The 57,671-nt window shown below is 46.1% G+C and carries 50 protein-coding genes and 1 tRNA gene (2 of these 51 cut by a window edge); 22 read left to right on the top strand and 29 right to left on the bottom strand.

Translation table 11 applies throughout. From position 1 onward, the window contains the following. The 6 genes from WKT12_RS05010 to dnaE form a co-directional block, all read right to left on the bottom strand. Window positions 1-875, bottom strand: the 5' end (the start) of a protein-coding gene (locus tag WKT12_RS05010) for a TonB-dependent receptor (RefSeq protein ID WP_340318986.1). 1,741 nt of this gene lie to the left of the window's left edge; only the first 875 of its 2,616 coding nucleotides appear in the window; its start codon is at window positions 873-875; its stop codon lies beyond the left edge, outside the window. Beyond that, window positions 806-988 (bottom strand): hypothetical protein, encoded by a 183-nt coding sequence (locus tag WKT12_RS05005; RefSeq protein ID WP_340318985.1) that lies wholly within the window; start codon window positions 986-988, stop codon window positions 806-808. Before WKT12_RS05005 ends, WKT12_RS05010 begins: the two co-directional genes overlap by 70 nt. Window positions 989-1,007: 19 nt before the next feature. Continuing rightward, window positions 1,008-2,297 carry a metallophosphoesterase family protein gene (locus tag WKT12_RS05000; RefSeq protein WP_340318984.1) on the bottom strand — a complete coding sequence of 430 codons (1,290 nt, stop codon included), beginning with the start codon at window positions 2,295-2,297 and terminating at the stop codon, window positions 1,008-1,010. 162 nt (window positions 2,298-2,459) lie between these two features. Next, the gene (locus WKT12_RS04995) at window positions 2,460-2,795 is read right to left on the bottom strand and encodes a hypothetical protein (protein ID WP_022232720.1); all 336 of its coding nucleotides are present in this window, start codon (window positions 2,793-2,795) and stop codon (window positions 2,460-2,462) included. A gap of 23 nt (window positions 2,796-2,818) precedes the next feature. Beyond that, window positions 2,819-3,136, bottom strand: a complete 318-nt coding sequence (gene trxA / locus WKT12_RS04990) for a thioredoxin (RefSeq protein ID WP_021971577.1) — start codon at window positions 3,134-3,136, stop codon at window positions 2,819-2,821. 43 nt (window positions 3,137-3,179) lie between these two features. Beyond that, window positions 3,180-6,977, bottom strand: coding sequence for a DNA polymerase III subunit alpha (gene dnaE / locus WKT12_RS04985; RefSeq protein ID WP_340318983.1), 3,798 nt, complete (start codon window positions 6,975-6,977; stop codon window positions 3,180-3,182). 188 nt (window positions 6,978-7,165) lie between these two features. Between dnaE and WKT12_RS04980 the strand changes: the two genes are divergently transcribed. Genes WKT12_RS04980 through WKT12_RS04970 form a run of 3 tightly spaced genes read left to right on the top strand, consistent with a single transcriptional unit; the run spans window position 7,166 to window position 8,919 of the window. Next, window positions 7,166-7,861: a phosphatidylserine decarboxylase family protein gene (locus WKT12_RS04980; protein ID WP_021971579.1), complete on the top strand. Its 696-nt coding sequence runs from the start codon at window positions 7,166-7,168 to the stop codon at window positions 7,859-7,861. 14 nt (window positions 7,862-7,875) lie between these two features. Further along, a complete protein-coding gene (pssA, locus tag WKT12_RS04975; protein ID WP_340318982.1) occupies window positions 7,876-8,580 on the top strand; it encodes a CDP-diacylglycerol--serine O-phosphatidyltransferase in 705 nt (234 codons plus the stop codon). 54 nt (window positions 8,581-8,634) lie between these two features. After that, entirely contained in the window at window positions 8,635-8,919 is a 285-nt protein-coding gene (locus WKT12_RS04970; protein WP_340318981.1) for a DUF4834 family protein, read from the top strand. Between the two features lie 171 nt (window positions 8,920-9,090). Here WKT12_RS04970 and WKT12_RS04965 read toward each other — a convergent pair whose 3' ends face one another. Beyond that, window positions 9,091-9,567, bottom strand: a complete 477-nt coding sequence (locus WKT12_RS04965) for an Lrp/AsnC family transcriptional regulator (protein WP_021971582.1) — start codon at window positions 9,565-9,567, stop codon at window positions 9,091-9,093. Between the two features lie 136 nt (window positions 9,568-9,703). On the opposite strand from WKT12_RS04965, the gene WKT12_RS04960 reads away from it, so the two are divergent. Continuing rightward, entirely contained in the window at window positions 9,704-10,993 is a 1,290-nt protein-coding gene (locus WKT12_RS04960; protein WP_021971583.1) for a M64 family metallopeptidase, read from the top strand. Between the two features lie 10 nt (window positions 10,994-11,003). Beyond that, complete coding sequence (locus WKT12_RS04955) at window positions 11,004-11,546, top strand: GNAT family N-acetyltransferase (RefSeq protein ID WP_340318980.1); 543 nt, start codon at window positions 11,004-11,006, stop codon at window positions 11,544-11,546. Between the two features lie 199 nt (window positions 11,547-11,745). Here WKT12_RS04955 and WKT12_RS04950 read toward each other — a convergent pair whose 3' ends face one another. The 8 genes from WKT12_RS04950 to WKT12_RS04915 all read right to left on the bottom strand — a co-directional run bounded on the left by WKT12_RS04950 (window position 11,746) and on the right by WKT12_RS04915 (window position 17,015). Then, complete coding sequence (locus WKT12_RS04950; RefSeq protein WP_340318979.1) at window positions 11,746-12,210, bottom strand: ExbD/TolR family protein; 465 nt, start codon at window positions 12,208-12,210, stop codon at window positions 11,746-11,748. A gap of 2 nt (window positions 12,211-12,212) precedes the next feature. Further along, window positions 12,213-12,800 (bottom strand): ExbD/TolR family protein, encoded by a 588-nt coding sequence (locus WKT12_RS04945; RefSeq protein ID WP_021971586.1) that lies wholly within the window; start codon window positions 12,798-12,800, stop codon window positions 12,213-12,215. A 46-nt stretch (window positions 12,801-12,846) separates the two neighbouring features. Then, the gene (locus WKT12_RS04940) at window positions 12,847-13,311 is read right to left on the bottom strand and encodes a hypothetical protein (RefSeq protein ID WP_021971587.1); all 465 of its coding nucleotides are present in this window, start codon (window positions 13,309-13,311) and stop codon (window positions 12,847-12,849) included. 10 nt (window positions 13,312-13,321) lie between these two features. Then, complete coding sequence (locus WKT12_RS04935) at window positions 13,322-14,128, bottom strand: MotA/TolQ/ExbB proton channel family protein (protein ID WP_340318978.1); 807 nt, start codon at window positions 14,126-14,128, stop codon at window positions 13,322-13,324. A 74-nt stretch (window positions 14,129-14,202) separates the two neighbouring features. Further along, a tRNA-Ser gene (locus tag WKT12_RS04930) sits at window positions 14,203-14,290 on the bottom strand. A 157-nt stretch (window positions 14,291-14,447) separates the two neighbouring features. Then, the gene (locus tag WKT12_RS04925) at window positions 14,448-15,236 is read right to left on the bottom strand and encodes a TatD family hydrolase (protein WP_340318977.1); all 789 of its coding nucleotides are present in this window, start codon (window positions 15,234-15,236) and stop codon (window positions 14,448-14,450) included. Window positions 15,237-15,246: 10 nt separating this feature from the next. Beyond that, window positions 15,247-16,230, bottom strand: coding sequence for a polyprenyl synthetase family protein (locus WKT12_RS04920; protein ID WP_340318976.1), 984 nt, complete (start codon window positions 16,228-16,230; stop codon window positions 15,247-15,249). 98 nt (window positions 16,231-16,328) lie between these two features. Next, window positions 16,329-17,015 carry an energy transducer TonB gene (locus WKT12_RS04915; protein ID WP_340318975.1) on the bottom strand — a complete coding sequence of 229 codons (687 nt, stop codon included), beginning with the start codon at window positions 17,013-17,015 and terminating at the stop codon, window positions 16,329-16,331. A gap of 175 nt (window positions 17,016-17,190) precedes the next feature. Between WKT12_RS04915 and cmk the strand changes: the two genes are divergently transcribed. The 3 genes from cmk (at window position 17,191) to pfkA (ending at window position 19,811) form a co-directional block, all read left to right on the top strand. After that, window positions 17,191-17,883, top strand: a complete 693-nt coding sequence (gene cmk / locus WKT12_RS04910) for a (d)CMP kinase (RefSeq protein ID WP_340318974.1) — start codon at window positions 17,191-17,193, stop codon at window positions 17,881-17,883. Then, a complete protein-coding gene (locus WKT12_RS04905; protein WP_340318973.1) occupies window positions 17,876-18,745 on the top strand; it encodes a 4-hydroxy-3-methylbut-2-enyl diphosphate reductase in 870 nt (289 codons plus the stop codon). Before cmk ends, WKT12_RS04905 begins: the two co-directional genes overlap by 8 nt. Window positions 18,746-18,830: 85 nt before the next feature. Further along, on the top strand, window positions 18,831-19,811 hold the full coding sequence (gene pfkA / locus WKT12_RS04900) for a 6-phosphofructokinase (RefSeq protein WP_021971207.1): 981 nt from the start codon (window positions 18,831-18,833) through the stop codon (window positions 19,809-19,811). An 83-nt stretch (window positions 19,812-19,894) separates the two neighbouring features. On the opposite strand, the gene WKT12_RS04895 is transcribed toward pfkA, so the two are convergent. Further along, on the bottom strand, window positions 19,895-20,734 hold the full coding sequence (locus WKT12_RS04895) for a CvfB family protein (RefSeq protein WP_340318972.1): 840 nt from the start codon (window positions 20,732-20,734) through the stop codon (window positions 19,895-19,897). A 278-nt stretch (window positions 20,735-21,012) separates the two neighbouring features. Between WKT12_RS04895 and WKT12_RS04890 the strand changes: the two genes are divergently transcribed. Then, the gene (locus WKT12_RS04890) at window positions 21,013-21,882 is read left to right on the top strand and encodes an endonuclease/exonuclease/phosphatase family protein (protein ID WP_445323121.1); all 870 of its coding nucleotides are present in this window, start codon (window positions 21,013-21,015) and stop codon (window positions 21,880-21,882) included. A 6-nt stretch (window positions 21,883-21,888) separates the two neighbouring features. On the opposite strand, the gene WKT12_RS04885 is transcribed toward WKT12_RS04890, so the two are convergent. From WKT12_RS04885 to WKT12_RS04875, 3 genes are read right to left on the bottom strand one after another with little or no spacing between them, the layout of a single operon-like run. Further along, on the bottom strand, window positions 21,889-22,539 hold the full coding sequence (locus tag WKT12_RS04885) for an ABC transporter ATP-binding protein (protein ID WP_340318971.1): 651 nt from the start codon (window positions 22,537-22,539) through the stop codon (window positions 21,889-21,891). 4 nt (window positions 22,540-22,543) lie between these two features. After that, entirely contained in the window at window positions 22,544-23,266 is a 723-nt protein-coding gene (locus tag WKT12_RS04880; RefSeq protein WP_021971211.1) for a tRNA threonylcarbamoyladenosine dehydratase, read from the bottom strand. After that, complete coding sequence (locus tag WKT12_RS04875) at window positions 23,263-25,407, bottom strand: cation:proton antiporter (protein WP_021971212.1); 2,145 nt, start codon at window positions 25,405-25,407, stop codon at window positions 23,263-23,265. Before WKT12_RS04875 ends, WKT12_RS04880 begins: the two co-directional genes overlap by 4 nt. A gap of 215 nt (window positions 25,408-25,622) precedes the next feature. Here WKT12_RS04875 and WKT12_RS04870 point away from each other — a divergent pair, with 215 nt between their 5' ends. Both WKT12_RS04870 and WKT12_RS04865 read left to right on the top strand, forming a co-directional pair. After that, window positions 25,623-26,633, top strand: a complete 1,011-nt coding sequence (locus WKT12_RS04870; protein WP_340318970.1) for an aspartate-semialdehyde dehydrogenase — start codon at window positions 25,623-25,625, stop codon at window positions 26,631-26,633. A gap of 108 nt (window positions 26,634-26,741) precedes the next feature. Beyond that, entirely contained in the window at window positions 26,742-27,239 is a 498-nt protein-coding gene (locus WKT12_RS04865) for a methylated-DNA--[protein]-cysteine S-methyltransferase (protein ID WP_340318969.1), read from the top strand. Between the two features lie 224 nt (window positions 27,240-27,463). Here WKT12_RS04865 and WKT12_RS04860 read toward each other — a convergent pair whose 3' ends face one another. The 3 genes from WKT12_RS04860 to WKT12_RS04850 all read right to left on the bottom strand — a co-directional run bounded on the left by WKT12_RS04860 (window position 27,464) and on the right by WKT12_RS04850 (window position 35,303). Then, the gene (locus WKT12_RS04860; RefSeq protein WP_340318968.1) at window positions 27,464-28,957 is read right to left on the bottom strand and encodes a pectate lyase; all 1,494 of its coding nucleotides are present in this window, start codon (window positions 28,955-28,957) and stop codon (window positions 27,464-27,466) included. A gap of 201 nt (window positions 28,958-29,158) precedes the next feature. Next, the gene (locus WKT12_RS04855) at window positions 29,159-30,778 is read right to left on the bottom strand and encodes a pectate lyase family protein (RefSeq protein ID WP_340318967.1); all 1,620 of its coding nucleotides are present in this window, start codon (window positions 30,776-30,778) and stop codon (window positions 29,159-29,161) included. 199 nt (window positions 30,779-30,977) lie between these two features. Further along, window positions 30,978-35,303, bottom strand: a complete 4,326-nt coding sequence (locus WKT12_RS04850; RefSeq protein WP_340318966.1) for a hybrid sensor histidine kinase/response regulator transcription factor — start codon at window positions 35,301-35,303, stop codon at window positions 30,978-30,980. Window positions 35,304-35,707: 404 nt separating this feature from the next. Between WKT12_RS04850 and WKT12_RS04845 the strand changes: the two genes are divergently transcribed. The 3 genes from WKT12_RS04845 (at window position 35,708) to WKT12_RS04835 (ending at window position 39,922) form a co-directional block, all read left to right on the top strand. Beyond that, window positions 35,708-37,912, top strand: coding sequence for a S9 family peptidase (locus WKT12_RS04845; RefSeq protein WP_340318965.1), 2,205 nt, complete (start codon window positions 35,708-35,710; stop codon window positions 37,910-37,912). 101 nt (window positions 37,913-38,013) lie between these two features. Then, entirely contained in the window at window positions 38,014-38,865 is an 852-nt protein-coding gene (gene lipA, locus WKT12_RS04840) for a lipoyl synthase (protein ID WP_340318964.1), read from the top strand. A gap of 46 nt (window positions 38,866-38,911) precedes the next feature. Then, window positions 38,912-39,922, top strand: a complete 1,011-nt coding sequence (locus WKT12_RS04835; RefSeq protein ID WP_340318963.1) for a hypothetical protein — start codon at window positions 38,912-38,914, stop codon at window positions 39,920-39,922. Window positions 39,923-39,929: 7 nt separating this feature from the next. Here the strand turns inward: WKT12_RS04835 and WKT12_RS04830 are convergent, their stop codons facing one another. From WKT12_RS04830 to WKT12_RS04820, 3 genes are read right to left on the bottom strand one after another with little or no spacing between them, the layout of a single operon-like run. Beyond that, window positions 39,930-40,634: an SAM-dependent methyltransferase gene (locus WKT12_RS04830; protein WP_340318962.1), complete on the bottom strand. Its 705-nt coding sequence runs from the start codon at window positions 40,632-40,634 to the stop codon at window positions 39,930-39,932. A gap of 29 nt (window positions 40,635-40,663) precedes the next feature. Next, window positions 40,664-41,650: a gliding motility protein GldB-related protein gene (locus WKT12_RS04825; RefSeq protein ID WP_021971120.1), complete on the bottom strand. Its 987-nt coding sequence runs from the start codon at window positions 41,648-41,650 to the stop codon at window positions 40,664-40,666. Between the two features lie 24 nt (window positions 41,651-41,674). Further along, window positions 41,675-42,532 (bottom strand): enoyl-ACP reductase FabI, encoded by an 858-nt coding sequence (locus WKT12_RS04820; protein WP_021971119.1) that lies wholly within the window; start codon window positions 42,530-42,532, stop codon window positions 41,675-41,677. A 487-nt stretch (window positions 42,533-43,019) separates the two neighbouring features. Here WKT12_RS04820 and WKT12_RS04815 point away from each other — a divergent pair, with 487 nt between their 5' ends. The 3 genes from WKT12_RS04815 to WKT12_RS04805 all read left to right on the top strand — a co-directional run bounded on the left by WKT12_RS04815 (window position 43,020) and on the right by WKT12_RS04805 (window position 47,758). Continuing rightward, window positions 43,020-44,546 carry a glycoside hydrolase family 28 protein gene (locus WKT12_RS04815; protein ID WP_340319015.1) on the top strand — a complete coding sequence of 509 codons (1,527 nt, stop codon included), beginning with the start codon at window positions 43,020-43,022 and terminating at the stop codon, window positions 44,544-44,546. 178 nt (window positions 44,547-44,724) lie between these two features. After that, entirely contained in the window at window positions 44,725-45,951 is a 1,227-nt protein-coding gene (locus tag WKT12_RS04810; RefSeq protein ID WP_340318961.1) for a DUF4861 domain-containing protein, read from the top strand. A gap of 139 nt (window positions 45,952-46,090) precedes the next feature. Next, a complete protein-coding gene (locus WKT12_RS04805) occupies window positions 46,091-47,758 on the top strand; it encodes a glycoside hydrolase family 43 protein (RefSeq protein ID WP_340318960.1) in 1,668 nt (555 codons plus the stop codon). A 229-nt stretch (window positions 47,759-47,987) separates the two neighbouring features. On the opposite strand, the gene WKT12_RS04800 is transcribed toward WKT12_RS04805, so the two are convergent. Beyond that, window positions 47,988-48,962, bottom strand: a complete 975-nt coding sequence (locus tag WKT12_RS04800) for an ROK family protein (protein ID WP_021971115.1) — start codon at window positions 48,960-48,962, stop codon at window positions 47,988-47,990. 156 nt (window positions 48,963-49,118) lie between these two features. Between WKT12_RS04800 and WKT12_RS04795 the strand changes: the two genes are divergently transcribed. Genes WKT12_RS04795 through WKT12_RS04775 form a run of 5 tightly spaced genes read left to right on the top strand, consistent with a single transcriptional unit; the run spans window position 49,119 to window position 54,825 of the window. Continuing rightward, window positions 49,119-49,838, top strand: a complete 720-nt coding sequence (locus WKT12_RS04795; RefSeq protein WP_021971114.1) for an ABC transporter ATP-binding protein — start codon at window positions 49,119-49,121, stop codon at window positions 49,836-49,838. Window positions 49,839-49,848: 10 nt separating this feature from the next. Next, entirely contained in the window at window positions 49,849-51,099 is a 1,251-nt protein-coding gene (locus WKT12_RS04790) for an ABC transporter permease (protein ID WP_340318959.1), read from the top strand. Window position 51,100: 1 nt separating this feature from the next. Further along, window positions 51,101-52,345 carry an ABC transporter permease gene (locus tag WKT12_RS04785; protein WP_340318958.1) on the top strand — a complete coding sequence of 415 codons (1,245 nt, stop codon included), beginning with the start codon at window positions 51,101-51,103 and terminating at the stop codon, window positions 52,343-52,345. Window positions 52,346-52,392: 47 nt separating this feature from the next. Beyond that, window positions 52,393-53,490 carry an efflux RND transporter periplasmic adaptor subunit gene (locus tag WKT12_RS04780; RefSeq protein WP_021971111.1) on the top strand — a complete coding sequence of 366 codons (1,098 nt, stop codon included), beginning with the start codon at window positions 52,393-52,395 and terminating at the stop codon, window positions 53,488-53,490. Between the two features lie 12 nt (window positions 53,491-53,502). After that, window positions 53,503-54,825, top strand: a complete 1,323-nt coding sequence (locus WKT12_RS04775; RefSeq protein ID WP_340318957.1) for a TolC family protein — start codon at window positions 53,503-53,505, stop codon at window positions 54,823-54,825. A 118-nt stretch (window positions 54,826-54,943) separates the two neighbouring features. Here WKT12_RS04775 and WKT12_RS04770 read toward each other — a convergent pair whose 3' ends face one another. From WKT12_RS04770 to WKT12_RS04760, 3 genes are all read right to left on the bottom strand, one after another. Further along, a complete protein-coding gene (locus WKT12_RS04770) occupies window positions 54,944-55,594 on the bottom strand; it encodes a hypothetical protein (RefSeq protein WP_021971109.1) in 651 nt (216 codons plus the stop codon). 118 nt (window positions 55,595-55,712) lie between these two features. Beyond that, entirely contained in the window at window positions 55,713-56,477 is a 765-nt protein-coding gene (locus tag WKT12_RS04765; protein ID WP_340318956.1) for a glycerophosphodiester phosphodiesterase, read from the bottom strand. Between the two features lie 30 nt (window positions 56,478-56,507). Beyond that, window positions 56,508-57,671: the final stretch of a carboxypeptidase regulatory-like domain-containing protein gene (locus WKT12_RS04760; RefSeq protein WP_445323122.1), read on the bottom strand. 1,968 nt of this gene lie beyond the right edge of the window; the window shows 1,164 of its 3,132 coding nt (coding positions 1,969-3,132); its start codon lies off the right edge, out of view; its stop codon occupies window positions 56,508-56,510.

The raw sequence follows: 57,671 nt of genomic DNA, 5'->3' as shown, positions 1-57,671 counted from the left end.
TGATAGTCCAGAATCAGATCGAAAGAAGTCTGGTCGTTTGCCCACAGCTTGGTAGAGTTTCGTAGGGCAATGGCATTTTTCCCATTCAGTCTGCCTCCGGCATCGTTTCGGATAAATCCGTCACGCTGATCGTACGAGAAAGCGAACCGGTTGGCAAGTTTACCTTTTACCAGCGGCGTATTGATAAACCCGTTTGCCAGCTTCTGGTTATAAGTTCCGTACCCCAAAGACAACTCTCCGCTCAGCTTGTCCACCGGTTTATTACGGATAACATGTATACCGCCTATTTCGGCTCCTCTGCCAAACAACGTTCCCTGCGGACCTTTTACAACCTCTACACGCTCCAGGTCGAAAAGTTCGACAGCCGAAGCACGCGAGCGCGAGATGGAAACTCCATCCTGAAAGACGGAAACACGTGGCTGCGAATAGGAAGCCCCGTCGTCTGAGGTAACTCCACGGATAACGTAACCCGGATTGTTCGGACTCTGCAACTGAATCTGTACGCCCGGAATAAACTGTGCCACCTCATCAAACTGATGCAGGTTCAGCTTACTGAGGCTGTTTCCAGAAACGGCACTGACTGCCGCCGGTACCTCGATATTACTTTGCGACTTCTTCTGTGTCGTCACGATGACTTCTCCCAGCGTCTGAGTATCTTCCTTCAGAATGATATCCATTGTTCCCTTAGTAGCCACCTTCTCCACCGGATAATAGCCGATATACGAAAAGACTAGTTCCTCGCCCGGGGCAGTCTGAATGGTAAAGTTACCGTTTATGTCCGTACTTGTTCCCACTCCGCTATCCTTTACCAGAATATTGACGCCCGGAAGTGTTTCTCCTTTTTCGTTTGTAACCCTACCGACAATCGTAGCCATGCTTCGTTGGCAACTGTAGGCTGTAAAGATTCGGCTACAGCTGCAACTGGATAAAAGGCAGACAAAGACAGACTTCCTGCTGCCAGCACCATTCCTAAAATGTGTCTTACCATAAGAAAAACTAATTAATAATTATTTATTAAGTTTCAGAACGATATCGTTGTCTGCGGGAGTCAGGTCATGGAAAAAGCTCTTTCCCAGCACTTTCAGGGCAAAGGCATACTTCCATGAATAACGGCGTAAACTCCGGCATGATTTTTTCAACTCGCTTTTATAGGAGTCGGACATCTTCTCATCCCCTTTCAGATGGGCTACATAGGCCTTGCTCAAGGTACTGCCAGCCTGTTGCCGAATGTCGTACGGTATGCTGGCAGGAAGCATGTCGGATATGATGGTCTGTATTCCCGAACGGGCATAACGTATGGAAAGTTCGTTCAGCGTATTTACCCCCGACAAATGTTCCACACAGCGTGTGCGTATGTTCAATTCCGGATAACAGCAGGTCACAATCCGGACGGGCTGAGGGAAACTGACCGTAGAACCTGTTTCCACATCATAGACACATCGGTTTCCCTTTCCGAAAGCAGTAATGTCCTGTGCATGAAAATGTCCGGTAAAGACTACCCGAAGCCCCAGCTTGCCAAATTCTCTGGCATGCGATTTCCAGTCGTCTATCAGATAATCCTTCATAACCTTTCCCTGCCATTTCCAGTGTTCTACAATACCGTGGTGCATCATAGTCACTATCCGGCAATGCTGCCTGCGGGCTTCTTCTACCTGCCGGCGGATAAACTCCATAGTTTCCGGCTTGATACGTCCGCCGGTCACGCACACATTGTTGTCGAAATCATTTTCCTCGTATTTGCAGGCATCGATAGCCAGCAACCAGGTATGCGAATCCAGCCGTGCCGTATAACTTAATGAATGAGGGTCGCGCGCCAGAGCCTCTCCGTAACCATAATCCTTATAGATACGGGCAAATTCGTCGGGAGTGACAGTTTCGGTACGACGTACCGTATCGCCCTCGAATATGACGGCATGCGGATTGTTTACATCGTGGTTTCCCGGTACGACAAATACCCGGCATCCGTTTTCCCTTAATTGTTTCAGGTAATGATCTGCTACATACCGGTGTGAGATTTTTTCTCCGTCCTTCGTCAGGTCGCCGCAGATAAAGACAAACTCCGGCTGTTCCTGTATCAGTACATGAACAGCCGAGTCGAGCAGCTCCGGACTTTGCTCCAACAGCTTTCTGTCGTGGATGATATAGTTATCGAAAGCCTTCCCCGGTTTATCCAGCAACTCGGGAGCCATAAAATGAATATCCGACAATACTCCGATTTTGAACACTGATGATTGTTGTGCTGCAACAGCCAATATGCCAAGCCAGCATACAGTTAATGCACTAATAATTGTTTTCATACCTTTTCGTCTTTAGACACGGCGAAAATAGAGCGTATACAAGTCAGCAGAATAACGGAAATATTACATTTCATTTACTTTCTGCATCCGGAAAGGACATAAAAAAATCCGGTGACGTTTTTAAAAAACATCACCGGATTTCTCATTTATTCCGCCGACAAATCAATCGACTTGTCCCAATGAATTTCCGTATTCCATTTCGCCCTGAACCACGAAGAATACATCGTCGGGTTCGAAAGGCCCCATGCCGTCTTTCTTGGACTCTTTGACTATGTAGTTTACAATTTCATCCTGGTCGATGTTGATGTAACCTTCGTCATCAGGTTGAGCGTCCAGACAACCACTGGTGGTATAATAGTCTACTATCAAGTCGAGAATGTAATACAGATCGTCGTCCGTAAACTTCTCTTTCAGTTCCTGAGGCAAATAGTTCTTTATAAACTCGATGGTCTTTTCATCGTCCTCATCTTCCAACAAGAAATCGTCATCCATACTCATAGTCGTAATGCGATTTTAAATGATTATTTCAATAAAGCTTCTACTTTTTCCTTCAAGGCAGCCTTTGTAGTAGCACCTACCTGCTTGTCGACTACTTTACCATCCTTGATAAAAAGTACGGTAGGAATGTTACGTACGCCGAACTGTGCAGGAAGATCAGCATTGTCGTCTACATCACACTTACCGATGTTTACTTTATCTTTATATTCTTCTGCCAGTTCTTCAATATAAGGAGCAATCAGCTTGCAAGGTCCGCACCAAGTTGCCCAGAAATCCAAAACTACTGGTTTACCCTCAGCTACAATAGCTTCAAAATTGTCATCTTTAATATTCAATGCCATAATTCTAGTTGTTTAGTTATTTAATTATATACGCAAATATATACTAATTTATTTTATAGTCCAACAATGGCTGACTTTTTAAATAATTTACTATGTCTTTTCTGACGGATATTTTCAGCGTGCGTGACATAAGGTTGACATGCATCTGTCCGTCCTCGTCGCGGATATAGAAGAACAGTTCGGCATTGCCCGGATTTTCTTTCACCAGCGAACTGAATTCCATAATCATCTCGTCGTTGATGGCAGAGAGCGGTGCCGTCACCGTAAGTTTCTCTATCAAGCGGTCTTTCACCTCGGGCAACAGTTCGATGTTGTTGATCTTTATCTCCCATTCGTCCTGCCTCCACTGGCGGGGCTGACACTTGCCATGCATAAACAAGAACATTCCTTCGGCAAAAAAGTTTTTCTTTTCCACCCATTCATTGCCAAAAAATGCAAATTCGGCTGTTCCCGAATAGTCTTCCACCTTTGCTACACCGAAAGGTTTTCCGTTTTTGGTATATCCCTCACGCACGCCGGTAACAATACCTCCCAGCGTCAGGTCGTGGTTCTGCAATGGAGTCAAGTCGGAAAGCTGTGCCATGTGCGTAGTGCAGACATTTTCCAGTATCACCGAGAACTCGTCCAGCGGATGGGCGGAAAGGTAGATACCTACCAGTTCGCGTTCCTTGTTCAGGCGTTCCAGATCGCTCCATGCCGGCGCACGGACTATTTCGGGAGTAGCGATTTCCACTTCATGCTCGCCGCCGAACAAGGAATTGGCAGCAGCAGCCTTGTCCATCTGATACTTGTTTCCGTAACGCACCAGTACTTCGACAAAGGTTTCGTCCTTGGCATTCTTTACGAAGAAATCCTCACGATGGATGTTCGGGAAACTGTCGAAAGCTCCAGCCAAAGCCAGATTTTCGATGTTCTTACGGTTGCATGCCGAAAGATTCACACGCTGTACAAAGTCGAATATATCTTTGAAAGGTCCGTTCTTTTCGCGCTCTGCCAGAATACTCTGCACAGCCGACTCACCTACTCCCTTGATGGCTCCCAGTCCGAAACGAATATCTCCATGACGGTTTACAGAGAACTTCAGGCTACTTTCGTTTACATCAGGTCCCAGTACATTGACACCCGTCGCTTTGCTCTCGTCCATCAGCTTGGTGATTTCGGTGATGTTCGAAATGTTACGGCTCATGGTAGCTGCCATGTATTCCGACGGATAGTTGGCTTTCAGGTAAGCCGTCTGATAGGCAACCCACGAGTAGCAGGTAGCATGCGACTTATTGAAGGCGTAGGAAGCAAACTTTTCCCAGTCGGCCCAGATCTTTTCCAGAATCTTCGGGTCGTGACCGTTCTTCTTTCCTCCCTCGATAAACTTAGGTTTCATGTGATCCAGCTTGTCGCGCAGCTTCTTACCCATCGCCTTACGCAAGGCATCCGATTCGCCTCGGGTAAAGTCGGCAAGCAGACGCGACAGCAACATCACCTGCTCCTGATAGACCGTAATACCGTATGTATCTTTCAGGTATTTCTCCATGACCGGAATATCGTATTCGATAGGCTTGCGTCCCTGCTTACGGTCGATAAAGTCGGGGATATAATCCATAGGTCCCGGACGATAGAGGGCGTTCATGGCAATCAGGTCTTCGAACGTGGTAGGCTGAAGTTCGCGCAGGTACTTCTGCATACCCGCCGATTCGAACTGGAACGTACCGATGGTCCGACCGTCGCTATACAACTTATAGGTAGCCGGATCATCAATCGGAATTTCATCGATATTCAGAATAATGCCTTTACTCTGCTTGATATTCTCGAGGGCTTCCTTGATGATAGAAAGCGTCTTCAGTCCGAGGAAGTCCATCTTGATCAGTCCCGTATCTTCGATGACCGAACCCTCGTACTGCGTCACCAGCATCTTTTCGCCGGTTTCCTTATCATCAGCCGTGCTGACCGGTACCCAGTCGGTGATATCGTCACGGCAGATAATGGTACCACAAGCATGCACACCCGTATTGCGGACGTTACCTTCCAGCATCTTGGCATACTTGATAGTATCGCGGAGCACAGGGTCCGACGAAACCTCGGCAGCTTGCAGCTCGGGTACATAGGCTATGGCATTGGGCAAGTTCAGTTTCTTGTCGGGAATCTTGTCGGGCACAAGCTTACACAGACGGTCGGATTCCGAAAGCGGCAGTTTCTGCACACGCGCCACATCCTTGATGGCAAGCTTGGTCGCCATCGTACCGTATGTAATAATATGAGCAACCTTTTCCTGTCCGTACTTTTCGGTTACCCAGTTCAACACACGTCCTCGGCCGTCATCATCGAAGTCGACATCGATATCCGGCAAGGAGATACGGTCGGGATTCAGGAAACGCTCGAACAGCAAGTCGTATTTGATAGGGTCGATCTGCGTGATACCCAAGCAATAAGCCACTGCCGAACCGGCAGCCGAACCACGTCCCGGTCCTACAGACACATCGAGCTGATTGCGGGCAGCAGAGATAAAGTCCTGCACAATCAAGAAGTATCCCGGGAAACCCATGGTCTTCATGATATGCAACTCGAACTTGATACGCTCTCTCACCTCATCGGTCAGGTGTTCGCCATAACGACGGCGCGCTCCGTCGTATGCCAGTTTTGACAGGTAATCGGCTTCCAGCTTGATACGATACAGTTTTTCGTAACCTCCCAGACGTTCAATTTTTGCCTTTGCCGCAGCCTCGTCCATAACGACATTGCCGTTTTCATCCTGCGTAAATTCATCGAACAAATCTTTCTCGGTGAATTTCTTGCGGTATTCTTCCTCGGTACCAAAATCTTCGGGAATGGCAAAGGTAGGCATGATAGGTGCATGGTCGATGGAATAAAACTCCACCTGATCGCAGATATCGCAGGTATTGGTCAGTGCTTCGGGCACATCGGCAAATACCTCGTTCATCTCCTCACGGGTTTTCATCCATTCCTGCTTGGTATAAAGCATACGGTTCGGATCATCCAGATCCTTACCGGTACTCAGACAGATCAGACGGTCGTGTGCTTCGGCGTTTTCTTCATCTACAAAGTGTACATCGTTCGTGCAGACCAGCTTGATGTTGTATTTTTTCGAATACTCCATCAGCTTCTTGTTGACCACTTCCTGCAACTTATAAGTTTCGTGGTTCGCCCGTGGCACGGTAGCCTTGTGGCGCTGCAACTCGAGGTAAAAATCGTCGCCGAACAAATTCTTGTACCACTGGATGGCTTCTTCCGCTTCGGCAAACTGTCCTGCCGTAATGCGGCGTGGAATCTCACCTCCCAGACATGCCGAGCAGATAATCAGTCCCTCGTGATATTTTTCCAGTTCCACACGGTCGGTACGCGGACGCATGTAAAACCCTTCGGTCCATGCCTTCGAAACCAGCTTAATCAGGTTGTGATACCCTTTCAAGTTCTTGGCAAGCACCACCAGGTGATACCCGCTCTGGTCAGCTTTACCCTCCTTGTCCGTCAGGCGCCGGCGTGCCACGTACATTTCGCAGCCGATAATCGGCTTGAACAGTTTTTTCTTGGCAGCTTCCAGTTGCTCCCGACATTCAGCCAGTTCAGCTTCCGGATTTTCCGACTCGGCTTTTCCGCTTTCCAGTGCGGCAATCTTTTTCTTTAAATCTTTTATCTCGCCATTTGTTCCCCCATTCTTCTTGTTCACATAGTTGAAAAACTCCTTTATACCGAACATATCGCCATGATCGGTTACGGCAATGCCTCGCATCCCGTTGGCAATCGCCTTGTCTACCAAACGGGGAATTGATGCCTGACCGTCCAGAATAGAATATTGGGTGTGGACGTGCAAATGAACAAAATCGTGCATATTTTCATTATTAAAAACAGAGTTCAAAGATACCGAGGTTTCGGAGAACAAACAAAAACAAACGAATAAAGTTATCGTTCATGAATACTTTTTAGCAAAAAAAAATGTAAAGAGGTAATTCTAACGGTTGTTTATTTGGCAGGTTTTTAAATTAAGTATATTTTTGCACGATAAAATGTAACTTTGTTATGACCGGATTAAACAAAATAAAAAAAATAAAGAAAATAAGATTACACCGGGAAGGTACTCACATTCTTGTAACCAGCGCACTTTTATTGCTTCTTATCAATGCTGCATTATACTGGGGAATAGAGTGTAAAATACCTTTCTACATCATAGCTTTTGCCAGCATCATCCTTTATCTGCTGATGGTAAATTTTTTCCGCTGCCCGATTCGTCTGTTCGGCGGTGACACGGAAAAAATTGTTGTAGCTCCGGCAGACGGACGTATCGTTGTTATCGAGGAAGTGGATGAACATGAATATTTCCACGACCGCCGACTCATGATTTCTATTTTCATGGATATTACAAACGTTCATGCCAACTGGTATCCGGTAGATGGCGTGATTCGTCATGTAGATCATCACAACGGACGTTTCATGAAGGCATGGCTTCCTAAGGCAAGCACTGAAAACGAACGCTCGATGGTGGTCATCGATACTCCGGAAGGACATACCGTCATGGCACGACAGATTGCAGGAGCCGTGGCACGTCGTATCGTAACATATGCCGAAAAAGGAGAAGATTGTTACATCGATGAACATATGGGATTCATCAAATTTGGCTCACGTGTAGATGTATACCTGCCGCTGGGAACAGAGGTATGTGTAAAAATGGGACAGAAAACAACGGGTAACCAGACCGTCATCGCTAAATTAATGTAAGGAGGAACATAGATATGGCACATGCAATTGTCCGTAATATTCCTAACACGATAACTTGCTGTAACCTCTTTTCGGGATGTATTGCAGCTTATATGGCATTTCAAGGCAACTACAAGCTGGCTTTGACATTTATTGTTATCGGAGCTGTATTCGACTTTTTCGACGGAATGACGGCACGTTTGCTCCATGTATCCTCTCCTATCGGCAAAGAACTCGATTCACTGGCCGATGATATCACTTTCGGACTGGCACCGGCCGCTATCGCCTTTTCCTTGTTCAAGGAGGTGCATTATCCGGATTTTCTGATGCCACTGGCTGAAATCATGCCATATACAGCGTTTCTGATAGCTGTCTTTTCAGGACTACGACTGGCTAAGTTTAATATCGACAGCCGACAGACAAGTTCTTTTATCGGCATGCCAACTCCTGCCAATGCGTTATTCTGGGCTTCCCTGTCAGTAGGCGGACATGCATTTGTGGTTTCCGACAGTTTCAATGCAATATACCTGTTCATCCTGGTTGTTGTCATGTCACTGTTGCTGGTTGCCGAACTTCCTATGTTTTCATTAAAGTTCAAAGATTTATCGTGGGGGCACAATAAGATAAGCTATATCTTCCTGATTGTCAGTATACCCTTGCTTGTTATTTTCCAGTTAAGTGGCATTGCGGCGGTTATTGTCTGGTATATTCTTCTCTCACTGATAACTCGTAAAAAATGATAAAACAATAATCGTGGCACGGTTGTTGTTATTTTACTACCAAAAACAATAACTATGTTTCATATTTTAGGATTTATATTTTTCTTCGTTCTGATTGTTCTTGTCCTCGGAGTGGCTGTACTTTCTAAAATCATTCGTACAGTATTCGGTCTGGGACGCCGCATGACAGGAAGTTCCTCTGCACAAAGCCATTCGCAAAACCAGCGCAGTTCCTCATACAATTATCGCTCTTCCGACAATGATGAGTCACAGCAGTCTGCCCGGAATGCCTCAGGACGCAAAAAGATTTTCGACAGTGATGAAGGCGAATACGTTGACTTCGAGGAAGTAAAGGAATAATAAACCGATTACAACTTTCACAGTATAAGCATATGCGCAGCAAGAATGGAATATTTTTGCTGCCTAACAATATAGAGAAAAAACAAAGATTCCCCGCTTAAAAGTTTGTCTTGCAATGAAAGAAATCTTTTAAGCGGGGAATCTTTGTATGCGATCGACTGAATGGACTCTTTATTCTTCGTCTACTACATCCTGTATAGGCATCTGACGCTTGATTGCTTCACGGAAAGATATAATGGTTTCCGAGCGTGACAAGCCCAGCGGCTGTAATTTATCGTGGATGATATTCAGTAAATGATGATTATTCTTTGCGTAAATCTTGATAAACATGTCATACTGTCCGGTAGTGTAATGACATTCTACCACTTCGGGAATACGCTTCAGAGCTTCTGTCACCGAATCAAACTGTTCGGGGTCCCGCAGGTATAACCCGATGTAAGCACAAGTTTCATAACCGATCTTTTCGGGATCTATTATGAACTCGGAACCTTTCAGTATTCCTAAGTTGGTCAACTTCTGGATACGCTGATGAATCGCAGCACCTGATACATTGCAAGCACGTGCCACTTCCAGAAAGGGAATACGGGCATTGTCGGCAATCAAGCGCAAAATCTGTTCGTCTAAACTGTCTAATTGATGATGTCCCATTGATGAATTTTTAAATTTGTACAAATATAGTATATTTATTCCATACGAGGGATAGCAATTGTAACTTTTATCATTGTTTTAGCACTAAATTGGCAGATAGTCCTATCTTTGTAAAAAAATTAAATCTTTTGGTTTTATGAAAAAAAACATATTGGCTGCATTATTCATTTCGGCTTTTGTTCAGGCTGGCGGATATGCACAAAACTTCAACGACTTCTTTATTGATAAAACCCTGAGAATAGACTATTTATTCAACGGAAATGCACAGAAACAGGATATCAGCCTCGATGAACTGGTTTCACTTCCCGGATGGGCCGGAAGAAGAAATTTCCTGAGCGAACTGCCGCTGGAAGGAAACGGAGAAATCACCATGCGAGATAAAGCTACAGGAGAAGTTATCTATCGTACTTCATTCTCCAGTCTGTTTCAAGAATGGATCAGCGAGGAAGAGGCAAAACACGTGACAAGAGGATTCGAAAATACATTCTTGCTGCCTTATCCTAAACGCCCGGCTACGGTAACCATCGAACTGAAGAATGCCTACCGCAAATCTTGTACTTCGCTGACACACGACATCGATCCGAAAGATATCTTGATACACCAGCGGGGGATGTCACAGGTAACTCCTCACCGTTACCTGATCAAGAATGGTACTCCCGACAAATGTATCGATCTTGCTATTATGGCAGAGGGGTATACGGAAGAAGAAATGGATGTTTTCTACAAGGATGCTCAAGCTGCTTGTGATGCGATATTCTCACACGAACCGTTCAAAAGCCTAAAGGAACGCTTTAATGTCGTAGCCGTAGCAACTCCTTCGCACGACAGCGGAGTCAGCATACCCCGAAAAGGAGAATGGAAGAATACGGCTGTCAGCTCACATTTCGATACGTTTTATTCCGACCGCTACCTGACAACCCGCAGCGTAAAGGCTATGCACAACTGGCTGGCAGGTATACCTTACGAACACATTATTATCTTAGCCAATACCGATACATATGGTGGAGGAGGTATTTACAACTCTTATCTGCTTACTACGGCTCATCACCCGATGTTCAAACCAGTGGTTGTACATGAATTCGGGCACAGTTTTGGAGGTCTGGCCGACGAATATGCATACGATACGGCTCCCAGTCCGCTATATCCTTACACAATAGAACCCTGGGAACCTAATATCACAACCTTGGTCGACTTTGATAGTAAATGGAAGGATATGGTACCAGCCGGTACCCCTGTACCGACACCTGCAGAAACTGATTCGACTGCCATTTATACCAAAGTCGGAGTTTACGAAGGTGGAGGATATACACTGAAAGGCATCTACCGTCCTACTACCGAGTGCAGAATGAAAATCAACGAGGCGCCTTGTTTCTGTCCGGTATGCGAACGTTCGCTTGAGAAAACAATTCATTTCTATACCGACTAACCATTAATCTATGTTGACACTTACAAAAATTCAGACTAATCACTCCCTCTACAACTTCGTAGAGGGGCTTTTGCATCAGTCATTTCCCGTAGACGAACGTAGGGATGATGATGTACAACGATATAATACCGACCATAATCCAGCTTTCAATTGTTATCTGATTACAGATGAGGAGGGAGAAAACGAAACAGCTATCGGCTTAATCACCGTATGGGAACTGAATGGATTTCGCTATGTAGAGCATCTGGCAACTTCCCCCAAAGTACGCAACAAAGGTTATGGAAAACGTATTATGGAAACACTCAAAGACGAATTTCCGGGTACCATCATTCTGGAAGTAGAACGACCTGAAGATGAAATGAGTATCAGACGAATTGAATTCTACAAACGATGTGGTTTTTCTCTTTGTTTACAGGATTATATACAACCTCCCTACCGAAAAGGAGGCAACAACCTTCCTCTTTACCTCATGTTTTCGGGTACAGCCAGCATCGATGAACAATATCCGGAAATAAGAGATGAAATTTACCGAAAGGTTTATGACGTAAAATAACAGCGGAAAAATCTGACAATGCATGACATTTCTTAAAAAACGGTCATTTACCTGAGAAGGAAAATTCTAAGGGATGATAAATAGACCGGACTACACTACAGCATCGAAAAAATGATTCGTCTTGTCAAAAGTCCCATAAAAACGAAAAGAGGCTACTCCCATAGGAGTAACCTCTTTTTTTAGCTTTATGGTTGAACTATTACTGACGCTGTGTAGCAGAATAGTTAATCTTCAAAGCATAAGCCTGACGAAGAGCCTGTTTTACTTCTGTAACAATACCCATCTTAGTCTTTGCATCGACCTTCAATGAAACTGTCATAAACGGCTTATCAGCTTCTTTCATATTTTCACGTTCCTGATAGATGTAGTCCTGAACCTCTGATGCTTCAGCGAACTTATCATTCAACTGAATACGATCGGTAGTACCCATCTTCTTCTGGTACTCTGGCAAAGGTTTACCAATATAAATGAAAGAAACTAATGATTTCTTTTCAAGCTTTTCCAATTCTGTAGCAGCAGGAACCTTAAACTGTACTTTCAGCGTAACCTCACGCATGCTTGTTACAATCATGAAGAAGAACAACATGGTAAAAATAAGGTCAGGCAAAGAAGAGGTGTTCAATTCCGGCATCTCGCGCTTACCACTCTTATTAAATTTTCCCATGATTAGTTACCTCCATACTTTTTAGGTTCTGCTTCAGAAATCTTCTGTGGATAGTATTCCATGATAGCATCTTTCTGTTCTTCAGAACATTCAGAGAACTCCTTACCAAACTGAGCCTTAGCCAGCTCGTTACGTAATTCATTGTAAGCAGCTACCAATTCGTTCTGAACCTGAAGATAAGCATCATAGCTAGTACCAACGTCGTTCTGTACAGAAATTACATGTTTTTCAGTTATCATTACATCACCAAAGAAAGGAAGAGTCTTCGCATGTTTTTCCGGCAAGTTTGGATCATCCTTCGGGTTAGCAATGAATTCTTTAGCCTTTTCTCTTAATTGCTTAATATCAGACCATTCTCCACCAACCATCAACTGGTCGTCTTTGTTCAAACGAACCTGGAGAACGTTTCTTTCCTTAACAATAATATCATCTTTCTGATCTTTGTTTTCTGGTGGAGGCGGCAAACGTCTCGCCAAACCACGGTCAGTATCCATTGATGTTGTAATAAGGAAGAAGATAAGCAACATAAAGGCGATATCTGCCGTTGAACTTGCATTAATTCCCGGCACTTTTCTATTCCTTTTTGCCATTTTTACTTACTTCGTTTTTAATTTATTAAACTTCAATGTTATGATATTATCTCTTAAAGATACCAGACAAGTTAACCAATGCACCGATTGCAGCGATAGCAAACAATACATAAGTAGAATAAAGGAACATATCTGTTACTTTCAGCATAGTAGCATCTGAGTATTCAGAACCGTCACCTAAAACTACAGTTTCAGAAGAACCTACATTGTAAGTAACGATCAACAGAACTACCAACAGAATCAATCCCAGTAAAGATTTGATAGCACCTTTTGGATTATCTTTCAATGCGCCACCAAACTGAGCGATAGCACCAATAAGTGTAGCAACAACAGTCACAGCAAACATTCCGTACATCAAGTACATCAGTGCTGGCGTATTAGCAGGTTCAACCAAACCTGCAGCATTTGTTTCGTTGTATCCTACTCCGAAGAACATGCCGAGCACAACCAATATAAGGGCGATGCAGACATAGAATACGTAGTAAGAAACTTTGTATGATAATTTAGCCATTGTTCAATAATTATTTTTTGTATTTCAAGTTGTATTTCATGATCATATCAAGCAAAGTGATAGAAGAATCTTCCATCTGGCTTGTGATAGCTTCAATCTTAGAAAGAATGTAGTTATAGAATACCTGAAGAATCAATGCTACAATCAAACCGAAGATAGTAGTGATCAACGCAACTTTCATACCACCGGCAACAACTGTCGGAGAAATATCACCTGCACGCTGGATGTTATCGAACGCCATAACCATACCGATTACAGTACCCAAGAATCCCAAAGACGGAGCCATTGCGATGAACAGTGTAATCCAAGAACATCCTTTTTCAAGGTAACCAGCCTGAACACCACCGTAAGATACTACAGAACGTTCAACAACGTCCAAACCTTCGTCGATTCTCATCAAACCCTGATAGCAGATAGAAGCAACAGGACCACGAGTGTTACGGCAAACAGTCTTAGCACCTTCTACATCACCTTTTTCCAAAGCAGCTTCAACTTTAGCCATCAATTTCTTAACGTCAACTTCAGCCAAGCTCAAGTAAATGATACGTTCAATACAGAAAGCCAAACCAAGTACCAATGCGATAGCTACCAATGACATGAAGCCTGCATCACCTTCGATAAACTTAGTCTTCAACTCTTTGTGCATACTTCCTTCTTCAACTGTAGCAGGAGCAGCTTCGTCTGTTGTTTCAGCAGGAGCAACCTGTTCTGTTTGTTCTGGAGCTGCTGTAGCTGTAGAATCCTGAGCCATAGCTGTCTGAGTCATTCCGAATGAGAGGACTCCCATCACTGCAAGAATTGCAAATAACTTTTTCATTGTGTGTCTAATTTTTAAGATTAAATAATTAATAGTTATAAATTGTTTTTAATTGTTTCTTCATTTTTTCCTTGCGGAGAGAACGGGATTCGAACCCGTGATACGCTTTTGGCGTATACACGCTTTCCAGGCGTGCCTCTTCAACCACTCGAGCACCTCTCCTCATGACCTCGTCTGAAGCCTTTCTCTTAAATCGAACGCAAATTACAAATAAAAATGCGAACGACAAGCGATTTCTGCCACAAATGTATTCTTTTTTTTCGTCTTACATAACATTCATTCGCCAAAAGTTTAGTTATAGCCCTAAAATTAATAAACTTTAAAAACTATTCTTGGCATTTTTAAAAACTTTGAGCGCGTTTTCTGAAGTTATCCGACCGATTTCCGCCATTGGAACGTCATACACCTCACACAGCTTTTCCGCTATTTTTACCAGGTATGCACTTTCATTACGCTTTCCTCTATAAGGAACCGGTGCCAAGTAAGGCGAGTCTGTTTCCAGAACAAGACGGTTCAAAGGTACAGATTTCAAAATTTCCGGCAAAATACTTTTCTTAAAAGTTACAACACCGTTTACTCCTAACATAAATCCGGAATATTCCATCAGCTTAACAGCATCTTCTTCTGTTCCGGTAAAGCTGTGAAAGATACCGGTCAGCGAGGTGTTGCGATAAGGTTCCAAAACTTCGAGCAGTTCAGGATAAGCTTCACGGCAATGAATAATTAACGGCAAATCGAATTCAAGTGCCCATTTTACCTGAATATCGAATACCTCCATCTGTTCCTTCCGGAAAGTTTTATCCCAGTACAAATCCATTCCTACTTCGCCAATGCCATAAAATGTCTGCTCCGAACGCAACCATTTTTCGACAACAGCCAGACGTGTTTTCCAATTTTTATCTACCGAAGTAGGATGAAATCCGATCATCGGATAACATGCGTCGTGTGAGTTACATAGTGCCAGCATAGCTTCTACCGAGGTATCATCAATATTCGGCATAAACAAGCGTGTCACTCCAGCCTCTCCGGCACGAATAATTGCCAGTTCACGGTCGCAGTCAAACTCTTCAGCAAATAAATGTGTGTGAGTATCGATTAAAGTTACCATATATTTTATATTATAGATTACGATTCATTAATCCAAGTACAAAATCTGCCAAGTTCTTCTTATACGAAGCATCTACTCCTACTTCATTCAACAAGCATACGCTCTCCTTATAATATTCGTCAATTTTATCCCGACAAATATCCCGAACCCCTACCTTATTATATATAGTAGTTACAGCTTCTATTTTTTGAGCAGGCTCGTAATGCTCAGCCTTCAGCCAATTCTGCAAACAAGCCCGTGTTTCTCCATCGGCCTTTTCTAAAGCCGTAATCAGCATAAACGTTTTTTTGTTGCACAAGATATCACCACCGATATTTTTTCCAAAAACCTTCGGATCGCCATAAACATCCAGATAATCATCCTGCAACTGGAAAGCGAGTCCCGCCTTTATACCAAAATCATAAAGCAACTGCGCATCCTTTTCTGAAGCACCTCCCAGTATGGCACCTATTTTCAGTGCACCGGCAAGCAAAACGGATGTTTTCAGACGAATCATTTCCATGTATTCCTCAACCGTCACATCCTCCCTGAGTTCAAACTCCATATCCCACTGCTGACCGTCGCACACTTCCAGAGCTGTACGCGAAAAGACTTCCATCACCTGCTTCATACATGCTTGCGGACACCCTTGCATCATGAACTGATAAGAAAGAATCAGCATGGCGTCACCCGAAAGAATAGCCGTATTTTCATCCCATTTCTTATGAACGGTAGGCTTTCCACGGCGCATGTCCGCCTTATCCATCAAATCATCATGCAAAAGTGTAAAATTATGATAAGTTTCAATTGCGGCTGCCTGAGAGAATATCGTTTCCACATCCTCCTTAAACAAATTATATGCAAGCAACATAAGTACCGGACGAAGACGCTTGCCCCCCAATCCAAGTACATATTCTATCGGATCATAAAGTCCTTTTGGATCGTGTGAGTAAGGTAACGATTCTATATATGCATGAATCTGACTCAGTAATTCTTTTGAAGTTTGCTGCTTCATGATTGTTTCTTTTAGATTATAAATAAAATTTTTAGGCACGGATACACAGCCTTAACATCTGTGCAATCCGTGCCTAAACAATATTATCTCGGAAAAGCTTACTGCAACTTAAATGTTACAGGCACTGTATATTTTACACGTACAGCTTTACCACGCTGTTTACCTGGCTTCCACTTCGGCATCATCTTGATCACACGGAGTGCTTCCTTATCCAGATACGGGTCTACACTACGAACAACAACCGGGTCAACGATAGAACCATCCTGGTTTACGACGAACTGAACGATAACACGTCCCTGTACACCAGTTTCCTGTGCGATAGTCGGGTACTTGATGTTCTTAGCCAAGAACTTCAAACATTCACCCATACCACCCGGGAATTCCGGCATTTCCTCTACAACCTGGAAGATCTGCTGTTCTTCAACTTCTTCCTCTTCTACAACTTCAGGAACATACTTGATTTCAACAGCTTGACCTTTATCCTCGTTTGACTGGATAGTAGATTCCTGTACGTTTGCATCGTTATCAGCGATCTGCAAAACTTCTTCTACTTTCGGAGCTTCGGGGGGAGGAGGAGCTTGTTTAGGTTCTTCCTGTTCGGTGATAGGCACCATTTCCTCTTCAAAAGGCACATCTACGATACCACTATCGGCAGTGATCACGACATCACGTTTGGTCCATTCAAACGCAACGAACATTGCTGCCAATATCAGCACGAGCCCGACCAGAAACCATGTGGTTTTCTTGCCTTCAAGATCGGCTTTCGGCGATTTTTTAATTTCCATAAAAATAATTTTATAGGTTTATAAATTCTCTGTTCCGCAAATGTAGTTCAAATCTTCGAATTTGCAACAAGATAAGGATAAAAAATTGCAAAATAAATATACGACACATCATCTGTCACGAAAATAGAGTATCTTTGAAAACTGATTTTTATTAACGCTATATATAATATAAGGTATGAACAAAATCATTATCGCAATCGACGGATTCTCTTCCTGCGGCAAAAGCACCATGGCAAAGGACCTTGCCAAAGAAATCGGTTATATATACATCGACAGCGGAGCTATGTACCGGGCCGTCACTCTCTACTGTATCGAACATGGATTATTCCATGCTGACGGAAGCATCGATGAGGAAAAGCTGAAAGGACAAATGAACGAAATTCATATTTCATTCCAACTGGACGCTCAAAGCGGACGCCCCCATACTTTTCTGAACGAAACTGACGTGGAAAACCAAATACGTACACTCGAAGTTTCTTCACATGTGAGCCCCGTAGCTGCATTGGGATTCGTACGCGAAGCACTGGTACGCCAGCAACAGGAACTGGGTAAGGAAAAAGGTATCGTAATGGATGGACGAGATATCGGTACGGCTGTATTCCCCGATGCTGAACTGAAGATATTCGTAACAGCATCGGCCGAAATCCGCGCACAACGCCGCTACGATGAACTAAAAGCCAAAGGACAGGAAGCGTCCTTTGAGGCAATCCTGCATAACGTAGAAGAACGTGACCGTATCGACCAGACACGGGAAGTTAGTCCCTTGCGCAAGGCTGATGATGCGATATTGCTGGACAACAGCTACATGAGTATCGCAGAACAGAAAGAATGGCTGATGAATCAATACTTGCGGGCAACTCATGCGTAAAGTAGAAATAGATGAAAGTTCCGGCTTCTGCTTCGGAGTGACAACTGCCATCCGGAAAGCCGAAGAAGAACTGGCAAAGAGTGATACCCTCTATTGCCTGGGAGATATTGTGCACAACGGACGTGAATGTGAACGATTAAAACAACTGGGACTGAACACGATCGACCACGATGAATTCGCACAGTTACAAAATGTAAAGGTACTGCTTCGGGCGCATGGAGAACCTCCCCTCACCTATCAGCTTGCCCAACAGAATAATATCGAAATCATTGATGCAACCTGTCCCGTAGTGCTCCGCCTGCAAAAACGAATCAAACAGGAATTCGATACCCCCAGTCCGGAAGGACGGGAAAAGCAAATTGTTATTTTCGGAAAAAACGGACATGCAGAAGTACTGGGACTGGTAGGACAAACCAACGGACAGGCTATCGTAATAGAAAATCTGGCTGAAGCCGAGAAACTGGATTTCAACAAAGATATCCGGTTGTATTCGCAGACGACCAAGTCACTCGACGAATTCCGCCAAATCGTAGCTTACATTCAGGAGCACATTTCTCCCAATGCTACTTTCCTATATTACGATACGATATGCCGGCAAGTAGCCAACCGTATGCCTGATATCCGGAAATTTGCTGCAGAACACGACCTGGTATTCTTCGTCTGCGGACATAAAAGTTCGAACGGTAAAATTCTTTTTCAGGAATGTCGGAAAGTGAACCCTAATTCATACCAGATAGACCGTCCGGAAGAAATAGACAGGAACCTGCTAAAAGATGCACAATCTATCGGTATATGCGGAGCAACCTCTACCCCGAAATGGCTGATGGAAGCATGCCGGGAAACAATTTTGTCATACGCATAACATCCAAAAATAGTGACTTTTATTTGCTTGTAAATTAGTTTTTTAATACTTTTGCGCCATCAAGATTAAAACGAACAAATAACTTATGGGAACTATTAAATGTATTGGCATCTTGACTTCAGGTGGTGATGCTCCTGGAATGAATGCTGCAATCCGCGCCGTCACCCGTTCGGCTATATACAACGGACTGACCGTAAAAGGTATCTACCGTGGATATAAAGGTCTTATTACCGGTGAAATTCAGGAGTTCAAAACCCAAAATGTCAGCAACATCATACAGCAGGGAGGTACAATTCTGAAGACAGCACGCTGTCAGGAATTCAAAACCCCAGAAGGACGTAAGATAGCTTACGAAACTATGCAGCGCGAAGGCATCGATGCACTGGTAGTTATCGGTGGAGATGGATCGCTGACCGGAGCACGACTGCTGGCACAAGAGTTTGACGTACCTTGTATCGGACTGCCCGGAACCATCGACAACGACTTGTACGGTACCGACACAACTATCGGCTACGACACTGCCTTAAATACGATTCTTGATGCTGTCGACAAAATTCGTGACACCGCAACTTCACACGAACGCTTGTTCTTCGTTGAGGTTATGGGACGCGATGCCGGTTTCCTGGCATTGAACGGTGCCATCGCAGCGGGAGCTGAAGCTGCCATCATTCCCGAATTCAATACAGAGGTCGACCAGTTGGAAGAATTTATCAAAAACGGATTCCGCAAATCGAAGAGCAGTTCTATCGTATTGGTTGCCGAAAGTGAAATTACGGGTGGAGCAATGCATTATGCTGAACGTGTAAAGAATGAATACCCGCAATACGATGTACGTGTTACTATTCTGGGACATCTGCAGAGAGGTGGTAAACCTACTGCACACGACCGTATCATTGCCAGCCGAATGGGTGTAGCCAGTATACAGGCCCTGATGGAAGGACAACGTAATGTGATGATTGGAATAGAGAACGACCAGATTGTTTATGTTCCATTTACAAAAGCCATCAAAAACGACAAGCCTATCGACCGCGAACTGGTCAACGTACTTCACGAATTATCTATCTGACAACAAACGATACAAAAACAAAAATCACCTTGTAGCAGTGTGCAACAAGGTGATTTTTTTATATATTTTCACGGCTTATTTCATCATTTCACCAGCCTGATACCGTTATCTTCCAGTAATATCAGCCGTTTTTTATACAATTCGCCTACAGCTTTCTTAAAGGTCTTCTTGCTTACACCAAACGTATTGTATATTATTTCGGCATCCGTCTTGTCATTTACCGGGGTATAACCGTCATTGTCTTTTATATACTGCAACAGAACTTCTGAAAAGTCATCTACCTTCTTCACACCTTTCTGCTGAAGTTCAAGATCAATCTTACCATCCTCACGTACTCGCTTCACATACGCACGCAAGTGCATGCCCGACTCCAAAGGCTGGAAAATCTCATTATGGAAAAGCATTCCCGAGAATTTATTATCCACTATTACCTTAAATCCCAGGTCCGTCTTCTGCCAGACAAGTATACTTACCTCTTCACCCGGAGTATATTCAGGACGTTCCTTCGACAAATAGCGTTCCACCTTAGCCGATGCTACAATACGGTAGCTTTCATCGTCCAGATGAACATGTACCACGTAGCGTCCGCCTTTCTGCATCTTGGCCTTCTGTTCGCGGAAAGGTACAAAAAGATCCTTCATCAGTCCCCAGTTCAAAAATGCACCAAACTGATTAACCCACGCAACCTCAAGACAGGCAAATTCCCCAACCTGTACATAAGGTTCCAGTGTAGTGGCAACCAGACGTTCGTCCATATCGAGGTAAATAAACACATTGAGTACATCTCCCGGTTTACAGCCTTCTGGCACATAACGCTTCGGGAGCAATATTTCACCATCCTCATCACCATTGAGGTACATGCCGAAGTCTACTTCCTTTACAACCTCCAGCTGATTATATCTTCCTAACTGTATATGACTCATAACTATTCTTTATTTCCGTCAAAGATAACACAAAAAAGTAATATACCAGCTTCCCGCAAAGATTTTACTTTCTAAACATATCATTATATCCAAACCAGCAAACCAAACTTTCTTTCAGACAAAGCCCCAAGAATCCCAACGCAAGGCTTTCTGGAAGACACATCACCGTGCGAAAGAGAAAATTTTGTAATATGCATCTTAAAAAAATTTTAGACAGGTTATAAGTGGAAAAACCGGCAAAATTGTTTTACTTAGCAGAATAATTAAATTTTTATCCTATGAAACACTCTCTTTTCACCATGGGAATCGTAGCAGCCGCATTTGCCATCGCTACCCCTTCGTGTACTACCCAGCAACAGCCTACAGAAATTACATGGGGCACATTCAACATTCGTTATGACAATCCCGCCGACAGCCTGAACAACTGGCAGTACCGGAAAGACAATGTAGCCGAATTCATTAAAAAACAGGGCATTGACATAGTAGGTATGCAAGAAGTACTTTATAATCAGCTGGAAGACCTGAAATCGCGTCTGCCCGAATATGCCGAAGTCGGTGTAGGACGTGAAGATGGTAAGACAAAAGGCGAGTATGCGCCTCTGTTCTACAAGAAAGACCGTTTCGAAGTACTCGACAGCAACACATTCTGGCTGTCACAATATCCCGATAGCGTAGGTTTCATCGGATGGGACGGAGCTTGTACCCGTATCGCAACTTGGGCAAAACTGAAAGACAAGAAAAACGGAAAAGTATTTATGGCTGTCAATACTCACTTCGACCATGTAGGAACAGAAGCCAGAAGAAAAAGTGCTCTGCTTATTATCGAAAAAATCAAGGAGATTGTAGGCGACCAGCCTGCTGTGCTGACGGGCGACTTCAATGTATCCGACCAATCAGAAGCATACGAAACCATCACAACCAATGAATTTGTTCTGAAAGATGCCTACAAGGAAGCGGCACAACGAGAGGGAGTAAGCTACACCTTCCACGATTTCGGACGTATCCCTGCCGACTCCTGCGAAAAGATTGATTTTATCTTTGTCACTCCACAAATAAAAGTACAAGACAGCTACATTCCGCAGGAAGCCAAACAGGCAGGCGATTTCCTTTCCGACCATAATCCGGAAGTGGTTCACCTGTCGTTCTGATACTCCTTATTTTATCATACCGTCTATCATGTGAATGGTACGGTCAGTCTGCGCCGCCAGTTCTTCATCATGGGTAACAATGACAAAAGTCTGTCCCAGCTTATCGCGCAAATCGAAGAACAGGCGGTGCAGTTCTATTTTATTCTGTGTATCCAGACTGCCCGACGGTTCATCGGCAAGTACCACCGCAGGATGGTTTATCAATGCCCGCGCTACTGCCACACGCTGCTTCTCACCGCCCGAAAGTTCCGCCGGCTTATGAGAAGCACGTTCCGACAGTCCGAGAAAGTCGAGCATCTCAGCAGCCTTTTTCTTCGCTTCAGAAGCCGATACACCCTGAATCAGCGCAGGTATCATTACATTCTCCAGTGCCGTAAACTCCGGCAGAAGCTGATGAAACTGAAACACAAAGCCAATTTCCTTGTTGCGGAAAGCAGAAAGCTCTTTTTCCTTCAGACGGTTTACCTCCGTACCGTTCAATACAATCCGCCCGCTGTCGGGCTTGTCGAGCGTACCCATAATTTGCAGTAAGGTCGTTTTTCCGGCTCCGCTGGGACCTACGATACTCACCACTTCTCCTTTATTTATAGTCAGGTCGATTCCCTTCAGTACATGCAGCGAACCGAAACTCTTGGTTATTCCTTCCAACTGAATCATAGTCCTACAATTTACGTATTACATATTCCGCCAGGTAGCAGCCAAACACAGCAGGCATGTAGCTCACCGTACCGGCAGTAGATTTTTTGTTTTGTTCATTATCTACCAGAATCACAGCGTTCGGATCGGCCTGTTCGGTACTGAACACCACGGGCAACTTACGTTTCATTCCCATTTTCTGCAAACGCTTGCGTACTGCCTTGCTCAGCCCGCAGTGATAGGTTTCCCATAAATCGGCAAAACGTATCTGGGTAATATCACGCTTGGCACCTGCCCCCATGCTGCTCACAATCTTGATACCGCGCTGCAAGGCATGGTAAATCAGGTAGCACTTAGGAGCTACCGTATCGATGGCATCGACAATGAAATCGAACTTCGCACTGTCCAGCAACTCAGGGATAGCCTCATCCTTCAGGTAAACCGGCAGTACCGTCAACTGAAGTTCCGGATTTATATCAAGGAAACGTTGTGCCAGTACCTCCGCTTTTTTCTTCCCCAGCACCGAATGAGTAGCCGGAAGCTGACGGTTGATGTTGCTGGGCTGTACCGTATCGGCATCCACAATTGTCATGCGACCTACTCCGGCACGGCAAATCATTTCGGCGGCATAAGCCCCCACGCCTCCCAGTCCCACGACCAATACATGCGCTTTCCGCAAACGTTCCATTTTATCGCCTCCCAGCAACAGTTCCGTACGCTGCTGCCAGGCCTTACTGTCTTCACTCATGAATTTTTCTTAAACCATTTATAAAACCAGTTGCCCACCTTATCATAATACTGCGTTTCAGCCCATCCACGTGGATCGGAGAACGATAGTGTTTCCGTCGGGTCCCCCTTCTGTTCCGGATAAAGCAACATGATACTGTTATTATTAAAATATTTCGATATCTGCATCGGCAAACGTTCGAATGCCGAGTCGTATGAAATAGACCCACGACGTGCACTGATGATAACCAGCAAATGATCGTAATTCACCTGTCCGGTCAGAATAAGCAAGTCATCCCAGTTCTCCAGTTCTGAATAAGCAGCCCGCGTATCTTTATGCTTTTTCTGTATATAGCCCCGGATATATCCGAGCGTCTGAGGATGTGCATAGAAATGTACCCGACACCCCAGCTGACTGCTCATACGGCACATATGAGAAATCCATTTCACAAATCCATGTTCAAATTCAGCCTTGGGAGGAACTGCCACGATAATACGTCTCAACGTATTGACCGGCATCAGGAAACGAGCAACCATTACCTGCAAGTATGTATTTTTCAACAAGTTTTCGGTCAGCTTTCCGAAGAAAGAATCCACAATGCTCATCTTGCAGTGCAAACCGACGATGATATTCGTTGCACCATATTCCTTTGCCGTGTGCAAGATACCCGTCGTAATATTCAAGTCGAAACGCGATACAGTTTTCAAACGTACATTGGTAGCAGCGGTAATCTGTGCCGCACGTTCCAGATTACGCTTACCGCGCATTTCCTGTCTGACCGAATCATTACTGTCATTCACCACACTCAGAGCGACCAAATTATCAGGCTGTTTCTCGTCACGCACCACCATTGCCAGACTCATCAGGCTCTCCAGCGTTTCAGGATTCGCTACCGGAATAAGGAACAGCTCCTTTTCCTGAGCCTTTTCATCATCCACGGCGGCATCATCCATAGCTATACGCTTGGCTGCATGCTCGGTAATGAAAGAACTGACTACACAAGTCACCAGAATCAGTAAAATGGTTCCGTTCAACACATCCTCGTTCAGCAGACGTTCACCGTTTGGTAAAATAATATTATAACCGACCAGAACGGCAGCCAGTGTAGCTGCTGCCTGAGCATTGCTCAATCCGAACATCAGTTCCCGTTCCAGCGCCCGCATTTTATAAATTTTCTGTGTGAGCCACGAAGCAATCCACTTACCCAGCAAAGCCACGATAATCATCACTACAGCTACCTTAATGGAATCAATATGCCCAAACAGTACGTTTACGTCAATCAGCATCCCCACCCCGATCAGGAAGTAAGGAATAAACAACGCGTTGCCTACAAACTCCAGATGACTCATGAGCGGCGAGACATGCGGAATCAGCCTGTTCAGTACCAGTCCGGCAAGGAAAGCTCCCAAGATACCTTCCATACCCACAAACTCCATCAGTCCTGCACCAAGGAACACCATTGCCATCACAAAAATATACTGCACTACATTATCGCTGTAACGGCGGAAGAACCATCTTCCGATACGTGGAAACGCATACATGATGACCACACTCAACACCACCACCTTCAGTACCAGCCAGATCCAGAACATATCAGAGGTTTCCCCCTTATACATACCTCCAATCACAGCCAAGACGAGCAGTGTCAGCGTATCGGTCACCGCAGTACCTCCCACGGCAATACTTACAGCCCGCTGCCGGTTGATGCCGTAGCGAATCACGATAGGGTAAGCAATCAGCGTATGCGAAGCATACATGCTGGCAAGCAGAACCGAAGTAATCAAACTGTAATCCAGCAGATGCAAATTGGTCCATATACCTATTCCCAGCGGAAAAATAAACGCAAGCAACCCCAGTACGGTAGCTTTTACACGGATGCTCTTGAAGTCCTCCATGTTCATTTCAAGTCCGGCAAGAAACATGATGTAATAAAGTCCTACCTTACCAAACAATTCAAAACTGCTGTCGCGTGCCAGTATGTTAAATCCATGTTCGCCAATGACAACTCCCGCCAGTATCATACCGATAATATGAGGAATACGCAACCGCTCCAACACAATGGGGGCGAACAATATAATGACCAGCACCAAAAAGAAAATCCACGTAGGGTCGGTGACAGGAAGATGAAAATCAAAGTTTACAAAATCGAGCACTTCTTTCATAAATAGGTATTACTATTTCATTTTAGAAACAAAAATACAAAAAAACTTCCTATTTTCCGTATTAATAATTCAGAATGTTTTATTTTTGCAATCGTAAATATTAGCAGACAAAACACAGCGTTTAGAAATTATTGTTTTTTTTGACAAAGCGAAGAGAAAAGCGTCTGCAAAATAAGAAAAATGTAATTATTAACAGTTTAAGAAGATTGTAAGAGATGAAAGTAGCTATTGTTGGTGCAAGCGGAGCAGTAGGACAAGAGTTCCTGCGTGTGCTTGATGAGAGAAATTTTCCGATAGACGAATTGTTGTTATTTGGTTCTTCACGCAGTGCAGGACGAAAGTACACGTTCCGCGGAAAAGAAATCGAAGTGAAACTGCTGCAACACAATGACGACTTCAAAGGTGTCGACATTGCCTTTACTTCTGCGGGAGCAGGCACATCGAAAGAATTTGCCGAAACAATCACCAAATACGGTGCTGTAATGATAGACAATTCAAGTGCGTTCCGTATGGATGCAGACATTCCTTTGGTCGTACCCGAAGTAAATCCCGAAGACGCATTGAACCGTCCACGTGGTATCATCGCCAACCCGAACTGTACAACGATACAGATGGTAGTGGCACTGAAAGCTATCGAAAAACTGTCGCACATCAAGCGCGTACATGTTTCTACTTACCAGGCTGCCAGTGGTGCTGGTGCAGCTGCAATGGATGAATTATACGAACAGTATCGTCAGGTACTTGCCGGAGAGCCTGTAACCGTCGAAAAATTTGCTTACCAGCTTGCATTTAACCTGATTCCTCAAATTGACGTATTTACCGACAATGGTTATACCAAAGAGGAAATGAAAATGTATAACGAAACACGTAAAATCATGCACTCTGATGTTAAGGTAAGTGCAACTTGCGTACGTGTACCTGCACTCCGCTCACACTCAGAAAGCATCTGGATTGAAACAGAACGTCCGGTTTCTGTAGAAGAAGCACGCAAGGCGTTTGCCGAAGGAGAAGGACTGGTGCTGATGGATAACCCTGAAAAGAAGGAATACCCGATGCCGTTGTTCCTCGCCGGAAAAGATCCTGTATATGTAGGACGTATCCGTAAGGACTTGACAGACGAAAACGGTCTGACATTCTGGATTGTAGGCGACCAGATTAAGAAGGGAGCTGCACTGAATGCCGTACAGATTGCTGAATACCTGATTAAAGTGAAAAACATCGGATAAGTTTTTTCACGGACAGATACAAAAGAAATAAGGCAGCCTGCATGCCCGGACAGAATTATTGCCGGGCGTCAGGTTGCCTTTTTTCTTATCTTAATACATTTTACACACATGCAATATACTTATCCATACGATTCTCCATTGGGAAAAATCATCCTTGCCAGTAACGGTACATGCCTTACCGGATTGTGGTTCGAAGGACAAAAGTATTTTGCCCGTACATTAGAAGCGGAACACGAAGAAAGAGATTTTCCCATTTTCCGTCAGACAGCCAGTTGGCTGAACACTTACTTTTCAGGAAAAAAGCCAGACTTCATGCCCGATCTGGAACTTCATGACACTCCGTTCCGCCTGGCGGTGTGGCATATCCTGCAACAAATTCCCTATGGCGAAATCATTACCTATAAAGAAATTGCTCAGGAAATAGCCCGGCAGCGAAATTGCAAAAGCATGTCGGCACAGGCTATAGGAGGAGCCGTAGGTCATAACCCCATAAGCATCCTTATCCCTTGCCACCGCGTAGTAGGCAGTAACGGAAGTCTGACAGGCTATGCCGGAGGACTTTCCCGCAAGATAAGCCTGCTGAAACTGGAAGGAAAGTGTCTATAAACAATTATACCATACACACTTTCAGAGAGCATTTACTGTCGCCTATTATATTTTCATAACTATATTGGTCTGCCTCTTCACGAGTAACAATTGGCTTTATATTGATTTGTGTATTGCGTTGATTTAATTTACTAACTTTTCATCTATATTCCGGCTGTTGTTTCTGGAAACAGAAAATGCTCATTATTTCAGATTGTTATTCATAACTTTGGTTTCATTTATTATCATTTCAGTCCTTCATTCAAATATACTTCCAGATTAGTATACCCCTCGCTGCTCAATGCTACTTCCACTCCATCAGCCGAATCATACGGATTCAGTCCATGCTTTTTCTCCCAGATATCAGGCATACCGTCTCCGTCCGTATCCAGACGTTCTTCAGGCTTTACCCCACCATCCGAGAGTTTCACCCATGGAGAGTCTTCCCCTTGCAGCATGACATCTTTCGGTGTGTCTATGATGCCTGGCATGCGATCGGCATTCTTACCTATACTACCGGAATAAGCAGCCGTTCCACTACGTGTTTCATTTACAATCCGTTCGTCTATCTTATCCCTCCATTTGGAACAACCAGCAGAAGCCAGAACCTTATCATAGGCTTCAAGAGCTGTATGCGTAGTAACCAATCCCGTTTCCAAGGGAGTTTTCAGGCGGATCGTATCACGTGTAACAGCAGAAAAGTACCCATCAGCACTTGCCGTATCAAGCTGTTCGTATACCCCTTTCGTCCAGTTGTCTGCCGTAACTTCAGGACATCCTTCCACCACATTGCCATCTACATAAAACTTTCCCCATACATGCAGCATCGGATGCCATCTGTTGGGTTCACCTTTACTGTTATGGCAATATTTCTCCGAACGTACTCCTGCCGCAACAATCCGGTATCGTACTTTATTATGAGGAGTAGCAGGACCGGGCTTATAATAATTGTTCACAATATTCACCTTCATGCCTTCAGCCCCGTAACATCCGTTCCCGGCCCAGTTATAATATACATTATTACGCACATCCACATACTCCCGGGTCTGAGTTCCCGGACGAGGTCCCAGACGAGGAACGCGACTGACATGATGTGCCATCAGATTATGATGAAACGAAGCATGGTCGCCTCCCACTATTCCTCCATATCCGTGTGCACCTTTGGCATGCCCTCCATGATTCAGACTCTCGGATATGATACACCACTGAACAGTTGTATTCTCATTGCCATATATAGAGCAGGTTTCATCTACCGACCAACTGATGGAGCAATGGTCTATGATAATATTTTTCTGGTCCGTACCTCCAAGTCCGTCCGGCTCTCCTTTGACTTCGTTTCCTACTCTCAAACGCAAATAACGCATAATTACATGATTAGCCTTTACGGTTATCGGATAACGTGCAATACAGATTCCTTGCCCCGGAGCCGTCTGTCCGGCAAGAGTCAGACTGTCTTGTTTGATTCTCAGCGGGCTGTTCAGAAAAATAGTACCTGCCACATCGAAAACCACAGTACGTGCCCCTTTCTGATTGACAGCATAACGCAAAGTTCCTTCCTGCTCTCCATCTTGAAGAGTCGTTACATGATAAACCTTTCCACCTCTTCCTCCTACAGTATATCTGCCAAATCCTTCAGCTCCCGGAAAAGCCGGCAGTTTACCTTCTGTAGCAGTCCAGTCAGCGGCCTGCCCTGCCGAAAAAGCGAGCAGCAAGCCTAATGAAGCAAGCGTAAATTTCATAGTCATACGATTTATTATTGTGTTTTCACACGACAAAAGTAAGAGAAGCAAACAAGAATGACGTGCACTATTTTAGTAAACAACGTGCACTATTTAGGCAATAGGCCAATTGGAACAAATAATACACTCAAACGCCATCGGCAGTAAAGTGCCCCATCACCCTACAGCCAATGGCGTAATGCACAATCTTCAGGCAAGTTATTATTTTTGCTGTCCCTTTACGATGTCCTGCACCAGACTATGCAAATACATTTCAAGATTGGTATATTTTCCTGCCGGATCCAATGTCTTTGCATTTCCATCTTCAGCACGATCAGCATCCAGCCCATACTTCTTTTCAAAAGCATCAGGCATACCGTCACCATCCGTATCTGTCACCTCCCGTGAGGCATCTTTTGACAATGCAGGATACGGGCTGTCACCCAGCTCCGGCAATGCCTTCAGCACATCTTCTGGCTCGTTGATATATCCCGGCTTATTTCCCGATGCAGTACAAGTCGCCTTTCCCTCTTTCACGTCGGCAATGACCAGCTTATCCACCTCATCACGATAATTGCATGCTCCGGCGTAATCCAGTACAGCCTGATAAGCCTTTTCTGCCGAGTGTTCGGTAGTCATAACCGGATCTACCACCGGCGACTCCTTACGAATAGCCTCCATAGTCTCGGCTGTCCATAAGTTGTCCACCTTACTGTCGTTTTCCTGCTGCGCATAGATACCTTTGATCCAGTTATCTGCCGTAACATCCTCATGTCCTTCCACCACATTCCCCGTTACATAGAAAGTTCCCCATTTATGTAAAGACGGATACCAATCGTTGTAAGAACCGTCATCTTCAGTCACATAATCAAGAGTGCGCACTCCAATCTTGGCGATACGGTAACGGATACGGTCGGTTTCTTTACCCGAATTGGTAGCAGGACCCGGTTTATAATAATTGTCTACAAGGTTCACATGTTGGTTTTCTCCCCCATAACAGCCTTCTCCTGCCCAGTTATAAAACACATTGTTCCGGATATCAATATATTCATTCAGCTGCGTACCCACACGCGGTCCCAGTCGTGGTACCCTGCTTTCGCAGTGCGCTATCAGGTTATGATGATAAGAAGCCTTATTGCCACCCCAGTTTCCGCCATAGCAATGCGTACCTTTGCCGTGAACCGACACGCGCAATGCCTGAGCAGCAATACACCACTGAACAGTAGAATTCTCCATACCATATACAGAAAGACACTCGTCTACACTCCAGCTTACAGAACAATGGTCTATGATGATATTCTTTTTATCCATTCCTCCCAGTCCGTCGGGTTCCTTTCCACTATCATCGCCCGGACGAAAACGCAGAAAGCGGATAATCACTTCATTCGAATTGATGACAAAAGCATAGTCGGCCAAGCAGATACCACCGGGTGAAGTCTGTCCGGCAATTGTCAGGTAATCATTGCCGGTTTTCAGGTCGGCTTTCAGATGGATTGTACCAGAAACATCGAATACCACAGTCTTTGCTCCTTTCTGCTTCAGTGCCCAACGCAAGGTTCCTTCAGCCGGATTACTGGCATCATCGTCCAGACTGGTCACATGATACACTTTTCCACCCCGTCCGCCTACGGTATTCTTTCCATAGCCTTCAGCTCCAGGAAATGCAGCAAACTCAACCGGTTCCATCTGTAAAGGCGCATCAGAATCATCTTCTCCTTCTGTCCCTTCGTTGCCGGTTTCTCCATTTGCAGACTGTTCCGGCGTTTCATCGGAACATGCTGTACCTCCCAAAGCAGCCAGCAGGCATGCACTGAAAAGAATTCTTCTAAATTTTCTGTTCATAAGATTAATAAGTTTTATGGATTTCCGCAGTAAAAGTAGATAAAATGCAAAGCTACATACAGTACAAATTGACAAATAGTGTATACATTTTCGGTTCTGTACTCCACACGAATAAATCATGCAACAAATTAAACAAAAACTGCAACGGTCTTGTAATCCCATAAACTTGTCAACCCAAGAACAAGAGATACTTCTTTCTTTATTTTTCCGTATTTTTCTCTTTATATTCGGAAGGCGTACAGCCCATGGCAGCCTTAAAAACACGACTAAAATACTGAGGAGAGGAAAATCCACACATGTACGCAACTTCCGATACTGCATATTGTCCCGAGTCAAGCAACTGTACCGAACGTTTCACACGCATGTCTTTCACAAAATCGATGGGAGAAACCCCCAGTATCGACTTTATCTTCCGGTAAAACATAGAACGCCCCATACCCATCGAATCGGCAAGATCTTCTATCTTGAAATCAGGATTGTTCAGGTTCTCCTCTACACGCTGTATGATGTTCTTAATAAACTCCTCATCGAAACGGGTAATCTGTGGCAATGACGGCGACAAGTCTTCCAACTTACATTCCGGCTTCTTGCCTGCTTCTGCTTCCTTCATACCTGCCGGAGTATTACCTGAAAGCAGAAAATCCTTCAAGCGGGTACGCTGCTGCAATACAGACTTAATCCGTGCACAAAGATACGCAGCACTGAACGGTTTGGTAATATACCCGTCGGCACCATATTCCAGTCCCTTGATACGATCTTCAAGCGAAGCCTTTGCCGACAAAATAATAACCGGAATATGACAAATATCATGGTTATTTTTTACAGCATTCAGCAGTTCGATACCATCCATTTCAGGCATCATAACGTCACTGACCACGATATCTGGCATTTCTGCCATAATCTTTTCCAGTCCGGCACGACCGTCAGGCGCTTCCAGTACCCGATATTCCCTTTGCAGGATATGCACCACAAAACGCCTCAACTCCTCATTGTCTTCCACAACCAGCACCGTAATATCTTTCTGTGCTTCACCTTCTTCCTCACCTTCCGTTTCAGACTGTACGTTACGCGTTCCATCGTCCAAAATAAATTCTACATTTTGGTCGCGGTGATAAACCTCTGCATTCAAGGGGAGGCAGACACTAAACGTACTTCCCTGCCCCAATGCAGTATCCACCTCTATTTTTCCGTGCATGATATCTACCAGATTGCGGACCAGTGAAAGCCCGATACCCGTTGATACCGACGAACGTTCGCTGCCGAAGGTCTCGAAACGGTCGAATAGCTTACTCAGCTTACCAATATCTATACCTTTCCCTTCGTCTTTCACCCGTATCTGTACATAGTCGTTCAGCAACGCTACAGTAAGCGAAATAGACTTTCCTTTAGGCGTATACTTGAATGCATTCGAAAGCAAATTGAATACAATTTTCTCAAACTTATCCACATCCGTATATACCTTCACTTCCTCCTGTGGAGCCACAAAGCTGAAATCAATTTCCGACTGATGAGCCATGGCTGTAAAGTTTTCGTATATCTTCCGTGCCAGAGCAACGATATCCACCTGCTCGATATACAGTTTCATTTTATTATTCTGTATTTTGCGGAAATCGAGCAACTGATTGATAAGCTGCAACATACGTTCCGTATTTCGTTTGGCAACCTGCATATTCTCTTTACCTTCCTCCGAAAGTTTTTCCCGTTCTATAACCTCCTCAATCGGTCCTTCAATCAGCGTAAGCGGCGTACGAAGCTCATGCGATATATCGGTAAAGAAACGTAATTTCATTTGAGTAAGCTGCTTTTCGAATCCAATCTTCTTCCGCAACCCCCAAATGTAGACGATAATGCCCGATACCACAGCCAGAGCCAACAGGAAAGAAGCAATATAAATCACCCACGCCCATCCGGTTTCCCAAAACGTAGGTTCAACATGAATATGCAGCACACTCACATTGTCCGTCCATACACCGTCACTGTTACTGGACTTCACTTCCAGGTCAAAATCGCCTGCCGACAAGTTTACCAGACTGACCGAATGGTTCTTGCCGATATAAATCCAGTCGCTGCCTAATTTTTTTATACGATAAGCATACTCCAGATAAGACGGTTTCGTGAAATCGAGCGCAGCAAAGGAAACGGTAATATTCCGTTCGTCAGCCTCCAGTGTAACCGAATCATTCATCAGTGAATTGATGACAGAAATCCCTCCACGACGTTGTACGCTCAATCCGGTAAATGCAATATTCGGTACATATGTACTCTTCTTCAATTCATTCAGGTTGATACGCAAAGCTCCTTCATTGCATCCCACATACATATTGCCCGAACGGTCCACCACCGGAGGAGCTTCAGACAGAATAAGGTTTGAATTGACATTAAAGTGATTATACACCTCGAAATCAGGATGTGCCGGAGAAAACTTACAAATAATGTTCTCGAAGGTAATCCATAACCTCTTTTTATTATCTTCCACCATGGCAAAGGCAATGTCCGAAGGAAGACCGTTTATCTTGTTATAATGGAAAAAATCAATCTTATCCGACAGAAGCCCGTCGAGCGGCACCCGACTGATACCTCCGCTGCACGTAGTGATATACACTTCCCCGGCCGATGTTTCCATTACATGCATCACATCATTATCACTCAGGCTGTTTTCACGGTTTGCCTCACAATAGTTCAGATAAAAGCAAATATCCTCGGGGTTGCTGAACCGTGAAGAGAATGAAATCAATCCGTCGGTTGTACCTACCAGCGTAACATCATTCGAAAGCGGACAAATGCTGCGCACACGCATGCATTTACCCTGCGGATAATTTTTCTTCAGCCTGTTGGCTACATTCATAAAATGCAAGTCATCCGGACTGCCTGTGGCAAGATTCAATCCACCTCCATAGGTTCCTACCCAGATATGTCCGAATCGGTCCTGCGCTATCGAGTACACAGCATTACTATTTATCCCGTCCGGATTATTCTGCTCTACCCGATACTGTTTCAGTGCATATCCTCCAGCGGCAGGCTTTCCCACAAACAAGCCGTGTCCGCGACTCCCTATCCAGAAGTTTCCCCGGTTATCTTCAAAGAAAGCATAGACATTGGCTCCAAACACAACCGAGCGGTCTTTTACAATTCGCCCTTTACTGTCCAGATTGCCGCAATAGTCAAGATACTTGTCGTAAACTTCCACTATTCCGTCTTTCCTTGCCATCCATACCCGTTCGTGTGAATCGATATAAAGTCCTCTAACTTCCGTACTGGACGCTCCAATATATTCAAAATTTGTATTCGGGAAAGTAATCCGGTCTACGCCTCCTCCCTGTGCCAGCCACACATTCTTATGATTATCTACATAAAAACCACGGTTAATCCCTTCATACATACTTCTGGCAGCTTCTGTCAGCACATAGCTCTGCTGAAACTTATTTTGCTTCGGATTATAATAACAGAAAAAGCCATCAGTCGGAAAAGCCCAAATATGTCCGTATTCATCTTCGTGAATAAAACTGAATCCCAGTTCTCCATCCCGGCGACGAGGGTAATCGAGAAATGCAGCCTGCGTACCTTTTTTATCTATCCTGACGATATGTTCCCGGCCATTCTGCATCCAGATATTTCCTTTGGAATCCTGAAAAATACAAGAAGGCTGAAAGTCTTCCTGGCCTTTGCCGAGTATAAAATGTGTAACCTGCTTTTTCAGTGGGTCGTACATAACCAATCCACGCTTGCAGACTACTCCCAGCCGTCCGTCGGCAAGCGGAAAGAGCTGACAGATACTTTCCGCCTCATCAGGCAGGACAACAGGACGAAGCCCACTTCCGTCTACATACTCCATGAGTCTGCCGGACGTACCGGCTATAAAGAAACTCTTTCCGGCACTTGCAGCATAACGGTAAACCTCATCTCCTTTCAGAGATTTATTGCCATAAACAAAGTATCCTTTATCCGTCAGTACCCACTCTCTTTTCTGTGCATCAAGTGCTACCTTATAGACTGTACGGCGTGAAGATGATACAGCCGGAAAATAAACGAGTCCACCTTTTTCCTTATATCTATAACAATCTATCCGCCACAGATCTCCATTATCGCTCGTAACCCACAGCGTACCGTTCGACAAGGCAAAAATATCCGATGCCGCAGTACACAGCTTTACGTCGGGATGATAGGCGAAGACATCCTCAAAACATTCTTTACGGGTATCAAACAAGTATATTCGCCGATCGTAACTCTGGCAAACCAGCATTTCATTTCCTGCAAGGACAAGATTTACCAGACGGTTGTATTGCAACTTGACTCTGTCCGTTGGATACGACTTATAGTTCTTAAAGGTATATCCGTCAAACTTTTCCAGTCCGTTCCACGTTGCCATCCACAGATACCCCTTCTCATCCTGCAAGATACTCTGCACCGTATTCTGCGACATACCGTCCTTTACCGAATAGTGCTTCACATTGATAAGTCCCTGTGCAGCCGCCGGAAAAAAGCCAAGCAGTATATACGATATAATCAAATATAAAGTGTTTCTCATACAAACTCCTGTCGTTTTTACATAGGGACAAAGTTATAAGAAATTTATAAATTGCCATAAACGAGGTATATATGGATTTGCAAGATATTTTATACAAAAATAAAACAGGTATATTTATTACACTTCATACCTTGCAGTTGATGAAATCTCCTTATGTTTTTCAAAAATCTGTACGAAAAAAAATTTTTTTTGTACAAAAAATACAGTAAACAACCAACGGATATGACATAAGGTACCGAGAAATGTTTTCGAGTTTCAGCAACACCTTATTAAAAAGTGTGAAGAGAACATGAAAACCGCTGCAATCGGTATTTTTCAACGCAAGGCAAGAAACGGAGATTACATTTTTTTATACCTTTGCTCTGGTAAGCATGACTGATAATAAAAACAAGCATATCTACACAATGAAAAAACTGATTGCATTATTCTGCCTGCTGGCTTTCGTCATCGGAGTGCAGGCACAGCGCAAGGTCAGCCTGCAGGATGTGGCACAAGGTACCTATCGTGCACAAAACATCTACGGCATCAAGCCGATGCTGGACGGTGAGTTTTATACGCAAATAAGTGCTGACAAGAAGCGTATCGTGAAATACTCGTTCAAGACGGGTAAAGAGGTTGGAACGGTGTTCGACGTAGCCACGGCAAGAGATTGTCCGGTCAAGACGTTCGACGACTACATCATGTCGCCCGATGAGAAGCTGATTCTGATCCAGACGGCAACAAAACCTATCTACCGCCATTCGTTTACTGCCGAATATTACATCTTTAATGTAAGAAACAACAAGATGGAACCGCTTTCGAAAAACGGACCGCAGCAGGTGCCGCTTTTCTCGCCCGACGGATTTCAGGTGGCTTTCGTCCGCAACAACAATATTTTTCTGGTCAAGCTGCTGTTTGGCAACAGTGAATCGCAGGTCACCAAGGATGGCGAATATAATAAGGTGCTGAACGGTATTCCCGACTGGGTGTACGAGGAAGAGTTTTCTTTCAACCGTGCATTCGACTTCAGTGCCGACAGCAAGATGATTGCGTATATCCGCTTCGACGAGAGTCAGGTGCCGATGTACAGCTTCCCGTGGTACAAGGGTATGGCGCCCGAAAAGAGCCAGTATGCCACTTATCCGGGAGTGTACGAATATAAGTACCCGAAGGCAGGAGAAGTCAACTCGAAGGTTACCGTACACACGTACGACATCAAGAGTCACGTTACCCGCAAGATGGATCTGCCGCTGGATTCCGACGGATATATCCCGCGCATCAAGTTTACGTCCGACCCGGAAAAGCTTGCCATCATGACGCTGAACCGCCATCAGAACCGTTTTGACATCTACATGGCCAATCCGAGAAGTGCGCTGTGCAAGCTCGCCATCCGCGACGAAGCCGAACAATATGTCAAGGAACAGGCTTACTCCGACATTGTATTCTATCCGGAACATATCGTGATGATGAGCGAACGCGACGGATATAACCACTTGTATCTGTATACTATCGGAGGCAATCTGGTGAAACAGATAACGAAAGGCAAGTTCGAAGTGAAGGATTTCTTAGGCTGGGACAAGCAGACTAATACGTTCTACTATACCAGCAATCAGGAGAGTCCGCTGCGTACGGCTGTCTACAAGACCGACGCAAAAGGAAAGACTACCAAACTGTCTACCCGCACAGGTTCCAACTCGGCTATCTTCAACAGCGACCTGACATACTACATCAACAAGTTCTCCAACATCAATACCCCGACACTGATTACCATCAACAACAACAAGGGTAAGGAACTGGCTACGCTGATGGACAACGCAAAACTGAAAGCTGAAGTTGCTACGCTGAACATGCCGAAGAAGGAATTCTTTACTTTCCGTACGACCGAGGGTGTGGAACTGAACGGCTGGATGATGAAGCCTGCCAACTTCGATGCAAGCAAGAAATATCCGGTCATCATGCACCAGTACAGCGGACCGGGCTCACAGCAGGTTCTCGATGCGTGGAACATCGGAAGTTTCAGCGACGGAGGTATGTTTGAAGCATACATGTGCGACAAAGGTTATGTCATGGTCTGCGTGGACGGACGTGGCACGGGCGGACGTGGTGCCGAATTTGAGAAATGTACATACTGCTTCCTGGGCGTAAAGGAATCGCACGACCAGGTGGAAGCTGCCAAGTATCTGGCTTCGCTGCCGTACATCGACGGCAACCGCATCGGCATCTGGGGATGGAGTTATGGAGGCTACAACACGCTGATGTCGATGAGTGAAGGCACACCTGTATTCAAGGCGGGTGTGGCGATTGCAGCTCCAAGCGACTGGCGCTTCTACGATACAATATATACTGAACGCTTCATGCGTACCCCGAAGGAAAACGGCGACGGTTACAATGCCGGTTCGGCTATCCTCCGCGCTCCGAAACTGCATGGCGACCTGCTGCTGATACATGGCACTGCCGACGACAATGTTCACTACCAGAACTGCGCCGAATACAGTGAAGCACTGGTTCAGGCAGGCATCCAGTTCGATATGCAGGTATACACCAACCGCAACCACAGCATCTTTGGCGGAAATACCCGCAATCACTTGATGAACCGTGTGGCTGATTTCTTCATCGAAAAGCTGAAATAAATACTTATATCATATTGTGAATGATGAGGAATTAAATATGTTCCGCCGATACAGGACGGAGTCTTTTTAATTCCTCATTCTTCGTTTTTATACCCGATACTATGGAACACGTAAAGAAACCCGAATGGCTGAAAATATCCATCGGTACCAATGCCCGCTATACCGATACAAAACGCATTGTCGACACGCATAAACTGCATACGATATGCAGCAGTGGACGCTGCCCGAACTTGGGAGAATGCTGGGGAAAAGGAACGGCTACCTTTATGATAGGCGGTGCCATCTGTACCCGTTCGTGTAAATTCTGCAATACACTTAGCGGAAAACCGCTTCCGCTCGACGCGCAGGAACCAGTACAGGTTGCCGAGTCTGTACGCCTGATGAAGCTGGATCATGCCGTTGTCACCTCGGTCGACCGTGATGATTTGCCCGATCTGGGGGCTGCTCACTGGGCAGCTACAATTAAGGCTATAAAAGAACTCAATCCGAATACAACACTGGAAACGCTGATTCCCGACTTTCAGGGACGGGAGGAACTGATCCGCATGGTAACCGATGCTCATCCCGACATCATTTCTCATAATATGGAAACCGTACGCCGCATCAGTCCGCTGGTAAGAAGCGTGGCAACATACGATCGGAGTCTGGAGGTTATCCGCCGGATAGCCGAAAGCGGCATCACTGCCAAGTCGGGTATCATGGTGGGACTGGGAGAAACTCCCGACGAGGTGGAACAGACCATGGACGACCTGCTGGCAAACGGCTGCCGTATCCTCACCATCGGACAGTATCTCCAGCCGAGCCGGAAGCACTATCCCGTGTACGAATACGTTACCCCCGAACAGTTTGCCCGTTACAAGGAAACTGGAGAAAAGAAAGGATTTGCCACTGTAGAAAGCGGTCCGCTGGTACGTTCTTCTTACCATGCTGAAAAACACATCCGCTATAAGTGAACAATTTCAGAAAAAACCTTGTTACACCTATAAAAGACCACGGCAGATGATGAAACTTATATTTAAATACAGAAACAAGATTGTATCGCTCGGATTGTTGCCCATTATAGCAACATTGATTTGTTTGCATTTTTTTCAGAACACAATCGTCTTGGGAATAAGCTTTGTTGTCTGCCTCAGCCTGCTGCTGTACGGCATCATCCGCTTGAAGAACCTGAATTTCTTTCTGCTGCTGGGTAGTGTGGGCATAGGGGCCTGCTTTGTGCTGCGTCTGTTTACCGGCTACACCTTCGTTCCGTACGGCAGCATCACTCCCATTCTGGAACTGCTGCTGCTCATCGTGGCCTTCATTCACATTACAGCTCCCGAAATATACAAGGAATTGCAGGAACGGCTGCACCTGAGAAACTGTTTCTCGTTCGTGCTGGAAACAAAAACAATTGTAATCCTCTCGGCACTTCATCTTACGGTTCTGCTCTTTGTCGATCATATCGACCACCTGTTTTCCGAAGATGGCTTTTTCTTCCTGAAATACGGTGTCCCGGTCATCATCTACGTTCTTTGTCTGATTATTAATGTGGTGGGCATTCATCTGGCACTTCAGGAAAATTTCCGCTATAGTCTGGTACGCATTGCGGTCGTTCACGACGGAAAGATTTACCTCAGACAGCGCAACGACTGCTCCGACGACTTGCACGAAGATGCTCCCGTATGGGATATTGCCGTAGAAAGTCCTTTTGAAGGACCGCTCGAAAAGAGTGATGAATACGCCATGCGTATAACCAGAAAAATCTGTACTTCGAATAATATAACTCCGCGACTTATCTTAAAATATACCTCTACGCCTTGCGATGACGACAGCCAGCAACGCGTATCATTGTATATCCTTCCGTTAAACGATAAGAATGATCTCAGAAAAATAGCAGAAGGCAGGTTCTTTTCCTTCGACGAAATAAGTGAAACTGCCGTACGGAGATATAATCCGGCTTTGCTTTCGGAACTGGATGCCTTGCAGATGGCAGCAGAGATGTGGCAGACGTTCGGCAGTGCCGACTAACATCCACTTATTTATAAATCAGAAAGATACACGGAATCTTTGTCAGGTCGGGCAGATGGCCCTTCCACTCCTGAACCGTTTTAGTCTTGATATACTCTCCTTCGCAGGTAATGTTGGCTGCCACGCATACCTTGGTTTGCGGACGACAAGCCTTCAGAATATCTTCCAGCATCTTGTTGTTGCGGTAAGGTGTTTCGATGAAAAGCTGTGTCTGGTGCTCGCTGTATACGCGCTGTTCCAGCTCCTTCAGCCGTTTCTGGCGTTCGCCCGGTTCGATGGGAAGATAACCGTGAAAGGCAAAACTCTGCCCGTTGAATCCCGATCCCATGACCGACAGGATAATAGACGACGGTCCCACCAGCGGAACGACCTTGAGGTTCTTGCGCTGTGCGATGGCTACGACATCTGCTCCCGGATCGGCTACGGCAGGACAGCCGGCTTCCGAAATCACACCCATGGAATGTCCTTCCTGCAAAGGCTTCAGGTAACCCGAAATGGCTTCGGGCGAAGTATGCTTGTTCAGTGGGTAAAACGTCAGTTCGTCGATATTGATATCGCGGTCTACTTTTTTCAGAAAGCGGCGTGCCGAACGCACATCTTCTACAATGAAATGACGAATCTGAAGAATGATTTCTTTATTATAGGAAGGGAGGACTTTTTCTACCGGAGTATCGCCAAGAGTTACCGGCAGCAAATATAATGCTGTATCCATGTTTGTCAATAATCTATATTTATTATAGCTCAGTCTAACGTCAGCTTGCCGAAATCGGTACGTTCCAGCAATGTGGCAATAGTTACGTCGGGATGCTGCTTCATGTATTGTTCGGTAAGCTGCATACCCAACCATAAGCCTATGACGGGAGGTATCTTCTCGCCGTTGAGAATCATGTTCGGGTCAGAATGTGTATAGGCACGAATCAGCATCGGGTCGGTACTGCTCAGATGACCTCTCTCCGCCATCCACTTCCACAGTTCCTTTCCGTGCTCCTTGCACCAGTTTTCTTCCTTTTCGCTATATCCCAACGCATCGCCGTTCGTCTTATAGTCGAGTACCTGGCGTACTACCCAGTGTATCTTTCCCTGATGCATGATGACATCGTACAGCGAACGGTGTCCCGGACGCCATTCGAAGGGGTACAGGCTGAGCAGATAGAAGGTAAAACAATCGGGAAGAATGCGCTCGGGCGTCATCGACCGGCGCTGATAGTCGTAATAATAACGACGATAAAGCGGATAATCCTCACCCATATACTTGTCGAGGCTGAATCCTAACAGGCTGTCACCCACTACAACCGACTGATTCAATGCCGAAATCTGCGAGTACACCGTCGGTACGGGAAACGCCGGAATCTCCTCTTTCAGGAATCGGAATCCGTTGGTAAAGCCCTTTTCGAGGGCAGTCATATCCTTGAATTTTTCGGAAGCATCCTGCATGATGCGAAGCAGAATCGTATCCGAATAGTATGCACACAGCCGTTCATTGATGGCAGGTTCATCCACACTGCCCAGCATGAGTACATCCTCGATCAGAATTTTGGTGGCACGCGGACAGTCAAGGCTCATTTTTTGCAGAGCCGAAAAACTGTTCATGGCCGAAGCCTCGTACTGGAGGCGGTCGTAACGGAAAACTTTTATACCCTTATCAAGCAAAACATCGTCGCCTTGCTCTCCTGTATGGCAGGAAACAAGTACGACGATGCTCAGTAATATGAATATAAATTTTCTCATGTAAACAGTCTATCTGTCAGATTTTTATCCGTAGATGATATGTCCGTTTTCGTCTTTGTATTCATCCAGACCCTTTTCGTAAGTAGCCATGGCACGAAGACTCATACCTACGCTTGAGAAACCTCCATCGTGGAACAGGTTCTGCATGGTAACCTTGCGTGTCAGGTCAGAGAACATTACGATACAGTAGTCTGCACATTCGTCAGCCGAAGCGTTGCCCAGAGGCGACATACGGTTGGCAAAGTCGAACAGTTTGTCCATACCTTTCACACCCGATCCGGCAGTAGTCATAGTAGGCGACTGTGAGATGGTGTTGATACGTACATTGTGTTCGCGTCCGTAGATGTAACCGAAGCTACGTGCGATAGATTCCAGCAAAGCCTTAGCGTCTGCCATATCGTTGTAACCGTAGAATGTACGCTGTGCAGCTACATAGCTCAATGCTACGATAGAACCGTATTCGTTGATGGCATCCAGTTTCTTGGCCGACTGAATCATTTTATGGAATGAAACGGCTGAAATATCCAGTGTTTTGTTCAACATATCATAGTCGAGGTTGTCGTAAGTACGTTTCTTGCGTACGTTAGGCGACATACCGATAGAGTGCAGTACAAAGTCGATCTTGCCTCCCAAAACTTCCATCGAGCGCTTGAAAACGTTTTCCAGGTCTTCTACGCATGTAGCATCAGCAGGAATCACTTCACAGTTCAGCTTTTCTGCCAATGCAGAAACTTCACCCATGCGCACTGCTACCGGAGTGTTGGACAAAGTAATTACTGCTCCTTCTTCTACAGCCTTTTCTGCCACTTTCCATGCGATAGACTGTTCGTTCAGAGCCCCAAAAACAATACCTCTTTTTCCTTTCAGTAAATTATAACTCATACTTTTTTTATTATAAATTTGGGGGCAAAGATACAAACAATTCTGGTAACTTCGCCATATTCAGGCATTAATCTGCAAAAATTGAACAATATTCCCCCCTTCCTGACGAAATAATACATTTCTTGTCAATTTTTTATAGTCAAAAAGATAAAATTGCACATTTTTTTCACCTATTCAGTCAAAATGTTCACATCGTTTTCCGGGAAACCCCGTACTTTTGTGACATAAGCAAGAGGTTTTTCATAATATTTATTAAGGTTAGAAATTAGGTTAAAAAAAGGTCTTTATTATCCTGCCTGTCAATCTTCTGTGAAAGAACGTTGGCAGGCTATCAGGATAATATACGTATCGGGAACCTTATAGTATGAAACTGGAAGAACAATAAATATCATAAATATAATAACTCATGATTACACTGAACAATTTAAGACAATGGGCATTCTCCATAGGTATCACGGCCCTCGCACTGGGCAGTCCGGTTGGTGCTATGGCAGACAATGCAAACGGTGCAGATAATATTTACGGTGAACTGCCGTTCCAGATGGACAAGGTGCAGTTGCCGGTATTCCCCGACTATTCACGTTCCATTACAGAATTCGGAGCTGTAGCCGACGGCATTACTCTCAATACAGAAGCATTCGATAAGGCCATCAAGGCTGTTGCCGAAAAAGGTGGAGGAAAGGTGATTGTACCTGCCGGACTATGGCTTACCGGTCCTATCGTACTGCAGAGCAACATCAATTTATATCTGGAGGAAAATGCGCTGATTCTGTTTACTGCCGATCATACGCAGTACCCTATCATCAAAACTTCATTCGAAGGACTGGAAACACGTCGTTGCCAGTCGCCAATATCTGCTCTCAATGCCGAAAATGTTGCCATTACCGGAAAGGGTGTCATGGACGGAAACGGAGATACCTGGCGTCCGGTCAAGAAGGGAAAGATGACCGGCAGCCAGTGGAAGAAACTGGTTGCTTCGGGAGGCGTACTCGATAAATCCGGAGATGTATGGTACCCCAGCGAAGGTTCGATAAAGGGTGCCATGGCATGCAAGAACTTCAATGTGCCCGAAGGAATCAATACCGACGAGGAATGGAACAGCATACGCGACTGGCTGCGTCCGGTACTGCTGAGCTTCATCAAGTGTAAAAAAGTGCTGCTGGAAGGTGTCACTTTCAAAAATTCGCCAAGCTGGTGCTTGCATCCGTTGTCTTGCGAAGATATTACCATCAATGAAATCAGTGTTTCAAATCCGTGGTATTCGCAGAACGGGGATGCACTCGACCTGGAATCGTGCAACCGTGCGCTGATTGAGAACAGCAGCTTCGATGCGGGCGACGACGGTATCTGCCTCAAGTCGGGTAAGGATGAGGACGGACGACGCCGCGGTGAACCTTGCCAGAACGTGATTATCCGCAACAATGTGGTGCTGCACGGACATGGCGGTTTCGTTGTCGGCAGTGAGATGTCGGGCGGAGTAAAGAATATCTATGTAGACAACTGTACTTTCCTGGGCACCGATGTAGGCTTGCGCTTCAAGAGTACCCGCGGACGTGGCGGTGTGGTAGAAAATATCCACATCAACAACATCAACATGATTAATATCCCGAATGAGGGACTGATTTTCGACTTGTTCTACGGTGGCAATGCTCCGGGAGAGGGTGACGGCTACAACAATCCGACAGGAGAAAAGGTACCTGCCGTTACGGAAGAAACGCCTGCTTTCCGCGATATCTTTATCAAGAATGTAACAGCCAAGAACGTAGGACGTGCCATGTTGTTCAACGGTCTGCCGGAAATGCCGATCAAGAATGTATTCATCGAAAATGTCACCATGTCGGATGCCAAGGATGGTGTCATACTGAACCGTACCGATGGAGCTACACTGAAAAATGTAAAGGTTATTACGACAAAAGGTGGAAATAACCTGAAGCTGCAAAATGTGACAAACATTACCATAGGTGACAAACAATATAAAAAGGTAGGAAACCAAGCCGAATCGTATAAATTCTGATCCGGTATCTTTCCTTACCTAAAAGAAGGACGATAAAGGGTCTGCAAACATCCGGTTCAAGTGTTCCGACTTGTTTCTTTATGTTTACAGATCCTTTCTCCCTTTGCAAACCATGCTAATAACAATGATAACATTATCCGACGGACTTGCCGGATAGCAATAAAAACAAAAACGCAGTATGAAAATATTCTCTATAGCCTGCCTGGCACTACTGGCAGGAGGACTGAGCGCTTCGGCACAAGCCCTGGAAAAGAAGATTCAAGTCGTGGTGGAGAATCCGTGGAACGCTGAAAAGGTGGACGAACCGGTGGTAATCGACCTCGGCAGTCTGGGTACAGGGTTCACCGTCAAGTCGGCTGTCGTACGCGACGGCAACGAGGAGATTCCGTCACAGCTTGACGACATGGACTGTGATACGCGTGCCGACGAACTGGCTTTCGTCATCAATCTGCCGGCTTCGGGCAAAAAGACACTCAACATTACACTCTCAAGTATCAAGAGCGACAAGAAATATCCGGCACGTGTGTATGCCGAAATGTTGTTCCGCACGTCGAAGAAAAACAAGTATGCCAAAGGGTATGCCATCTATGCCGACGGGGCTTCAGACACGTACAACGTACAGCATCACCACGGAGCTGCCTTCGAAAGTGAGCTGGTGGCATATCGTATTTATTTCAACGAGAAACAGACAACCGACCTGTACGGGAAGTTCCATAAGGGACTGGAACTGGAGGAGAGTCAGTTCTATCCTACCGACGAGCAGTTGAAGCGCGGCTTCGGCGACGATGTCATCAAGGTAAACAGCAGTTGCGGAGCAGGAACCCTGAGAGGCTGGGACGGTACACAGTCTACGCTTATCAAACCGGTTGCCGTACGCGGACAGCGCATACTGGCTTCGGGACCGGTACGTACCATTGTCGATGCCGAAGTAAAGGGATGGCAGTACGCCGGACAGGAACTGAACATGATAAACCGCTATACGCTGTACGCCGGACATCGTGACGCACAGGTGGATGTATTGTTCGACGCTCCGCTGGATAAGGAAGTTTTCTGTACCGGAGTACAGAACATTACCGGACATGCCGACATGTTTTCCGACCACAAGGGACTGGTGGCAAGCTGGGGTACCGACTGGCCGGTGAACGACACCGTAAAGTATAAAAAGGAAACCGTGGGACTGGCTACCTATATTCCAGAGAAATATGTAGTGAAAGAAACGGCCGACAAGGAAAACTTCCTGTACACCGTCAGCGCTCCCGGTCAGCATTCGTTCCGCTATTACACCTCATTCACTTCGTGCAAGGAAACCTTCGGATACCCCGACAAAGAAAAATGGTTTGCTTATGTACAAGCATGGAAAAAGTCATTGGAACAGCCCGTTAAGATAACAATCGTAGAGAAATAGTCACGACACAAACACAAATGCCGGCATTAAAAACGTTAAATAAATAAAAAGAAGCCGGTCGGTCAGCTTCACTATGCGTATTATTGAACAGTGAAGCTGACTGCTTGAAAACAATTTATTAACTCAACAACTATTATCCATGAAATCTATCGTATTATCCATTTTATTAGGAAGCTGCCTCGTTCCTGCCGTACAGGCACAGAACTATGTATCGAAGGTATGGGTAGCCGACCAGGGCAACGGTACGTACAAGAATCCGGTACTGTATGCCGATTATTCCGACCCCGACGTATGCCGTGTAGGCGACGACTTTTACATGACCTCATCCAGCTTCGGCTGCCTGCCGGGATTGCAGATTCTACATTCCAAAGACTTGGTCAACTGGAGCATCGTGAGTGCCGCCGTACCGCGGTCGCTGGCTCCGCATACCGATGTAGCACCTCAGCACGGCAACCGTGTGTGGGCTCCGTGCATCCGGCATCACGACGGTGAGTTCTATATTTTCTGGGGTGACCCCGATCAGGGTATCTTTATGACAAAGGCAAAGGATGTAAAAGGTCCGTGGTGTGAACCGGTACTGGTCAAGGCAGCCAAAGGCATCATCGACACCACTCCGTTGTGGGATGAAGACGGAAGGGTTTATCTGGCTCATGCCTTTGCGGGAAGCCGTGCGGGACTGAAGAGCGTGATTGCCGTATGCGAGTTGAGTGCGGATGCTACCCGTACCATCGGACCGTCACGCATCGTATTCGACGGTCATGAGGCACACGAAACCTGCGAAGGACCGAAATTCTATAAACGCAACGGATATTATTATATCTTCCATCCGGCAGGCGGCGTTCCTACAGGCTGGCAGGTTGTACTGCGTTCGAAGAATGTATACGGCCCGTACGAATGGAGAACAGTGCTGGCACAGGGCAATACAACGGTAAACGGTCCTCATCAGGGCGGATGGGTAGATACTCCCAGCGGAGAAGACTGGTTTCTGCATTTTCAGGATGTAGGTGCTGCCGGACGTCTGGTTCACCTGCAGCCGATGAAATGGGTAAACGACTGGCCTGTCATCGGTGAGGACAAGGATGGCGACGGCTGCGGCGAACCGGTACTGACTTACAAGAAACCGAACGTAGGCAAGACGTATCCTGTATGCACACCGCAGGAAAGCGATGAGTTCAATACCAACGAACTGGGCTTGCAGTGGCAGTGGAATGCCAACATCAACGACAAGTGGTATTTTGCCGATCAGGAACACGGGGTACTGCGCCTTTACTCGTACCCGGTTCCCGAAAACTACAAGAGCCTGTGGGACGTATCGAACATGCTGCTGCAGAAATTCCCTGCCCCCAGCTTCAACGCAACCATGAAACTGAAGTTCTCTCCTATTGCCAAATACAAAGGTGAACGTACCGGACTGGTAGTTATGGGTATGGACTACGCAGGCATCGTACTGGAAAATACCGAAAACGGACTGGTTCTCTCGCAGGTAGAATGCAAGAAAGCCGACCGTGGAGGTCAGGAAACCGTCAACGAAACTCTTCCGCTGAAGGAGAATGAAATCTACCTGCGTGCCGAAATCACCACTACGGGCGAAAAGATAAGCAAGAGCGAGGGCGGACACGACCTGATAGTGATGTGCCAACTGAGCTACAGCACCAACGGAAAGAAGTTCCACAAGTTCGGCAAAGAATTTCAGGTGAAGGAAGGCAAGTGGATCGGTGCCAAGGTAGGTACCTTCTGTACGCGTCCTGCCATCACGACCAACGACGGCGGCTGGGTTGATGTCGACTGGTTCAGAATAGACAAGTAATCTCTCCCGATTTTTTGTACAAAAAATAAAAAAACGTGCCGACGTTTTACTCAAAACGTGCTGACATTTTCTGAAAAATGCCGGCACGTTTTTTTTGCCTGACAGGACGATACTTTTTTTCGTTCATCGGTACGGCATCATTTTCCGCTTATCGGCACAGCACAAAAAAAGGTCCGGAAATCTCACGACTTCCGAACCCCGATATGTAAAAATACAAAATATTATTTTCTTATGCTTCTTTTACTTCCCAACCCAGAGCGCTGGCACCCAGAACGGCAGCATCAGCATCTTTCAACTGAGAAAGGAGTAATTTTGTTTTTCCCTTGTAAATATTCAGGACATTGTCTTCCAGAGCTTTCTGGATAGGCTTCATGATGTAGTCGCCCGATTTAGCCAGACCACCGAAGAGAATAATTGCTTCAGGGCTTGAGAATGCAACGAAGTTGGCCAGAGCAGTACCCAGAATCTTTCCGGTATACTCAAAGATTTCCAGAGCCAGCTTGTCACCTTTCACAGCTGCATCGTATACATCTTTCGACTGGATTTCTTCCGACGGAATGTTTCTCAGCAAACTCGGTTCAGAACGTGCAACGAGGAATTCGCGTGCAGTACGAGCCACACCAGTAGCCGAGCAGTAAGTTTCCAGACAGCCTTTACGTCCGCATCCGCACATACGACCAGCCGGATCGACGATAACGTGTCCCAACTCGCCTGCAAAACCATCGTGACCATAAACCAACTGACCGTTGATAACGATACCGCTACCAACACCTGTACCCAGTGTAATCATGATGAAATCCTTCAGACCACGAGCAGCACCGTATGTCATTTCACCGATAGCAGCTGCGTTGGCATCGTTAGTAAGTGCTGTAGGGATACCCAGGCGTTCTTCGAACATAGCAGCCAAAGGAATAACTCCCTTCCACGGCAAGTTCGGAGCAAACTCGATTGTTCCACTGTAATAGTTACCGTTAGGAGCACCTACACCCATACCTTTTATCTTTTCTGCACCACCAAACTGTTGCAGCAACGGAAGCAATTTCTTGCAGACAGCATCAACGTATTCGTTAACTTCGGTATATTGCTGTGTCTTTACTGAATCGGAAGCCAGTACGTTACCACGAGAATCAACCACTCCGAAAACAGTATTAGTACCACCGATATCCATTCCTACCACATAGGGCTTTTCCATATTTATTGTCATGACATTAAATTGTTAAAGGTTAGTTATATGTGGCAAATGTACGCAATACGGGAAAACCGAACAAATTTTTTCCTAATTTATTTACCCCTCATGTAACTTTTTATATCTTAGCCGCGTCTAACGATACGTAGTTTAAGACACAAAAATCATTTTATTATGATACGATTACAGGGCATCAACAAGACATATTATAATGGAGCACCGCTTCACGTACTGAAAGGTATCGACCTGCAAATAGAAAAGGGAGAATTTGTGTCCATCATGGGCGCTTCGGGGTCGGGAAAATCTACCTTACTGAATATTCTGGGTATCCTCGACAATTACGATTCGGGCGAATATTACCTGAACGACGTACTGATAAAGAACCTGAGTGAAACCCGCGCGGCAGAGTACCGCAACCGTATGATCGGGTTCATCTTCCAGTCGTTCAACCTGATTTCGTTCAAGAATGCCATGGAGAACGTGGCGTTGCCGCTATTCTATCAGGGGGTGGGCAGGAAGAAACGCAACGAACTGGCGCTGGAGTATCTGGACAAGCTGGGACTGAAGGAGTGGGCACACCACATGCCCAACGAGCTTTCGGGCGGACAGAAACAACGTGTAGCCATCGCACGGGCACTGATTTCGAAACCGCAGATTATCCTTGCCGACGAGCCGACCGGCGCACTGGACAGCAAGACCTCGGTGGAGGTGATGAACATCCTGAAGGAACTGCACGACCGGGAGGGACTGACCATCGTAGTAGTGACACACGAAAGCGGGGTGGCGAACCAGACCAACAAGATCATTCACATCAAAGACGGGGTGATAGAACGGATAGAAGACAACATCGACCACAACGCTTCTCCTTTCGGCAAGAACGGTTTCATGAAATAAACACACAGCCATGACAGATCTGATACAAGAAATATATGGTACCATCATGCGCAACAAGCTGCGTACCATTCTGACGGGCTTCTCGGTGGCATGGGGAATCTTCATGCTGATTGTACTGCTGGGAGCCGGAAACGGACTGATACATGCCTTCGAAGGGCAGTCGAGAAACATGAAAATGAATTCCATCAAGATTTATCCGGGATATACGTCGAAGCCCTTCAAGGGACTGAAGGAGGGCAGACGCCTTTCGCTCGATGAAAGCGACCGGCAGCTTACCGAACAGGCTTTCCCCGAAAACGTAACGTCGACGGGAGCCAGCGTCAGCAAGGATGGTGCTATCCTGACTTTCGGCAAGGAGCATGTTTCCATCTCTCTGCAAGGGGTATTTCCTAATTATACGGAGCTGGAGGCGGTAAAGCTGAAAGAAGGACGTTTCATCAACGACCGCGACATGAGGGAGCGGCGAAAGGTGCTTGTCCTGCATGAGAAGACCATCCGCATACTGTTTCCACACACAGAACCGCTGGGGCAATACGTCGACGTACAGGGAGTAGCCTACCGGGTAGTGGGTATCTATACCGACCAGAACAGTTTCTCGCCTTCGGCACTGGTACCTTTCACCACCGTCCAACTGGTATACGGCAAGGGCGACAGCATCGACAACCTGACATTTGCCACCGAAGGACTGACCGACGAAGCTACCAACCAGAAGTTTGAAGCCGACTACCGGCAGGCGATGGGGCTGCACAAAAGCTTCTCTCCTACCGACCAGAGCGCCATCTGGATGTGGAACCGCTTTACACAGTACCTCCAGCAGCAGTCGGCTACCCGCATCCTGCATATCGCCATTTGGGTAATCGGCATATTCACCCTGCTGAGCGGTATCGTGGGCGTGAGCAACATCATGCTTATCACCGTGCGCGAACGTACACACGAGTTCGGCATCCGTAAGGCACTGGGAGCCAAACCCGCCTCCATCCTGTGGCTGATTATCTCGGAGAGTGTGACCATCACCACCTTCTTCGGCTACATCGGCATGGTGGCAGGCATCGCCGTCACCGAGTACATGAATCAGGTGGCAGGCAAGCAGACCGTCGACGCGGGCGTGTTCAGCGTAACGGTCTTCGAGAATCCTACGGTAGACCTGAGTATTGCCATTCAGGCTACCCTGACACTGATTATCGCCGGTACGCTTGCCGGACTCTTCCCCGCCCGGAAGGCAGCCCGCATCCGTCCGATAGAAGCACTAAGAGCAGACTGACATGAGAAGAATCGATTTTGACACCTGGGAGGAAATCTTCCTCACCATTACACGCAACAAAACACGAAGCATACTGACGGCATTCGGCATCTTCTGGGGAATATTCATGCTGGTGGCACTCATGGGAGGCGCACAAGGCATGCAGGACATGCTCTCACGGCAGTTTCAGGGCTTCGCCACCAACTCGGGGTTCATGGGAACGAACAATACTTCGAAGGCTTACAAGGGATTCCAGCAGGGAAGATGGTGGAGTATGGACAATCAGGATGTGGAGCGTATACGCAACTGCGTACAGGGACTGGACGTCGTAACGGCTACCATTGCCCAGTGGGGAGTGAATATCGTGTACGAGGAATACAGCATATCGGGAACGCTGAAAGGGCTTTATCCGGACTACGACCGGATAGAGGAACCGATTATCCGTCTGGGGCGTCCGCTGAACGAAACCGACATACGCGACCGCCGGAAGGTGTGTGTCATCGGGAAACGTATCTACGAAACGCTCTTCCCAAAGAAGGATGATCCGTGCGGCAAATACATTGAGATAAACGGTATCTACTACCGGGTAGTGGGAGTCAACGAGGCGACGGGCAACATGTCGGTCAACGGACAGTCGGAAACGTCGGTCGTCATTCCCTTCAGTACCATGCAGCAGAACTATAACCGGGGCAACCGCATCGACATGCTGGGCTATACGGCAAAAAAAGGATACTCCATCAGTCAGGTGGAAAAGGAAGTGGAACGCATCGTCAAACAGGCACACGCCATCCACCCCGATGACGAACAGGCGGTTATCCGCGTCAATGCGGAAGCCATGTTCAGCATGATGGACAACCTGTTTACCGGCATCCGCATCTTAGGGTGGCTCGTAGGACTGGGTACGCTGCTTGCCGGTGCCATCGGAGTGAGCAACATCATGATGATTACCGTAAAGGAACGTACTACCGAAATCGGCATCCGCCGTGCCATCGGTGCACGTCCGAGTGATATCCTGCAACAGATTCTGCTGGAAAGTATGGTACTTACCACACTGGCAGGCATGGCGGGCATCACGTTTGCCGTATTCCTGCTGAATGCCGTAGAAACGGGGGCCTCGGAACCGGGACTCCCGGCACATTTCCTCATCAGTTTCTGGCAAGCCATCGGAGCCTGCGTCCTGCTCATCGTACTGGGACTGCTGGCGGGACTGATTCCTGCCTACCGTGCCATGGCGATAAAGCCGATAGAAGCCATACGCGACGAATAATTAACCCGACCGTCAAACCATTGAAATAAAAACATAAACCAATTCATATGAAGAAATTTATCAAAGTTGGCATATTGGTGCTCATCGCACTGATATTTATAGGAACATTCGTTTTCCTGTATCAAAAGTCACAGCCTAAAGAAGCACAGTACAACATTCAGCGAGTAGAAAAGACCGATCTGGTACAGACTACCGTGGCTACAGGCAAGATTGAGCCGCGCGACGAAGTACAAATCAAGCCTCAGATTTCGGGTATCATTGCCGAAGTATACAAGGAGGCGGGACAGAAAGTAAAGAAGGGGGAAGTGATAGCCAAGGTAAAGGTCATCCCCGAACTGGGACAACTGAACTCCGCCGAAAGCCGTGTCCGGCTGGCAGAGATGAACGGACGGCAGGCAGAAACCGACCTGACACGTATGGAGAAGCTCTACAAGGACAAGCTGGTGAGCAACGAGGAATACGAAAAGACCCTGCTGGCTGCCCGTCAGGCGCGCGAGGAGATTCAGGCAGCAAAAGATAATCTGGAGATTGTAAAGGAAGGTATCACCAAGAACAGTGCTTCGTTCAGCAGTACGCTTATCCGTTCGACCATCGACGGACTGATACTCGACGTGCCCATCAAGGTGGGTAACTCGGTCATCATGAGCAACACGTTCAACGACGGTACCACCATCGCTACCGTAGCCGACATGGGCGACCTGATTTTCCGCGGCAACGTAGACGAAACGGAAGTAGGACATATACGTGAAGGCATCCCCGTTAAAATCACACTGGGAGCCTTGCAGAACATGAAGTTCGACGCCGTACTGGAGTACATCTCACCCAAGAGCGTAGAAAACAACGGTGCCAACCAGTTTGAGATAAAGGCTGCCATCAACGTACCCGACAGTGTAACTATCCGTTCGGGCTACAGCGCCAATGCCGAAATGGAACTCCAGCGCGCCGACAATGTACTTGCCGTACCCGAAAATGCACTGGAGTTTGCAGGCGATTCGGCCTTTGTGTATGTGCTGACCGACAGTGTGCCTCAACAGCAGTTCGAACGCCGGGCAGTCAAAACAGGTATCAGCGACGGTATCAAGATAGAAATCAAGCAGGGACTGAGTGCAAACGATTTTGTGCGCGGCCTGAAAAAAGAAAACTAATCACCCGCAACCATGAAACTGAAACATTTTCTCTTTATAGCTTCTGCCACTGCCCTGCTGCCGGTACAGGCACAGCAGAAATGGGACTTGAAGCAGTGTATCGACCACGCCATCGCCAATAACCTGAACATCAAGCAACAGGAAGCACAGCGCGACCAGAACAAAGTGGAAGTAAGTACGGCACGAAACAGCTTCCTGCCCGACCTGAACGGAAGTGCCTCGCACTCGTTCAACTTCGGCCGAAGCCTTCAGTCGGATAATACGTACAAGAGTCTGAATACACAGAATACCGGTCTGAACCTGACGACCAGCATCCCGCTGTTCAACGGACTGCAACGAATCAACAACGTGGCACTCTCGAAGCTGAACCTGCAGGCTGCCATGGAAGACCTGAACAAGGCAAAGGAGGATATCAGCATCCAGGTGGCATCGGCTTACCTGCAAGTGCTCTTCAACGAAGAACTGGTGAAGGTGGCCAACGACCAACTGACGCTGAGCAAGGAGATGCTGGACCAGAAAACGGCTTTCTACAAGAACGGTAAAGCCTCGCAGGCAGAATGGTACGAAGCCAAGGCACGCGTGGCACAGGACGAGCTTTCTGCCGTACAGGCCGAAAACAACCGCCGCCTTGCCCTGCTCGACCTGAGTCAGTTGCTGGAACTCCCCTCTCCCGACGACTTCGGTATCGTATCGCCGGCAGTCGATTCGCTCACCAGCCTGAGCATACAGACCTCTCCCGCCGAAGTCTATGCCGAAGCGGTACTCACCAAGCCGGCTATCAAAGCGGCCCAGTACCGTCTGGAAGGTGCCGACAAGAATATCCGCATTGCCAAAGGAGCCTATTACCCGCAACTCAGTTTCGGAGCAGGCATCAGCACCAGTTTCTACAACGTATCGGGCATGGAGAACGGCAACTTCGGCTCACAGTTGCGCGACAACTTCAGCCAGTACATCGGACTCTCGCTCAGCATCCCCATCTTCGACCGCTTCAGCACCCGCAACCGTGTACGGAGCGCACGCATCCAGCAGCACACCTACTACTGGCAACTGGAAGAGAGCAAGAAAACCCTCTACAAGGAAATACAGCAGGCGTACTACAACGCCGTAAATGCCGAAACCCAGTACCGCAGCAGCCGTACCGCCGACGAAGCCGCACAGGCCTCCTTCCAACTGATGAAGGAAAAATACGCCAACGGCAAGGCAAACGCCACCGAGTACAACGAATCGCGCACAGCGTGGATGAAAGCCGTTTCAGACCGCCTTCAGGCCAAGTACGACTACCTGTTCCGCACCAAGATACTCGACTTCTACCGCGGTATTCCGCTCACGCTATAACCTCCCCCGAAACCGACAGACGTCTATATAAAAAGAGAGCCGCAGGCGATACTCAACGTACAACCTGCGGCTATTGGTCTGTGTTACGATTTCGGAAACTCGATGTCGTGTCCAAAAACTATTTATCGATGCTTTTTATAATAGTCGATGCAATCTTCGATGAACTCTTTCGGCTTGCCTTGCTCAGCTTGTCAGCTTTTTCCAGATTCATGCAAGTAAAGTAATTGTTGCCTTTCGTCACCTCTTGCTGATTCTTGTCGTACAGCGAGTAGCTCACGAAGTGAAACAAGGTACGCAGCGGTTTTTCCTGCCATTTCAGGTAATGCTGGTTCAGGAACAGCACATAGTCGGCATGAGCCTCATCCATCAACTGCTTATAATTCTTATGGTCAATCTGTTCCACATCAGCATAGCTTTCTTCATTCTCTCCGCTCATCTTCACCTCACCCAGCAACTGTTCCGTGTCAGAGAAATTCTCTGAAGAAATGAACGTAAACTCCTTGCTCTTATTAGTCTGAATAATATTATCGGTAATAATCCGGTTATATGTATCGCCGATGCTGTCTTCCGGAATACCTGTTTCTTCAGTAATCATACTTTCCGGAAAATAGTTTGAGCTGACATTGTCAAGTCCTACCACCAATACCTTTACAGAAGTAGCATTCGCCTTGCCGGCAGCCTCTTTACCAGCCTCTTCAGCCTGCACAGCTGTGATAGAAGCCATAGCAAACAATCCTAAAATAATGCTTTTCACAAATGTCGTTTTCATTGTCTTTCTGCTTTTAATTTGACGATACAAAAATAGGGATGTCATATTACATCCCTATTTCCGTTGTGTGATAATATTATTTAGAATCGGTTACAATCGGATTTGCCTGTTTCCGGAATCATTTTCCGGAAATCAGTGCAGCAGCTTCCAAAGGTTGGTTAGTGGTGATATAATCTACATTCAGGTCCATCATTTTCTTCATGACCTTCACATCGTCTACGGTCCAGACATTGACCTTCATGCCCAGGTCGTGAGCTTCCTTCACCCATTCCGGATGTTTTTCGAAAGCCTTATAGTAATAATCGATGCCGTTCAGTCCTTTTTCCTTTACTTCTTTGGGAGCGATATCACTCTTCAGGTAAGCAATTTCCGAACCCGGAGTAAGGCGTACAAGCTGTTCGCATACGTTCATGCTGAACGAGATATATTCCACCTGTTTCTCCAGCCCATATTCCTTCACCATCTTGACGGTAGACTCTGTAATCTGGTCTTCCTGAGCCTTGGTCTTATGAGGCTTGATTTCCAGAATCAGCTGTACATCCGGCAACTTCTTGCCAGCCTCCAGATAGTCGGCCAGCGTAGGCAACTTTTCGCCATTCTTCAGTTTCAGGTCTTTCAGCTTGTCGTATGCCGTTTTGCCGATAGTCAGTCCGTCTATCGCATCGTCGTGGTTCACCACCACTACCCCGTCGGCAGTGAGCTGTACATCAAATTCAGAGCCATATACCTTTGCCTCGGCAGCCTTGTTCAACGCTGCAATAGAGTTTTGTGCCGAACCTTCAGTTTTCCAGAATCCGCGGTGAGCAATCACCTGTGTCTGAGCCTGTCCTGCCAGTGCAAAGAGTGCACAGGCACAAGCCATCAGTAAATTTTTTGTTTTCATAATCATCAATTATATTTTTCAGTTCATTTATCAGAATGCATATCTCAAACCCAACTGTACCTGATAAGGAGTACCGTTCAGGCTGGAAACACCGGTATTCGCATTGACGTTGTATACGTATTCCTTCTTTTCCTTATCGAAGCTCTTGATGGTATAAATCTTCTGAGCTCCCAGGTTATGTCCTGCTCCCCAGTCTTTGTTCAGCATGTTCAGCACGTTGAAGATATCGACAGAGAGTTCCAGACTGTGCTTTTTGTAAATCTGGAATTTCTTAGCCAGACGCAAGTCGAGTGTACCATAGAATCCGTTCACACCGCCGTTACGCTCGGCAACCTTTCCGAAGCTCTTGCGGATATAGTCTTTCGTACTTTCCTCTACATCCGGATTAGCAAGAATGCTGTTGATACCATCTTTCAGGTACTGCGGTGTATTCGGATCATTCGGGTCGTAAATATAAGCCAAATCATTCGAATCGACAAAGTCGCCGTTCACATTTCCACCCACGATGAGCGAGTAACGTGTACCACCGATACCCGAGAAGCGTGCACCTACGCTGATGCCCCAGAAAGTAGGAGCAGTACCATATACTACCACTTTATGACGGAACTGGTTGCTTGAATAGTTCATCTGGCTCAGGTCACGCGGATCGTCCACTACCATCTGAGCGAGTGTAGCCGAGTTTGCTACGTTACCGTTGTAAGAAGTATTGTCTTTGGTATCGTTCCAGGTATAGCTGAACGAAAGCTCACCGTCCTTGAAGTAACGCCATGTACCGTCGATGACGAAGGCGAACTGATTCACCTTACCGTCGCTGATCATTTCGAGCACACGTCCTACCTTGTCGCTCTTTCGTCCCTCTTTCCAGTCGGCTACCCCTTTATCGTCGATTGTACTGGCAGGCACATATACCCCACGGTTTCCTTCGGCAGCTATACGGAAGTACGGCTCGTCCACCATGTTGCGGTCTACGTACATGTAGTTGTTGCGTCCCAGCGTCATATATCCGGCTACGCTCACCTTCAGACGGTCGCTGAAGAAATGCGTATACGAGAGGTTAGCCTTGTAGATGACAGGCACCTTGCAGTCGGCACCGTTCATGTTGATGGTAGAAAGTTTCTCCACATTCGGATTGTTGAAAAGTTCGGCACCCGGTGCGGTAGACGGATCCTTGCGGTAAGCAGGGAAGTCCGGACG

It is taken from the genome of Phocaeicola sp. HCN-6420 (genome assembly GCF_037890145.1).
In the GTDB taxonomy this organism is placed as follows: Bacteria; Bacteroidota; Bacteroidia; order Bacteroidales; family Bacteroidaceae; genus Phocaeicola.
The sequence above is the reverse complement of the archived record's forward strand: the minus strand, read 5'-3'. Positions and strand labels throughout refer to the sequence as shown.

What these genes read in the sequence shown, in the direction of transcription:
- WKT12_RS04790 (WP_340318959.1), top strand. Translation starts at nt 49,849, where the DNA reads ATGACAGATCTGATACAAGAAATATATGGTACCATCATGCGCAACAAG.
- WKT12_RS04810 (WP_340318961.1), top strand. Translation starts at nt 44,725, where the DNA reads ATGAAAATATTCTCTATAGCCTGCCTGGCACTACTGGCAGGAGGACTG.
- WKT12_RS04865 (WP_340318969.1), top strand. Translation starts at nt 26,742, where the DNA reads ATGCAATATACTTATCCATACGATTCTCCATTGGGAAAAATCATCCTT.
- WKT12_RS04775 (WP_340318957.1), top strand. Translation starts at nt 53,503, where the DNA reads ATGAAACTGAAACATTTTCTCTTTATAGCTTCTGCCACTGCCCTGCTG.
- WKT12_RS04785 (WP_340318958.1), top strand. Translation starts at nt 51,101, where the DNA reads ATGAGAAGAATCGATTTTGACACCTGGGAGGAAATCTTCCTCACCATT.
- WKT12_RS04920 (WP_340318976.1), bottom strand. Translation starts at nt 16,230, where the DNA reads ATGAAGCAGCAAACTTCAAAAGAATTACTGAGTCAGATTCATGCATAT.
- WKT12_RS04980 (WP_021971579.1), top strand. Translation starts at nt 7,166, where the DNA reads ATGACCGGATTAAACAAAATAAAAAAAATAAAGAAAATAAGATTACAC.
- WKT12_RS04850 (WP_340318966.1), bottom strand. Translation starts at nt 35,303, where the DNA reads ATGAGAAACACTTTATATTTGATTATATCGTATATACTGCTTGGCTTT.
- WKT12_RS04780 (WP_021971111.1), top strand. Translation starts at nt 52,393, where the DNA reads ATGAAGAAATTTATCAAAGTTGGCATATTGGTGCTCATCGCACTGATA.
- WKT12_RS04945 (WP_021971586.1), bottom strand. Translation starts at nt 12,800, where the DNA reads ATGGCAAAAAGGAATAGAAAAGTGCCGGGAATTAATGCAAGTTCAACG.
- WKT12_RS04885 (WP_340318971.1), bottom strand. Translation starts at nt 22,539, where the DNA reads ATGATTCAGTTGGAAGGAATAACCAAGAGTTTCGGTTCGCTGCATGTA.
- WKT12_RS04830 (WP_340318962.1), bottom strand. Translation starts at nt 40,634, where the DNA reads ATGGATACAGCATTATATTTGCTGCCGGTAACTCTTGGCGATACTCCG.
- pfkA (WP_021971207.1), top strand. Translation starts at nt 18,831, where the DNA reads ATGGGAACTATTAAATGTATTGGCATCTTGACTTCAGGTGGTGATGCT.
- WKT12_RS04955 (WP_340318980.1), top strand. Translation starts at nt 11,004, where the DNA reads ATGTTGACACTTACAAAAATTCAGACTAATCACTCCCTCTACAACTTC.
- cmk (WP_340318974.1), top strand. Translation starts at nt 17,191, where the DNA reads ATGAACAAAATCATTATCGCAATCGACGGATTCTCTTCCTGCGGCAAA.
- trxA (WP_021971577.1), bottom strand. Translation starts at nt 3,136, where the DNA reads ATGGCATTGAATATTAAAGATGACAATTTTGAAGCTATTGTAGCTGAG.
- WKT12_RS04825 (WP_021971120.1), bottom strand. Translation starts at nt 41,650, where the DNA reads ATGAGAAAATTTATATTCATATTACTGAGCATCGTCGTACTTGTTTCC.
- WKT12_RS04835 (WP_340318963.1), top strand. Translation starts at nt 38,912, where the DNA reads ATGATGAAACTTATATTTAAATACAGAAACAAGATTGTATCGCTCGGA.
- WKT12_RS04815 (WP_340319015.1), top strand. Translation starts at nt 43,020, where the DNA reads ATGGCAGACAATGCAAACGGTGCAGATAATATTTACGGTGAACTGCCG.
- WKT12_RS04950 (WP_340318979.1), bottom strand. Translation starts at nt 12,210, where the DNA reads ATGGGAAAATTTAATAAGAGTGGTAAGCGCGAGATGCCGGAATTGAAC.
- WKT12_RS04770 (WP_021971109.1), bottom strand. Translation starts at nt 55,594, where the DNA reads ATGAAAACGACATTTGTGAAAAGCATTATTTTAGGATTGTTTGCTATG.
- dnaE (WP_340318983.1), bottom strand. Translation starts at nt 6,977, where the DNA reads ATGCACGATTTTGTTCATTTGCACGTCCACACCCAATATTCTATTCTG.
- WKT12_RS04935 (WP_340318978.1), bottom strand. Translation starts at nt 14,128, where the DNA reads ATGAAAAAGTTATTTGCAATTCTTGCAGTGATGGGAGTCCTCTCATTC.
- WKT12_RS04940 (WP_021971587.1), bottom strand. Translation starts at nt 13,311, where the DNA reads ATGGCTAAATTATCATACAAAGTTTCTTACTACGTATTCTATGTCTGC.
- WKT12_RS04880 (WP_021971211.1), bottom strand. Translation starts at nt 23,266, where the DNA reads ATGAGTGAAGACAGTAAGGCCTGGCAGCAGCGTACGGAACTGTTGCTG.
- WKT12_RS05005 (WP_340318985.1), bottom strand. Translation starts at nt 988, where the DNA reads ATGGTAAGACACATTTTAGGAATGGTGCTGGCAGCAGGAAGTCTGTCT.
- WKT12_RS04765 (WP_340318956.1), bottom strand. Translation starts at nt 56,477, where the DNA reads ATGAAAACAAAAAATTTACTGATGGCTTGTGCCTGTGCACTCTTTGCA.
- WKT12_RS04995 (WP_022232720.1), bottom strand. Translation starts at nt 2,795, where the DNA reads ATGAGTATGGATGACGATTTCTTGTTGGAAGATGAGGACGATGAAAAG.
- WKT12_RS04845 (WP_340318965.1), top strand. Translation starts at nt 35,708, where the DNA reads ATGAAAAAACTGATTGCATTATTCTGCCTGCTGGCTTTCGTCATCGGA.
- WKT12_RS04970 (WP_340318981.1), top strand. Translation starts at nt 8,635, where the DNA reads ATGTTTCATATTTTAGGATTTATATTTTTCTTCGTTCTGATTGTTCTT.
- WKT12_RS04895 (WP_340318972.1), bottom strand. Translation starts at nt 20,734, where the DNA reads ATGAGTCATATACAGTTAGGAAGATATAATCAGCTGGAGGTTGTAAAG.
- WKT12_RS04870 (WP_340318970.1), top strand. Translation starts at nt 25,623, where the DNA reads ATGAAAGTAGCTATTGTTGGTGCAAGCGGAGCAGTAGGACAAGAGTTC.
- WKT12_RS04795 (WP_021971114.1), top strand. Translation starts at nt 49,119, where the DNA reads ATGATACGATTACAGGGCATCAACAAGACATATTATAATGGAGCACCG.
- WKT12_RS04820 (WP_021971119.1), bottom strand. Translation starts at nt 42,532, where the DNA reads ATGAGTTATAATTTACTGAAAGGAAAAAGAGGTATTGTTTTTGGGGCT.
- WKT12_RS04905 (WP_340318973.1), top strand. Translation starts at nt 17,876, where the DNA reads ATGCGTAAAGTAGAAATAGATGAAAGTTCCGGCTTCTGCTTCGGAGTG.
- WKT12_RS04965 (WP_021971582.1), bottom strand. Translation starts at nt 9,567, where the DNA reads ATGGGACATCATCAATTAGACAGTTTAGACGAACAGATTTTGCGCTTG.
- WKT12_RS04875 (WP_021971212.1), bottom strand. Translation starts at nt 25,407, where the DNA reads ATGAAAGAAGTGCTCGATTTTGTAAACTTTGATTTTCATCTTCCTGTC.
- WKT12_RS04890 (WP_445323121.1), top strand. Translation starts at nt 21,013, where the DNA reads ATGAAACACTCTCTTTTCACCATGGGAATCGTAGCAGCCGCATTTGCC.
- WKT12_RS05000 (WP_340318984.1), bottom strand. Translation starts at nt 2,297, where the DNA reads ATGAAAACAATTATTAGTGCATTAACTGTATGCTGGCTTGGCATATTG.
- WKT12_RS04860 (WP_340318968.1), bottom strand. Translation starts at nt 28,957, where the DNA reads ATGAAATTTACGCTTGCTTCATTAGGCTTGCTGCTCGCTTTTTCGGCA.
- lipA (WP_340318964.1), top strand. Translation starts at nt 38,014, where the DNA reads ATGGAACACGTAAAGAAACCCGAATGGCTGAAAATATCCATCGGTACC.
- WKT12_RS04960 (WP_021971583.1), top strand. Translation starts at nt 9,704, where the DNA reads ATGAAAAAAAACATATTGGCTGCATTATTCATTTCGGCTTTTGTTCAG.
- pssA (WP_340318982.1), top strand. Translation starts at nt 7,876, where the DNA reads ATGGCACATGCAATTGTCCGTAATATTCCTAACACGATAACTTGCTGT.
- WKT12_RS04925 (WP_340318977.1), bottom strand. Translation starts at nt 15,236, where the DNA reads ATGGTAACTTTAATCGATACTCACACACATTTATTTGCTGAAGAGTTT.
- WKT12_RS04915 (WP_340318975.1), bottom strand. Translation starts at nt 17,015, where the DNA reads ATGGAAATTAAAAAATCGCCGAAAGCCGATCTTGAAGGCAAGAAAACC.
- WKT12_RS04805 (WP_340318960.1), top strand. Translation starts at nt 46,091, where the DNA reads ATGAAATCTATCGTATTATCCATTTTATTAGGAAGCTGCCTCGTTCCT.
- WKT12_RS04855 (WP_340318967.1), bottom strand. Translation starts at nt 30,778, where the DNA reads ATGAACAGAAAATTTAGAAGAATTCTTTTCAGTGCATGCCTGCTGGCT.
- WKT12_RS04800 (WP_021971115.1), bottom strand. Translation starts at nt 48,962, where the DNA reads ATGACAATAAATATGGAAAAGCCCTATGTGGTAGGAATGGATATCGGT.